Source organism: Klebsiella sp. CN_Kp073, from assembly GCF_040065495.2.
Taxonomy (GTDB): Bacteria; Pseudomonadota; Gammaproteobacteria; order Enterobacterales; family Enterobacteriaceae; genus Klebsiella; species Klebsiella aerogenes.
The window spans coordinates 2,296,124-2,353,794 of the sequence record NZ_CM198051.1 but is presented as its reverse complement, the minus strand read 5'-3'; the positions used below and the strand labels follow the sequence as shown (position 1 = coordinate 2,353,794).

At 56.0% G+C, this 57,671-nt stretch carries 52 protein-coding genes (2 of these 52 running past the window's edge); 17 read left to right on the top strand and 35 right to left on the bottom strand.

The window, feature by feature from the left end; all coding sequences use genetic code 11:
* The 3 genes from hpaX to ABLV66_RS11285 all read right to left on the bottom strand — a co-directional run.
* Positions 1 to 773 carry the 5' portion of a 4-hydroxyphenylacetate permease gene (gene hpaX, locus ABLV66_RS11295; RefSeq protein ID WP_348876707.1) on the bottom strand. Its footprint begins 610 nt before the window's first position, so 773 of the gene's 1,383 nt are visible here — the first part of the coding sequence; the start codon lies at positions 771 to 773; its stop codon lies beyond the left edge, outside the window.
* 284 nt (positions 774 to 1,057) lie between these two features.
* The gene (gene cybB, locus ABLV66_RS11290; RefSeq protein WP_047048825.1) at positions 1,058 to 1,585 is read right to left on the bottom strand and encodes a cytochrome b561; all 528 of its coding nucleotides are present in this window, start codon (positions 1,583 to 1,585) and stop codon (positions 1,058 to 1,060) included.
* Positions 1,586 to 1,726: 141 nt separating this feature from the next.
* Positions 1,727 to 2,629, bottom strand: coding sequence for an endonuclease/exonuclease/phosphatase family protein (locus ABLV66_RS11285; protein ID WP_052766971.1), 903 nt, complete (start codon positions 2,627 to 2,629; stop codon positions 1,727 to 1,729).
* Positions 2,630 to 3,128: 499 nt separating this feature from the next.
* Between ABLV66_RS11285 and gap the strand changes: the two genes are divergently transcribed.
* On the top strand, positions 3,129 to 4,127 hold the full coding sequence (gene gap / locus ABLV66_RS11280) for a type I glyceraldehyde-3-phosphate dehydrogenase (RefSeq protein WP_047048829.1): 999 nt from the start codon (positions 3,129 to 3,131) through the stop codon (positions 4,125 to 4,127).
* Between the two features lie 41 nt (positions 4,128 to 4,168).
* Here the strand turns inward: gap and ABLV66_RS11275 are convergent, their stop codons facing one another.
* The 7 genes from ABLV66_RS11275 to ABLV66_RS11245 all read right to left on the bottom strand — a co-directional run bounded on the left by ABLV66_RS11275 (position 4,169) and on the right by ABLV66_RS11245 (position 12,590).
* Positions 4,169 to 4,960 carry a YdcF family protein gene (locus ABLV66_RS11275; RefSeq protein ID WP_348876708.1) on the bottom strand — a complete coding sequence of 264 codons (792 nt, stop codon included), beginning with the start codon at positions 4,958 to 4,960 and terminating at the stop codon, positions 4,169 to 4,171.
* A gap of 110 nt (positions 4,961 to 5,070) precedes the next feature.
* Positions 5,071 to 6,507, bottom strand: a complete 1,437-nt coding sequence (locus ABLV66_RS11270) for an amino acid permease (protein WP_348876709.1) — start codon at positions 6,505 to 6,507, stop codon at positions 5,071 to 5,073.
* 10 nt (positions 6,508 to 6,517) lie between these two features.
* The gene (gene astE / locus ABLV66_RS11265; RefSeq protein WP_348876710.1) at positions 6,518 to 7,513 is read right to left on the bottom strand and encodes a succinylglutamate desuccinylase; all 996 of its coding nucleotides are present in this window, start codon (positions 7,511 to 7,513) and stop codon (positions 6,518 to 6,520) included.
* Positions 7,514 to 7,523: 10 nt separating this feature from the next.
* On the bottom strand, positions 7,524 to 8,864 hold the full coding sequence (gene astB, locus ABLV66_RS11260; RefSeq protein ID WP_047048840.1) for an N-succinylarginine dihydrolase: 1,341 nt from the start codon (positions 8,862 to 8,864) through the stop codon (positions 7,524 to 7,526).
* Positions 8,865 to 8,886: 22 nt separating this feature from the next.
* The gene (gene astD, locus ABLV66_RS11255; protein WP_348876711.1) at positions 8,887 to 10,353 is read right to left on the bottom strand and encodes a succinylglutamate-semialdehyde dehydrogenase; all 1,467 of its coding nucleotides are present in this window, start codon (positions 10,351 to 10,353) and stop codon (positions 8,887 to 8,889) included.
* A complete protein-coding gene (gene astA, locus ABLV66_RS11250; protein ID WP_161801935.1) occupies positions 10,344 to 11,366 on the bottom strand; it encodes an arginine N-succinyltransferase in 1,023 nt (340 codons plus the stop codon). Before astA ends, astD begins: the two co-directional genes overlap by 10 nt.
* Positions 11,367 to 11,384: 18 nt before the next feature.
* Positions 11,385 to 12,590 carry a bifunctional succinylornithine transaminase/acetylornithine transaminase gene (locus ABLV66_RS11245; RefSeq protein WP_063416071.1) on the bottom strand — a complete coding sequence of 402 codons (1,206 nt, stop codon included), beginning with the start codon at positions 12,588 to 12,590 and terminating at the stop codon, positions 11,385 to 11,387.
* A 531-nt stretch (positions 12,591 to 13,121) separates the two neighbouring features.
* Here ABLV66_RS11245 and ABLV66_RS11240 point away from each other — a divergent pair.
* From ABLV66_RS11240 to ABLV66_RS11215, 6 genes are all read left to right on the top strand, one after another.
* A complete protein-coding gene (locus ABLV66_RS11240; RefSeq protein ID WP_015366353.1) occupies positions 13,122 to 14,396 on the top strand; it encodes a Glu/Leu/Phe/Val family dehydrogenase in 1,275 nt (424 codons plus the stop codon).
* A gap of 183 nt (positions 14,397 to 14,579) precedes the next feature.
* Positions 14,580 to 15,011, top strand: coding sequence for a MarR family winged helix-turn-helix transcriptional regulator (locus tag ABLV66_RS11235; protein ID WP_045382685.1), 432 nt, complete (start codon positions 14,580 to 14,582; stop codon positions 15,009 to 15,011).
* Positions 15,011 to 16,663, top strand: a complete 1,653-nt coding sequence (locus ABLV66_RS11230) for an MFS transporter (RefSeq protein WP_045393910.1) — start codon at positions 15,011 to 15,013, stop codon at positions 16,661 to 16,663. Before ABLV66_RS11235 ends, ABLV66_RS11230 begins: the two co-directional genes overlap by 1 nt.
* 27 nt (positions 16,664 to 16,690) lie before the next feature.
* Positions 16,691 to 17,776, top strand: a complete 1,086-nt coding sequence (locus ABLV66_RS11225) for an HlyD family secretion protein (protein WP_348876712.1) — start codon at positions 16,691 to 16,693, stop codon at positions 17,774 to 17,776.
* Positions 17,773 to 19,152: an efflux transporter outer membrane subunit gene (locus tag ABLV66_RS11220; RefSeq protein ID WP_348876713.1), complete on the top strand. Its 1,380-nt coding sequence runs from the start codon at positions 17,773 to 17,775 to the stop codon at positions 19,150 to 19,152. Before ABLV66_RS11225 ends, ABLV66_RS11220 begins: the two co-directional genes overlap by 4 nt.
* On the top strand, positions 19,153 to 19,827 hold the full coding sequence (locus ABLV66_RS11215) for an O-methyltransferase (RefSeq protein ID WP_074165417.1): 675 nt from the start codon (positions 19,153 to 19,155) through the stop codon (positions 19,825 to 19,827). It abuts the gene before it with no gap.
* Between the two features lie 60 nt (positions 19,828 to 19,887).
* On the opposite strand, the gene hrpA is transcribed toward ABLV66_RS11215, so the two are convergent.
* Positions 19,888 to 23,733 carry an ATP-dependent RNA helicase HrpA gene (hrpA, locus tag ABLV66_RS11210; RefSeq protein WP_266098915.1) on the bottom strand — a complete coding sequence of 1,282 codons (3,846 nt, stop codon included), beginning with the start codon at positions 23,731 to 23,733 and terminating at the stop codon, positions 19,888 to 19,890.
* A gap of 259 nt (positions 23,734 to 23,992) precedes the next feature.
* Here hrpA and azoR point away from each other — a divergent pair, with 259 nt between their 5' ends.
* Positions 23,993 to 24,598 (top strand): FMN-dependent NADH-azoreductase, encoded by a 606-nt coding sequence (gene azoR, locus ABLV66_RS11205; protein ID WP_045393899.1) that lies wholly within the window; start codon positions 23,993 to 23,995, stop codon positions 24,596 to 24,598.
* Between the two features lie 47 nt (positions 24,599 to 24,645).
* On the opposite strand, the gene ABLV66_RS11200 is transcribed toward azoR, so the two are convergent.
* From ABLV66_RS11200 to ABLV66_RS11175, 6 genes are read right to left on the bottom strand one after another with little or no spacing between them, the layout of a single operon-like run.
* Positions 24,646 to 25,221, bottom strand: a complete 576-nt coding sequence (locus tag ABLV66_RS11200; RefSeq protein WP_047048861.1) for a TerD family protein — start codon at positions 25,219 to 25,221, stop codon at positions 24,646 to 24,648.
* Positions 25,222 to 25,280: 59 nt separating this feature from the next.
* Complete coding sequence (locus ABLV66_RS11195; protein ID WP_348876714.1) at positions 25,281 to 25,859, bottom strand: TerD family protein; 579 nt, start codon at positions 25,857 to 25,859, stop codon at positions 25,281 to 25,283.
* 46 nt (positions 25,860 to 25,905) lie between these two features.
* Positions 25,906 to 26,946 carry a TerC/Alx family metal homeostasis membrane protein gene (locus ABLV66_RS11190; protein WP_063416078.1) on the bottom strand — a complete coding sequence of 347 codons (1,041 nt, stop codon included), beginning with the start codon at positions 26,944 to 26,946 and terminating at the stop codon, positions 25,906 to 25,908.
* Positions 26,947 to 26,968: 22 nt separating this feature from the next.
* Positions 26,969 to 27,424, bottom strand: coding sequence for a tellurite resistance TerB family protein (locus tag ABLV66_RS11185; RefSeq protein WP_045393888.1), 456 nt, complete (start codon positions 27,422 to 27,424; stop codon positions 26,969 to 26,971).
* A 21-nt stretch (positions 27,425 to 27,445) separates the two neighbouring features.
* Positions 27,446 to 28,585 (bottom strand): TerD family protein, encoded by a 1,140-nt coding sequence (locus ABLV66_RS11180; protein WP_348876715.1) that lies wholly within the window; start codon positions 28,583 to 28,585, stop codon positions 27,446 to 27,448.
* Positions 28,585 to 29,175: a TerD family protein gene (locus tag ABLV66_RS11175; protein WP_045393882.1), complete on the bottom strand. Its 591-nt coding sequence runs from the start codon at positions 29,173 to 29,175 to the stop codon at positions 28,585 to 28,587. Before ABLV66_RS11175 ends, ABLV66_RS11180 begins: the two co-directional genes overlap by 1 nt.
* A 283-nt stretch (positions 29,176 to 29,458) precedes the next feature.
* Between ABLV66_RS11175 and ABLV66_RS11170 the strand changes: the two genes are divergently transcribed.
* From ABLV66_RS11170 to ABLV66_RS11145, 6 genes are read left to right on the top strand one after another with little or no spacing between them, the layout of a single operon-like run.
* Positions 29,459 to 30,544, top strand: a complete 1,086-nt coding sequence (locus ABLV66_RS11170; RefSeq protein WP_063416080.1) for an ATP-grasp domain-containing protein — start codon at positions 29,459 to 29,461, stop codon at positions 30,542 to 30,544.
* Positions 30,541 to 31,671, top strand: a complete 1,131-nt coding sequence (locus tag ABLV66_RS11165; protein WP_226473728.1) for a phosphoribosyltransferase domain-containing protein — start codon at positions 30,541 to 30,543, stop codon at positions 31,669 to 31,671. Before ABLV66_RS11170 ends, ABLV66_RS11165 begins: the two co-directional genes overlap by 4 nt.
* Positions 31,664 to 32,437, top strand: a complete 774-nt coding sequence (locus ABLV66_RS11160; RefSeq protein WP_045393878.1) for an HAD family hydrolase — start codon at positions 31,664 to 31,666, stop codon at positions 32,435 to 32,437. Before ABLV66_RS11165 ends, ABLV66_RS11160 begins: the two co-directional genes overlap by 8 nt.
* A 1-nt stretch (position 32,438) precedes the next feature.
* Positions 32,439 to 33,512, top strand: a complete 1,074-nt coding sequence (locus tag ABLV66_RS11155) for a cysteine protease StiP family protein (RefSeq protein WP_315710702.1) — start codon at positions 32,439 to 32,441, stop codon at positions 33,510 to 33,512.
* A complete protein-coding gene (locus ABLV66_RS11150) occupies positions 33,512 to 34,450 on the top strand; it encodes an HpcH/HpaI aldolase/citrate lyase family protein (protein ID WP_063416082.1) in 939 nt (312 codons plus the stop codon). Before ABLV66_RS11155 ends, ABLV66_RS11150 begins: the two co-directional genes overlap by 1 nt.
* Positions 34,451 to 34,496: 46 nt before the next feature.
* Positions 34,497 to 34,964, top strand: coding sequence for an HTH domain-containing protein (locus tag ABLV66_RS11145; RefSeq protein ID WP_047048882.1), 468 nt, complete (start codon positions 34,497 to 34,499; stop codon positions 34,962 to 34,964).
* 82 nt (positions 34,965 to 35,046) lie between these two features.
* On the opposite strand, the gene paaY is transcribed toward ABLV66_RS11145, so the two are convergent.
* The 13 genes from paaY to paaA all read right to left on the bottom strand — a co-directional run bounded on the left by paaY (position 35,047) and on the right by paaA (position 46,196).
* Positions 35,047 to 35,643, bottom strand: coding sequence for a phenylacetic acid degradation protein PaaY (paaY, locus tag ABLV66_RS11140; RefSeq protein WP_047048885.1), 597 nt, complete (start codon positions 35,641 to 35,643; stop codon positions 35,047 to 35,049).
* A gap of 9 nt (positions 35,644 to 35,652) precedes the next feature.
* Positions 35,653 to 36,579: a phenylacetic acid degradation operon negative regulatory protein PaaX gene (gene paaX, locus ABLV66_RS11135; RefSeq protein WP_026612287.1), complete on the bottom strand. Its 927-nt coding sequence runs from the start codon at positions 36,577 to 36,579 to the stop codon at positions 35,653 to 35,655.
* Positions 36,580 to 36,677: 98 nt separating this feature from the next.
* Positions 36,678 to 37,994, bottom strand: a complete 1,317-nt coding sequence (gene paaK / locus ABLV66_RS11130; RefSeq protein WP_348876716.1) for a phenylacetate--CoA ligase PaaK — start codon at positions 37,992 to 37,994, stop codon at positions 36,678 to 36,680.
* Between the two features lie 26 nt (positions 37,995 to 38,020).
* Positions 38,021 to 39,226: a 3-oxoadipyl-CoA thiolase gene (pcaF, locus tag ABLV66_RS11125; RefSeq protein WP_025713681.1), complete on the bottom strand. Its 1,206-nt coding sequence runs from the start codon at positions 39,224 to 39,226 to the stop codon at positions 38,021 to 38,023.
* Entirely contained in the window at positions 39,226 to 39,648 is a 423-nt protein-coding gene (gene paaI, locus ABLV66_RS11120) for a hydroxyphenylacetyl-CoA thioesterase PaaI (protein WP_023279988.1), read from the bottom strand. The genes pcaF and paaI overlap by 1 nt, the downstream gene beginning before the upstream one ends.
* Complete coding sequence (paaH, locus tag ABLV66_RS11115) at positions 39,638 to 41,059, bottom strand: 3-hydroxyacyl-CoA dehydrogenase PaaH (RefSeq protein WP_348876717.1); 1,422 nt, start codon at positions 41,057 to 41,059, stop codon at positions 39,638 to 39,640. Before paaH ends, paaI begins: the two co-directional genes overlap by 11 nt.
* Positions 41,060 to 41,062: 3 nt before the next feature.
* On the bottom strand, positions 41,063 to 41,851 hold the full coding sequence (paaG, locus tag ABLV66_RS11110) for a 2-(1,2-epoxy-1,2-dihydrophenyl)acetyl-CoA isomerase PaaG (RefSeq protein ID WP_047048894.1): 789 nt from the start codon (positions 41,849 to 41,851) through the stop codon (positions 41,063 to 41,065).
* Positions 41,852 to 41,853: 2 nt separating this feature from the next.
* Positions 41,854 to 42,621, bottom strand: coding sequence for a 2,3-dehydroadipyl-CoA hydratase PaaF (gene paaF / locus ABLV66_RS11105; RefSeq protein WP_038422444.1), 768 nt, complete (start codon positions 42,619 to 42,621; stop codon positions 41,854 to 41,856).
* A complete protein-coding gene (gene paaE, locus ABLV66_RS11100; protein WP_213292497.1) occupies positions 42,618 to 43,688 on the bottom strand; it encodes a 1,2-phenylacetyl-CoA epoxidase subunit PaaE in 1,071 nt (356 codons plus the stop codon). The genes paaF and paaE overlap by 4 nt, the downstream gene beginning before the upstream one ends.
* Before the next feature lie 7 nt (positions 43,689 to 43,695).
* Complete coding sequence (paaD, locus tag ABLV66_RS11095; protein WP_047079065.1) at positions 43,696 to 44,193, bottom strand: 1,2-phenylacetyl-CoA epoxidase subunit PaaD; 498 nt, start codon at positions 44,191 to 44,193, stop codon at positions 43,696 to 43,698.
* A gap of 11 nt (positions 44,194 to 44,204) precedes the next feature.
* Positions 44,205 to 44,960: a 1,2-phenylacetyl-CoA epoxidase subunit PaaC gene (gene paaC / locus ABLV66_RS11090; protein ID WP_348876718.1), complete on the bottom strand. Its 756-nt coding sequence runs from the start codon at positions 44,958 to 44,960 to the stop codon at positions 44,205 to 44,207.
* Between the two features lie 7 nt (positions 44,961 to 44,967).
* The gene (gene paaB / locus ABLV66_RS11085; protein WP_004224492.1) at positions 44,968 to 45,255 is read right to left on the bottom strand and encodes a 1,2-phenylacetyl-CoA epoxidase subunit PaaB; all 288 of its coding nucleotides are present in this window, start codon (positions 45,253 to 45,255) and stop codon (positions 44,968 to 44,970) included.
* A gap of 11 nt (positions 45,256 to 45,266) precedes the next feature.
* Positions 45,267 to 46,196: a 1,2-phenylacetyl-CoA epoxidase subunit PaaA gene (gene paaA, locus ABLV66_RS11080; RefSeq protein WP_025713674.1), complete on the bottom strand. Its 930-nt coding sequence runs from the start codon at positions 46,194 to 46,196 to the stop codon at positions 45,267 to 45,269.
* Between the two features lie 286 nt (positions 46,197 to 46,482).
* On the opposite strand from paaA, the gene paaZ reads away from it, so the two are divergent.
* Together paaZ and tynA are read left to right on the top strand one after the other, a co-directional pair.
* Positions 46,483 to 48,528: a phenylacetic acid degradation bifunctional protein PaaZ gene (paaZ, locus tag ABLV66_RS11075; RefSeq protein WP_348874632.1), complete on the top strand. Its 2,046-nt coding sequence runs from the start codon at positions 46,483 to 46,485 to the stop codon at positions 48,526 to 48,528.
* Positions 48,529 to 48,806: 278 nt separating this feature from the next.
* Complete coding sequence (gene tynA / locus ABLV66_RS11070) at positions 48,807 to 51,074, top strand: primary-amine oxidase (protein WP_047038140.1); 2,268 nt, start codon at positions 48,807 to 48,809, stop codon at positions 51,072 to 51,074.
* Positions 51,075 to 51,076: 2 nt separating this feature from the next.
* Here the strand turns inward: tynA and ABLV66_RS11065 are convergent, their stop codons facing one another.
* Positions 51,077 to 52,027, bottom strand: coding sequence for a zinc-dependent alcohol dehydrogenase family protein (locus ABLV66_RS11065; protein WP_348876719.1), 951 nt, complete (start codon positions 52,025 to 52,027; stop codon positions 51,077 to 51,079).
* Positions 52,028 to 52,267: 240 nt separating this feature from the next.
* A complete protein-coding gene (locus ABLV66_RS11060; RefSeq protein WP_348876720.1) occupies positions 52,268 to 53,767 on the bottom strand; it encodes an aldehyde dehydrogenase family protein in 1,500 nt (499 codons plus the stop codon).
* A 235-nt stretch (positions 53,768 to 54,002) separates the two neighbouring features.
* On the opposite strand from ABLV66_RS11060, the gene feaR reads away from it, so the two are divergent.
* Entirely contained in the window at positions 54,003 to 54,911 is a 909-nt protein-coding gene (gene feaR / locus ABLV66_RS11055) for a transcriptional regulator FeaR (protein WP_047067835.1), read from the top strand.
* Here feaR and ABLV66_RS11050 read toward each other — a convergent pair whose 3' ends face one another.
* The 3 genes in view from ABLV66_RS11050 to ABLV66_RS11040 are tightly spaced (at most 7 nt apart) and all read right to left on the bottom strand, a layout consistent with a single transcriptional unit that may run on beyond the window.
* Entirely contained in the window at positions 54,912 to 55,235 is a 324-nt protein-coding gene (locus ABLV66_RS11050; protein WP_047048925.1) for a YdbL family probable chaperone protein, read from the bottom strand.
* 7 nt (positions 55,236 to 55,242) lie between these two features.
* Positions 55,243 to 55,428 carry a YnbE family lipoprotein gene (locus ABLV66_RS11045; protein ID WP_015366326.1) on the bottom strand — a complete coding sequence of 62 codons (186 nt, stop codon included), beginning with the start codon at positions 55,426 to 55,428 and terminating at the stop codon, positions 55,243 to 55,245.
* On the bottom strand, positions 55,425 to 57,671 hold the 3' portion of the coding sequence (locus ABLV66_RS11040) for a YdbH family protein (RefSeq protein WP_348876721.1). 387 nt of this gene lie beyond the right edge of the window; the window shows 2,247 of its 2,634 coding nt (coding positions 388–2,634); its start codon lies off the right edge, out of view; its stop codon occupies positions 55,425 to 55,427. Before ABLV66_RS11040 ends, ABLV66_RS11045 begins: the two co-directional genes overlap by 4 nt.

Here is a 57,671-nt window from a genome sequence, read left to right as displayed (position 1 = left end):
TGCAGCGCGCTCAGACTGGCGCTACCGTTCGGTTGCACTAGTCGTAGTTTGTCCTTCTCCATCATCTCGTTAAGGCAACGTTTGTCTTCATCGCTCAGCCATTTGGCCTTTTTCGGGCTATCATCGAGATAGAACCAGACCACCGCCCCCAACAGCACCGATGGGAATCCTTCCAGCAGGAACAACCACTGCCAGCCTTTAAGCGCCAGCATACCATCCATACTGAGAATATAGCCGGAGACCAGCGAGCCCAGCGCCATCGTCACCGGCATAGCAATCATAAACAACGCATTGGCGCGCGCCCGGTAGTAGGCCGGAAACCAGTAGGTTAAGTAGAGCAGAAGCCCCGGAAGAAAACCGGCTTCGGCAATCCCCACCAGCATGCGCAGCAGATACAGGCTATTCGGCCCGGTCGCAAACATGGTCGCTGTCGATGCAATCCCCCAAACCACCATAATGCTGGCAATCCAGCGACGGGCGCCAACGATCCCCAGCATGATGTTACTGGGAATACCAAAGATGACATACATCGCGTAGAACAACGTCGTCGCGAGGCCGAACAAGGTGCTACTCAGCCCCAAATCCTGGCTCATCGTGAGCCCGGCAAAGCCAATATTGATACGGTCAAGAAATGAAAAGATAAAAAGCAGAAACAGAAAAGGGATCAAGCGCCGGAACAATTTATTGATCACCACCTGCTCGCGCGGGCTCAGGCGTTCAGCGCCACCGGCATCGGCGACAGGCGGAGAAGTGGCCGGTATATTATCGGTCATGTCAGGGTTTCCTTTTGCTCATCGGTATTGAAAATGCAGGCGTTTTAGCCAATGACGCTGCGGATACCGCTGAACGTGCCAGGGTATCGTTTCGACGACCTCCCGGCTGGATTCAATCCACCGCACTGAGATTCTTATAGAACCTTTCGTTTCGTTTAGACATTTTTATTTACATAATTGATACAAATTTGCAGTATAAGTAACATTTCACGAATCATTTATTGGCGAGTGACGGAAATAAAAAACCCGCCGGCCGGCGGGTTCAGTCGTGATAAGCGGGGAACTCAGCGCTTGCGCGGCATCATGCGCAGCAGCGTATTATCTTTCCATAAATAGTGATGCAGCAGAGCCGCCAGCGCGTGCAGGCCAATGACGAAATAGCCGATATTCGCCAGTACGCCGTGCAGTTCCTTCAGGGTGTTGACCAAAGCGAAGTTGCTTTGCGCCGCAAAGGGCATCGTCAGGCCGAAAGCAAACCACGGGTTACCGCGGTAATACATCATTACCATGCCAATCGCCGGTAGCGCGATAAACAGCAGGTATATCACCAGATGGCCAAGATGGGCGAAACCGGTCATCATCGGCGAGGGTTTAGGAACAATCGGCGGCGCTGGAGACTTCAGGCGCACCAGAAGCCGTACGACCATCAGGACAAAAATGGAAATGCCGCAGGAAACGTGGATCATGTTGATTACCGGGCGGTCGCTGCGTGGGAAGAAGCCGCGCAGTTCCATCGCCGCGTAGGCGACGGCAACCAGTAAAAAGACCAGCCAGTGTATTCCTATCTGCAGGCCAGAATATTTATCGCGCATGAATAAACCTTAATGGAAGTGTGATGTTGTTAACATAACCGCCTTCCCTTAAATTTTCATTAACCTTTACCGAGGATTAAACAACAGCGTTGGCGCGAATTGAAGATCATAGGGCTCTTTTGCAAAGAGCCCTGGGCAATGTTACTGCTCGGTGAGCTGCAGTTCTGCAATGACCGGCAGATGGTCGCTGGCCGCTGACCAGTTAAATTCCGGCGAATTATGCGGGATCTCCAGCTTCTTCACATCCCACTTTTGCCCTTTGAAGGTGAAAATGTGGTCGATATCAATGGCCGGGTTAACGGCAGGCCAGCTACGCGTATCCGTCCCCTGCTTCGACACTTCGTTAAAGAAATAACCGATCTCTTTCACCGGCTGTTCTTCACGGGTTGAATTAAAATCGCCGGCCAGGATCTTAATTGAGGAGGCGATATCTTTAAAATCAGACGCCGCATCGCCAATACTCAAATCGAGCAGATAGCGAGCCTGCTCGGTACGCATGGTGGGGTCTTTTTGCCAGTCAAGATGAGTCACCATGATAATCGGCGCGGAATCAAAGCCAGGTACGTCGACCTGCGCCAGCAGCGCCACACGCTGTTCCGCATTGCCTGATGGCAGCTTCACCACCTGCGAATGCAGGATTTTGTATTTTGACAGCAGCCCCAGACCGTACTCTCCGCCATCGAAATCTAACGCTTTACCAAAGGCATAATGCATGTTGTTGGCATCGGCAATCGTCTTAAGCTGATCGATTTTCTGGCTGCGCTGAGTTTTGTTATCGACTTCCGGGACGGCAATAATATCGGCGTTAATTTTTTTAATCGCTGAATTAAGTGCCGTAAAATCGGCCACATTATCAGAAGCTTCATTCTTGCCGATATTATAGGTTGCTATGCGCAATTTCGGCTGATTTTGGGTATAGACTTTATCTGGCACCCCGCCTTTTTGTACTGCAAGTATTTCATTACCCGCAAGTTTCTCAGCCGCCAGAACGTTAGCCGACAGACACGCCAGCGCCACCATCGTCAGTGCAATGCTCTTTTTCATTGGTATGTTATTCCCCTATTTAAGTATTCTTATATTAGGGTACCGAGTGAAGACATTGATTATCGTGATGTATGGCGCAAACTTATAACGCAGGGTGAATTAAGTATCCCGAAACATTTTAGGTTATCCACAAAACGGGTCAGTATCAGATCGCATAGTTTGTGGATAACTCGCCTCAGACCGCGTCAGCTCTACCCTCACGCCATATGTTCATTATTCAACCACATACGCGTGCATGCAGGATGGACGCCTGCCTAAATACCGTAACGACATGTAGGTAATGTTTACCATTTAACGCCGCATGATGAAGCAGGCAGGGTTATACTTCCTTCGCACCATCTCGCTCCACGTGACAGTGACCGAAGACGCTTAAGGTAGATAACTTAGCCATTGGAACACCGCGGTGAATAGCTAAGTCAATGAAAGGAAGAGATATATCCTTCCCCACTCTATCTGAAGATAGTTTTAATGTATCAACTTCACCACCAGGAGAGTACCCATGAGTAAACTTGGTATTAATGGATTTGGTCGTATTGGACGCTTAGTACTTCGTCGTCTGTTGGAAGTAAATAGCCCGCTAGAGGTCGTAGCCATCAACGATCTCACCTCGCCGAAAGTCTTAGCCTATCTGCTTAAACATGACTCTAACTACGGCCCTTTCCCATGGAGCGTTGATTTTACAGAAGATGCGCTAATCGTTGATGGTAGGAAAATTACCGTTTATGCGGAAAAAGAGGCCCAGCATATTCCGTGGAAAGCCGCGGGCGCAGAGGTGATTGTTGAATGTACCGGCTTCTATACGTCGGCTGAAAAATCGCAGGCGCACCTGACCGCCGGCGCGAAGAAAGTGCTGATTTCCGCCCCTGCCGGCGAGATGAAAACCATCGTTTATCACGTCAATGACGACACCATGAGCCCGGATGACACCATTATTTCGGTTGCATCCTGCACCACTAACTGTCTGGCGCCAATGGCTAAAGTGCTGAACGATGCTTTCGGCATTACCGTGGGCACCATGACCACTATTCACGCTTATACCGGTACGCAATCGCTGGTCGACGGACCCCGTGGCAAAGACCTGCGCGCCTCGCGAGCGGCGGCGGAGAACGTTATACCCCACACCACCGGCGCGGCAAAAGCCATCGGTCTGGTGATCCCGGAACTCAGTGGGAAACTGAAAGGTCACGCCCAGCGCGTGCCGACTAAAACCGGCTCAGTCACTGAGCTTGTGTCCGTGCTGGCGAAGAAAGTCACCGCGGAAGAGGTTAATCAGGCCATGAAAAATGCGGCGGCGAACAACGAGTCTTTTGGCTACACCGAAGAAGAAATTGTCTCCTCCGACATTATCGGCAGCCATTTCGGCTCAATCTATGATGCGACCCAGCTGGAGATCGTAGAGGCCGGCGGCGTACAGCTAGTGAAAACCGTGGCCTGGTACGATAACGAGTACGGTTTTGTCACCCAGCTTGTCCGCGTGCTGGATAAATTCGCGAAGTAATCCCAGAATCTGCGGATAGCTGCGGCTATCCGCCTTTCTCCCTACCCCAGCGTTCTGGCGTTCAGCGCCTGGCTCAATAGCGTATCTGCACGCAAGCATTGCCACGCCGCGCTAACATCGCGTGGGAAATCGACATGGGCAATAAAATCTTTACCGTTGGGGCCATAACCCTGCGGATTATCCAGCAAACGCGGCAGCTCGCCAAGCAGCAGTTCCAGATAACGCCCCACCGGCCACAGTCCACTATCATCTCCGCTGAATCTCAGGCCAGTAGCGCTATTTTCGAGCCGCGGCGAACAACCGGGGTAGCTCCACCAGTGCGGCGGCGCCGGAGCATCCTGCCAGACGCGGGCAAACGTCGCCATCGTCCGACGCTGCATTGTCGGATCCTGAATCACCACGCCAGACGCATGATCCAGCCCACGCTCTTCCAGTAACCGGCGGGTAAACCACGCGTTTTCGCCGCAGTTGGTTGAACGGTCTTCCACCACGATGCGATCGCGCGGTATTTGCCAGAAACGTTCGGCGATATCCGCCAGGATATGCGATTCCGGACGCCCCTCTACCTGCAGCGCCTGATAGTGCGGATGCTTTCGTACAGCGTTATATAAAAAGGTCGTCGAATGACCAATGCCGCCGCTTATCAGCAACGGGACCTGCGCCTGCGCCGCCAGGTGACAGGCGGCATCAATCGTCGGGATCACCGCATTGCCGGCCAGCACGACAATTTTCGGCTGTGGCTCCTGCGGTAAATCATCCTGCGCCAACCAGGCGCCAATCTGATTGGCCGCCGCTAACGTCTCGAGCGAAAGCGCCGGGAAATGCTCTGTCATACCCTTTCCTTCTTTTGTCCTGGTCCAACGATGGAGTGCCGGGCGACATCATAAACCGCGCTAAGGCGAAAAGGAAAATCCGGCAGCCACGCTTAAGCTGCCGGGTATCATCAGGCGCTGACATTATCCAAAGCCAGTTGCCCTTCGCGCTTCTGTTTCACTTTCCAGAAGCACCATAGCGCGATAAACCACACCGGCGAGGCCATCAGCGCCAGCAGCGTATCCGGGTCGAAAATCATAATGAAGATCGAGAAGGCGAAAAACAGCAGGCTCAGCCAGCACATCACCACTCCCGCCGGCATTTTGAATTTCGACTGCGCGTGCAGGTCCGGGCGTTTATGACGATACGCCAGATATGCCACGAGGATCATACCCCAACTGAAAACCACCATGATCGCCGCCAGCGTCGACACAATGGTAAATAACGTCATCACGTTTGGCACCAGGAACAGCAGTAACGTGCCGCTTAGCATGCAGAAGCAGGAGAACAGCAGGCTACGTACCGGAATGCGGGTATTACGCGACAGAATACGGAACTGCCAGTGCGCATGTTTTTCCACCGACAGGCCGTAGAGCATGCGGGTACTGGAGTAAACGCCGCTGTTCGCCGACGACATGGCCGACGTCAAGGCGACAAAGTTAATTACCGCGGCGGCGGCAGGCAGCCCGGCCTTGGCGAACAGGGTCACGAACGGACTGGCATCCGGCGAGACGCCCGGCCATGAAGCCACGGCAATAATCACCACCATCGACAGCAGATAGAAAATAATGATGCGCAGCGGCAGCGCGTTAATCGCCTTCGGCAAGATGCGCTCAGGATCGCGCGTTTCCGCCGTCATGGTGCCGAGCAGCTCAATACCGGTGAAGGAGAAAATCGCTATCTGGAAACCGGCGAAGAAACCGGTCACCCCGTGGGGCATAAAGGCCGTCGGGTCGGTAATATGGCCTAAAGAAGCCTTCACGCCATCCGGCGAAGTCCAGCCAATAGCAATCATCCACGCGCCGGTCAAAATCAGCGCGATGATGGTGATAACTTTAATCAGCGCAAACCAGAACTCGGCCTCGCCGAACATTTTTACCGACAACAGATTAAACAAGAACAGGATCCCAAGCGTACTCAGCGCGGGCATCCACGCCGACATCTCCGGGAACCAGTACTGCATATAGCTGCCGCAAACCACCACGTCGGCGATACAGGTCACCACCCAGCTAAGCCAGTAGGTCCAGCCCAGATAGAAGCTGGCCTGCGGGCCGAGATAATCGCCGACGAAATCCGCAAACGAACGATAATCCAGGCGGGTCAGCAACAGCTCCCCCATCGCCCGCATCACCATATAGGTAAAGAAACCTACCAGTAGATAAATAAGCAGAATGGACGTTCCGGCGACGGCGATGTTTCTGCCCGCCCCCATAAACAGTCCGGTGCCGATAGCGCCGCCCAGCGCAATCATCTGAATGTGCCGGGCGCCAAGGCCGCGTTTGAGCTGCGACGGGCACTCCCCGTCGGCGGCAGGATGAACCTGCCCCTCACGTTGATGTTCAGTCATGTTGATTCCTTCAAGCAGGCATGGAAAGGCTTGGCGCGGTAGCGGTCAGCAGCAGCCCGGCGCGTTGACCGGCGGCGACGCCCGCATTCGGAAACAGGATGTAGGGGGCGTCGGCATTGACCACCCAGGTTTTCTGCGCTTGACGGGCGATTTCATAGCCTGCCGGCAGCGCGGTAAAGTTTTCAATTTTCGGGTCGAGATTAAGGGTGAAACCGTTCTCGCTCTTGATGATGCTCTGCTGCACCACAAAGTATTCGACCGGCCCTTTGCTGCGCGGCGGCATGATGCCATCGGCGATCAGCGCGCCGATGGCCAGTTCGGTGGCGGCAAACAAGCGCAGATCATTTTCACCGAATGGCATCACCTTCCCCAGTTCCAGCGTGGCGCTTTGCGCGCCGAACTTCTCGCTGGTGAAGTGGGTAAAGGTGCCGCCCGGTTCGGTATGGCGCACGATGGCGTCCATACCGCTGGCCTGTAACAGCTGATAAAAATCCGCGCCGTAGTCGCCATCATGAGCGGGCAGCAGCGCAAACTGCCGATATTTCGACCCGCGAATGGCGGTATGCAGATCGAGATGCGTGCGCGGCACCTTGCCGTGGACATCGGCGCTACGGAAGAAGGCCTGTACGGCCATCTCCAGTTCAAAAGCGCGCCGCGATTCGTTACCGGGCATCGCCGCCAGATGGCGACCGCCAAACAGCCGGTTGAGATCGTTATGCAGATAGCGACGGCCGGCGCGAATGGCGGGCAGATTGCCGAACACCACCAGTAGCGCGTGGGTCAGCGGCTGTTCGCCATGGCTTAACCCCTGCAGGATCTGCAGCAACATTTCAATCGGCGCGGTTTCGTTACCGTGCACCCCGGCGGAAAGCACCGTCGCCTGTCGCCAGGGCGTTTTTGGCAGCAGTTGCAGAATGCCATCGCCTAACCAACTGGCTTCGATAGCCGGCGGAAAGGTCCATGTCTGCAGTTTACAATGCAGTAAATCGTTGACGTTTTGTTCCATTCCCGGCCCCTTATCGCTGGAAGTCATAAATCGCGCCCAGATGTAAAATCTGCGTCAGCTCGTCCAGCGCCTGATAAACCTCGCGCAGTAGCTGCGGGTCGGCGAGATCGCTGGCATGCAGGCGGTCGCGATAATGCTTTTCAACCCACGCGGTCAGCTGCCGGTAGCGTTCGTCATTCATCAGACTGTGAGCGTTGACCGCCGCGCGCTCGGCATCGTTAAGCACCACCCGCAGACGTAAACAGGCCGGGCCGCCGCCGTTGCGCATGCTTTCACGTAGATCGAATGCCGCCACTTCATCGATAGGCGATGCGCTATCGGCGGCGAGAGCGGAGAGATAACGCCAGACGTTTTCACGCTGACGACACTCTTCCGGCACCACGATCAGCATTTTGCCATCGGTTTTGCTCAGTAACTGGCTGTTGAACAGATAAGAGGCCACCGCGTCATCGAGGCTAACCTGCTCGTCCGGCACTTCAACGCTGGTAAATGGAATATTCAGACTGGCGTTTCTCTCCTTCAGCGTCGCCAGCACCTGCTGCTGTTGCAGGAAGGCGTGCTGATGATGGAACAGTACGTGACGGTTGCTCACGGCGATAACATCATTGTGGAATACGCCATGGTCGATAGCCTGTGGATTTTGCTGAGCGAATACGGTGTACTGCGGGTCGAGCTGATGCAGACGCGCCACCGCTTCGCTGGCCTCCAGCGTCTGGCGTGCGGGGTATTTTGCTGGCGTAACACCGCCGCTGGCGCGCTTACCGTAAACAAAAAACTGCACGCCCTGGCGGTCATAATCCCCGCAGAAACGGTTATGGTTAGCGGCCCCTTCATCACCTAAATCGCCATGCTGCGGCAGTGCCGCGTGATGCGCAAAGTAGCGCTCATCGGCGAAGGTCGCCCTGAGGATGGCCGAGGTGATCGGCGCTTCCTGCATGCGGTGCAGCTTATTGTTGAGGTTCGCCACCGTAAAATGCACTTTTCTATCAGCGCTATCGGCCGACGGCGACACGGTGGCGGCGTTGGCGGTCCACATCGAGGAAGCGGAGCTAAAAGCCGATAATAACTGCGGGGCCTCTTTGGCCGCACGCTGGATCACCTGCTCATCGCTGCCCTGAAAACCAATGCTGCGCAGCATCGTCATATTTGGCCGCGGCTGCGGCGGCAGAATGCCCTGTACAAAGCCACGATCGGCCAGGGTCTTCATCTTATAAAGTCCCTGCAGCGCCGCCTTCTTCGGGTTAGATAAACCGTCACGGTTGTTTTGTGACGCTTCGTTGCCTACCGACAACCCGGCGTAGTGGTGCGTTGGCCCCACCAGGCCGTCAAAATTCGCTTCAAATCCAGACATAGTGTCCTCACAAAAACGGTTATCAGAATGGCAGACCTGGCGACGTCGTCGCCGGAAGCGTCAGCGTTTCGCTGACCAGAGAAGCCATCGGCCAGGCGCAATAATCGGCGGCATACCACGCCGAGGCGCGATGGTTGCCGGAGGCGCCGACACCGCCGAATGGCGCTTTGCTGGAGGCCCCGGTGAGCGGTTTGTTCCAGTTAACGATCCCGGCGCGCGCTTCGTCGGCCAGCTTGTCGAACAGCGCCGGGTCGGCGGAAATAAGCCCGACCGCCAGACCGTAGCGGGTGTTATTGGCAATCGCGATCGCCTCATCGAACCGGTCGTATCGAATCACGGTAAGCAGCGGGCCGAAGTACTCTTCATCCGGTACCGTAATCCCGGTAACGTCGATAATCCCCGGCGTTAACACGGTAGAGTGAGGGTCCGGCTTGCTCATGCGCAGCAGCACTTTGCCGCCCAGCGCTTCCAGCTTCGCCTGCGCCGCCAGCATGCCCTGCGCCGCGCTTTGCGAAATCACCCCGCCCATAAACGGCTGCGGTTCGGCGTCCCATTTACCGGCGCGGATCTGCCGACTGGCATCAATCAGTTGTTCGACTAGCGCATCGCCCTGTTCGCCGCGCGGTACCAGTAAACGACGCGCGCAGGTGCAGCGCTGCCCGGCGGAGATAAAGGCCGATTGAATAATCACGTTCAGCGCCGCAACGCTATCGGTAACGTCGGCCACGATCAGCGAGTTATTGCCGCCCATTTCAAGCGCCAACATTTTCTCCGGCTGACCGCCGAGGTAACGGTGGAAGTGGAAGCCAGCGGCGGCGCTACCGGTAAACAGCACGCCGTCGATATCGCGATTTTCCAGCAGCGCCTGGCCGGTATCTTTCGCCCCCTGCACCAGGTTTAGCACCCCATCCGGGATCCCAGCCTGCTGCCATAGCTGAACGGTGAGTTCCGCGGTCGCCGGCGTCAATTCGCTCGGTTTAAATACCACGGTGTTACCGGCGATCAGCGCCGGGATAATATGGCCGTTCGGCAGATGCCCCGGGAAGTTGTAAGGGCCAAACACCGCCATCACGCCGTGCGGCTTATGGCGCAGCAGCGCTTTGCCATCCGGCATAGCGGACTCGCGATAACCGGTGCGTTCGGCGTAGGCATCAATGGAAATCCCGGCTTTGCCGATCATCGCCTGTACTTCAGTGCGGGTTTCCCACAGCGGCTTGCTGGTTTCACGGGAAATTAATGTCGCCAGTGCCTCTTTATTCTCTTCCAGCAGCGCCGCGAAACGCTGAACCACGGCAATGCGTTCGCTTAATGGACGATGCGACCAGCCATAAAACGCCTCGCGCGCGGCGGCGCAGGCGGCCTGCACGTCGGCCGCGCCCGCACTTTGCGCCTGCCATAAAACGGACTGGTCTTCCGGCGCCAGCTTAGTTAACGGCGCGCCTGCGCCCTGCTGCCACTTACCTGCTATAAACTGTGCGTTTACCGCCATGATCTGTTTTCCTCTGGATTGAGTGTCACCGCGTGAACCCGGTCGGTGGCATTGACCTGCAGGGCGTCCAGCGCCTGCTGATCGAGCGCTCCCGGCGTTTCTTGCGCGATGAGCACCGCGCGGAAATTATCAAACTGTCCGTTGGCGACGATGGTTGGCGTCGCCTGCGGCGTCATGAGTTGCAGCGCCGGCAGCGAATAGCTCTCTCTGATAGCGCGAATATTATCGGTTTCAGCTTCCAGTACCGGGCCGGCATCGAAGATGTCGACGGACCCGCGCCAGCTAAACCCTTCTTTTTCGAGAATAGCCCGCGCCGGCGCGGTGTTAGCATGAACCTGGCCTATCACCTCGCGGGCATCATCCGGCAGCAGCGAGATGTAAATCGGGTAAGCCGGCATCAGTTCGGCGATAAAGGTTTTCATCCCTGTACCGGTGAGGCGATCGGCATCGGCGAAAGGAATGTCGAAAAAGTGGTGCCCCAACGCATCCCAGAATGGCGAATTACCCTGCTCGTCGCTGCGCCCGCGCAGCTCGGCAAACAGATGAGGCGAAAACCACTCGCGGAACGCGGCAATAAAGACAAACCGCGCTTTGGAGAGCAGCAGGCCGTTGCGGTTCTTCTGGTACTCCGGGTCCAGAAACAGGGTACAGAGTTCGCTATGGCCGGTATGGTCGTAGCTTAAATTGAGCAATTCCTGATGCTTGTATACCCCAAGCTCTTTAGATGCCCGTACCGTCTTTTGAATACGAAAATTGTAGAACGGTTCGTCGAGCCCCACCGCGACCTCAATGGCGCTGACGCCGACAACCCGGCTCAGTTCGGTATCTTCCAGAACAAACAGAAACCCCTGTTCGCCGCGCGTCAGCTTGCCGGCAAAGGTTTCTACGCTACGTTTGATCCGTGCGGCGAGGCGCACGGCATCATTGGGCAGCGATGTCATTCCCACGCCCGCCCGGGAGGCCAGGCGGACAATATCATCAAGGTCGTTTTCCCGTACGGGACGAAATAACATCATAGGCCGTCTCCCGGATTAGCTGGTTAAGCGGGCGACGGCGCGCTCAAGGCGCACGAAGGCTTCATCAATATCCGCCAGGGGAATATTGAGCGCCGGGGCGAAACGCAGTACGTCCGGCCCGGCTATCAGCGCGATCAGCCCCTCTTCCGCCGCCAGATTGGTCAGCGCTTTGGCTTTGCCGCGCAGATGGCTTGCCAGTTCGGCGCCAATCAGCAGCCCCATCCCACGCACGGCGCTAAAGACATCATATTTGGCGTTCAGCGCATTGAGTTTATCGACGATAAGGGTATGGCGTTCGCCCACGCCCGCCAGCAGCGCGCTATCCATTTGCGCCAGCACGCTATTAGCGACGGTCGCCGCCAGCGGGTTGCCGCCGAAAGTCGTGCCGTGAGTACCGGGCTGGAACACCTGCGCCCAGGCCTCTTTCGCCAGCATCGCGCCAATTGGGAAGCCGCCGCCCAGCCCTTTCGCGCTGGTGAGAATATCCGGAACCACGTTGTAATGCTGGTAAGCATACAGTTGGCCCGTACGCCCGGCGCCGGTCTGCACTTCATCAAAAATCAGCGTTGCTTCATGCTCATCGCACAGGTCGCGCAGCGCCTGCAGGAATTGCGGATCCGCCGGCATGACGCCGCCTTCGCCGATAATCGGTTCGACGATGACCGCGCAGGTGCGGGAAGAGAACGCCGCTTTCACCGCGTCGATGTTGTTATACGGCAGATGGGTGATGTCCTGCGGTAATGGCGCATAGTCGCTGGAATACTTCGGCTGTCCTCCCACGGTGACGGTAAACAGAGTGCGCCCATGGAAAGAGTTCTTGAAGGCGATGATTTCGCTCTTGTCGGCGCCGAATTTGTCGTGCGCATACTTGCGCGCCAGCTTCAGCGCGGCTTCGTTGGCTTCAGCGCCGGAGTTACAGAAGAAAATTTTATCGGCGAAGGTCGACTCCACCAGGGTTTTCGCCAGCTGCAGCACCGGTTCGTTGGTATAGCCGTTGCCGATGTGCCACAGCTTATCCAGCTGCGCTTTCAGCGCGTTAGCCAGCGCCGGATTCGCATGACCCAGCGCGTTAACCGCAATGCCGCCAGCCACGTCAATGTACTCTTTACCCTGCTGGTCCCAGACGCGGGAGCCCGCCGCTTTCACCGGGATAAACGGCGCGGGAGCGAAACACGGAACCATATAAGCATCAAAATCTTCGCGAGTGATACTGCCTGACATAACAATTCTCCGGAACGAGGATCGGCGGCATAAATTGGCCAATCGTGAATAGTCGAATTTAACAATTTCCCTTTAGCCGTTTTCAGGGCGCACACGTCCCGCTGCGATGACAAATATTTTCACCACAACTGAATTAAGCCATTTTATTTGTATGGGTATATGTTAATTCACGGTTAATACCTTGTGTATTGCGTGAGCTAATGCTGGGCCCTGACGCGCAACAAAGTCAATACAACCACGAATCATTTTATTCACTTTTAGAGGATCATCAAGATAATGAAAAATATGAAAAAATTATTTCAGTATTCACTTATCTGCATAAAATATGCATATTAATGCATGACATGCAGGCGCCAGAGTGTGCTTATTTATTCAAATACAACCCCAAAAAACTAACAAAAATGTAAAATTCGGAATAGCCGTCAAATACTGGTTTATAAAATTGGTGATAACATTCATCACACAGATTTTACTGCTGTACCTATTCCACGGTTTTACACGACACAAATAACATTGAGATACAGGACTCTTATGGAAAAGTTATCTTACGCATCTGAAAGTAGTACATCTCCATGGACCACTTACCTGCGCCAGATCGACCGCGTCGCGCCGTATCTGGGCGACCTCGCCTACTGGGTGGAAACCCTGCGCCACCCGAAACGCGCGCTGATCGTTGATATTCCAGTGCAGATGGATGATGGCACCATCCGCCATTTCGAAGGCTATCGCGTACAGCACAATCTATCGCGTGGACCGGGTAAAGGTGGTGTTCGCTACCATCCGGATGTCGATCTTAACGAGGTAATGGCGCTTTCTGCCTGGATGACCATCAAGTGCGCCGCGGTCAATATTCCTTACGGCGGAGCCAAAGGCGGCATCCGCGTCGACCCGTTCTCACTGTCTGAAGGCGAGCTGGAACGTCTGACCCGTCGCTATACCAGCGAAATCGGCATTATCATTGGACCACAGAAAGATATTCCGGCGCCGGACGTAGGCACCAACGGTAAAGTGATGGCGTGGATGATGGACACCTACTCCATGAACCACGGCACCACTATCACCGGCGTGGTTACCGGTAAGCCGATTCATCTCGGCGGTTCGCTGGGGCGTGAAAAAGCTACCGGCCGCGGCGTCTTCGTCACCGGTCGTGAAGTGGCTCGTCGTAACGGTATCGAAATCGAAGGCGCGAAAGTCGCGCTGCAAGGTTTTGGTAACGTCGGCAGCGAAGCCGCTCGTCTGTTCGCCGACGTTGGCGCGCGTATTGTCGTGATCCAGGATCACACCGCGACCCTGTTCAACGAAGGCGGCATCGACATGCAGGCGCTGACCGCATGGCAGGCCGAGAACAAGAAGATCGCCGGCTTCCCGGGCGCGCGTGAAATCGCTAAAGAAGATTTCTGGACCACCGAGATGGATATCCTGATCCCGGCAGCGCTGGAAGGCCAAATCACCCGTGAGCGCGCGGAAAAAATCAGCTGTAAGCTGATCCTCGAAGGCGCCAACGGCCCGACCTATCCGGACGCCGACGACGTGCTCGCCGACCGCGGAGTAATCGTGGTTCCGGACGTTATCTGTAACGCCGGCGGCGTGACCGTCAGCTACTTCGAATGGGTTCAGGATATGGCGAGCTTCTTCTGGAGTGAAGAAGAGATCAACGCCAAGATGGACCGCATCATGACCGATGCTATCGTTCATGTCTGCGATAAAGCCGCCGAGAAAGCCTGTTCTCTGCGTACCGCGGCCTATATCGTCGCCTGTGAGCGCATCCTGCTGGCGCGTAAAGATCGCGGCATCTACCCGGGCTAATTCCGAGTAATCCAGATGTTCAACCCGGGCTCGCCCGGGTTTTTTATTTTTTTCTCCACGTGTCAGCCGGCCTTTTCCACAAAAAACGCACATTGCGTTAACCTATTTTTATCTTCGTGACTTGAAATCGGTAAATCGCCGCGCCTAAAATCATTAGAGCTCTAATGAATTTGCAGGCGGAACATGGATAACCGACAGCTTAACTTTTCCCATCTCTTATACTTAACCGCGCATCACTGGCGGCTGGCAGTTAACCGGCGGTTGAAAAATCTTGGCATGAGCCAGGCGTCATGGGTGGCGGTGTCAGCCATTGCCCGCAACGAGCAGCCCCTCTCGCAAAGCGAACTGGCGCAGGAGCTCGGTGTTGAAAGCGCCACCATCGTCCCGCTCATTAACCGCCTGGTCGAACTTGAACTGGTGGAGCGCGTTAAGCCTGACAGCGATAAACGTAAGCGTCTGCTGGTCGCCACTGCAAAAGGGATGGCGCTTTTCCATCAGGTGAAAGCGGTCGCCGACGACCTGCGCGAGGAGATCCTCACCGCCATCACTGCGGAAGAGCGTGAGCAAACCCACCGGGTACTGGAAAAGCTGCTGCACGAGGTGGAAAAGAAATAATGCCTCGTCGCGATGCTAATCCCTATGTGCCCCACGACTGGGCGCCGCATGAAAAACCGGCGATGCTCGGCTCGCCCTCGACGCCGATTCACAGTACGCCGAAACGCGTCGCTTACGGCATCGTCGGGCTGCTGGTGTGTCTGACCGGTGCGCTGGGTAATGCCGTCGTTACCGCCAACCTGCAGCTGCTGCAGGGCACTTTTGCCGCCTGGTCGACGGAAATTGCGTGGCTGCCGGCGGTCTACGTTATGACTAACGTTTCCATCAACCTGCTGCTGGTGAAATTTCGCCAGCAGTTTGGCCTGCGCGCCTTTACTGAAGGCTTCCTGGTACTGTATGTACTGGTCACTTTCTTCCACCTGTTCGTCAACGACCTCAGCTCGGCAATGATGGTGCGCGCGGCGCACGGCATGGTGGCCGCGGCGCTGAGTTCTCTGGGGATTTACTATCAGGTGCAGGCCTGGCCGGCGCGCCACCGTCTAAAGGCGTTGACCATTGGGATCACCGGATCGTCGCTGGCAATCCCGCTGGCGCGTCTGTTCTCGACCGAACTGCTGCAGATTGACGAATGGCGCGGGCTCTACTTCTTTGAGCTCGGGCTGGCGCTGGTGTCGCTGGCCTGCGTCATCGCGCTGAAACTGCCGCCAAGCGACCGCAAAAAGGTGTTTGAGAAGAAGGATTTTATTACCTTCTTCCTGCTGGCTCCCGGCATGGCTTTAGTCTGCGCGGTGCTGTCGCTGGGCCGTCTGGACTGGTGGTTTGAGGCGCCGTGGCTTGGCTGGTCGCTGGCGGGGGCGGTGGTGCTGATCGTTTCGGCTATCGCCTTTGAACATAATCGAACGAATCCGCTGCTTAACACCAAATGGCTTTCCAGCGGAAGTATCATTCGTCTGGGGCTGATTATGCTGCTGATTCGTATCGTACTGGCGGAACAGAATACCGGGGTCATCGGCTGGCTGCAGTACGTCGGCTTGCAAAACGAGCAGATGACTAACCTGGCGTGGTCGATTTTCGCCGGTATCGTCTGCGGTATCGTCGCCAGTTGTCTGACGCTTAACCCGCAGCGCCTTTACTGGCCCACCGCGACCGCGCTGGCGTTGATCATGATTGCCTCATTGCTTGATAGTCAGTCCACTGCCCTGACCCGTCCGGAACAGTTAATGTTCAGCCAGTTTTTACTTGGTTTCGGCAGCGCCTTCTTCCTCGCGCCGGCCATGCTGGCGGGAATTGGCGGGGTGATTGCCGACCAGCGCAATCTGGTCAGCTTCTCGGTACTGTTTGGCATGAGCCAAAATATCGGCGGCCTGCTCGGCTCAGCTATCCTCGGTACCTTTCAGACCTGGCGCGAAAAATTTCATTCCAGCCAGTTGGCCGATCAGATAACCACGCTGAACCCGTTGATCGCCGAGCGACTGCAGCAGTACAGCCAGATGTATCAAAGCCAAATTGGCGACAGCACGCTATTGAACGTGCAGGCTACCACGTTGCTGCAAAACGCCTCGACGCTACAGGCCAATATTCTCGCCTACAATGACACTTATCTCCTGACGGCGGCGATCTCTGCCGCAACGCTGGTGTGGATTTTCTGGCGCTTAATCAGATTGCGAATCACCGCCCGTATCGCGTTAAAACGCGCAACCGGCAACAAATAATAAGATAATTTTTACTCTGGAGTGGTTATGAGTCAGCAGGACGCGGCCAGGCAACAGGCCAATACCCGAAACAACATCCGCGTGGTGTCTATTTTTACCGCCGCGGCGATCGGCATCGTCGGCGTATTGGTTATTCTTTACGCCTGGCAGTTGCCCCCTTTCACCCGGCATAGTCAGTTTACCGATAACGCTTATGTGCGCGGTCAGACGACGTTTATCAGCCCACAGGTTAACGGGTATATCACCGCGGTGAACGTCAAAGATTTTGATACCGTTCAGCCGGGACAGGTACTGTTCCAGATTGACGATCGTATCTATAAGCAGCGGGTACACCAGGCGCAGGCGACGTTGGCGATGAAACAGGCGGCGCTGAAAAACAACCAGCAGCAGCGGAAAAGCGCCGAAGCGACGATCGCCAAAAACGAGGCCGCCTTGCAAAACGCCCGCGCGCAGAATCAGAAAACCCAGGCCGATTTAAAACGCGTCCAGGAGCTTACCGCGGACGGGTCGTTATCCATTCGCGAACGCGATTCCGCGCGGGCCAGCGCGGCTCAAGGCGCTGCCGATATCGAACAGGCGAAAGCCACGCTGGAGATGTCGCGCCAGGATCTGCAGTCCACTATCGTCAATCGCGATTCTCTGGAGGCCGATGTAGCCAGCGCCAAAGCAGCGCTCGAGCTTACCGAAATCGACCTGCAAAATACGCGGATTATCGCCCCGACGACCGGGCAACTGGGGCAAATCTCCGTACGCCTTGGCGCTTATGTCAGCGCGGGGACGCATTTGACCTCGTTGGTACCGCCTCAGCACTGGGTTATCGCCAACCTGAAAGAGACGCAGCTCGCCGAGGTGCGCGTCGGCCAGCCGGTTACCTTCTCGGTCGATGCGCTGAATAGCGAAACCTTCCACGGCAAGGTACAAAGTATTTCGCCTGCGACCGGCGTCGAATTCAGCGCGATCTCGCCGGATAACGCGACCGGCAACTTTGTCAAAATCGCCCAGCGGATCCCTGTCCGTATCGCGGTCGATGAGGGACAGAAAAACAGCCACCGCCTGCGTCCGGGTATGTCGGTGCAGGTGACGATTGATACCCGCGCGGAGAATAAACAATGATCCGCCCGTTAACCCTTGCCGTGGCGCTGGCGCTGGTCGGTTGTCAGTCTGCCGATGTACCACGCGCGGAGCCCAAGCTGGCGATCCCTGCCGCCTGGCGGGCCGATGTGGGTCCATCCAGCCCGGTAGAAGGCGTGTGGTGGCGTAATTTCCACGACAGCGCCCTTAATCAGCATGTCGATCGGGCGTTGCGCTGCAACAGCGACGTCCTGATCGCCCGTGAGCAGGTTAACGAGTATCAGGCGCGTGCCTACGCTGCTAATAGCAGCATATTCCCCTCGCTTGATGCCAGCCTGACCGGTACCCGCGCTCGCGCACAGTCCGCCGCGACCGGCCTGCCCATTCACAGCACGCTGTACAAAGGGGGCCTGACCGCCAGCTATGACGTCGATATATGGGGAGCCAACCGCAGCGCCGCCAGCGCCGCCGAGGCCAGCCTTGAAGCGCAGAAAGCCGCTGCCGCCGCGGCTAATCTGACCGTGGCGACATCGGTCGCCGTCGGCTACGTCACCTTGTTGTCATTAGACGAGCAGTTGCGGGTCACCCGCCAAACGCTGAAATCGCGAGAAGATGCGTGGAATCTGGCTAAACGGCAGTATGAAACCGGCTATACCTCGCGCCTGGAGCTCATGCAGGCGGATTCAGAGCTACGCTCCACGCGGGCGCAGATCCCGCCGTTGCAACATCAAATTGCCCAGCAGGAGAACGCCCTGAGCGTGCTGTTGGGCGACAATCCCGGTGCGGTGAAACGCAATGAATTCGCGCAACTTACCCCACTACGGCTGCCCTCGCAGCTGCCATCATCGCTAATGAGCCGCCGTCCTGACATTGTACAGGCTCAACGACAGCTGGTGGCCGCCGATGCCACCCTTGCCTCGTCGCAAGCGCAGTTGCTGCCATCGATTAACCTGACCGCCACCGGCAGCCTGCAGGACCGGACGCTGCCGGAACTGCTCGATAATCCGCTGCGGCTCTGGAGCATCGGCGGCAGCATTCTGGCGCCGTTACTCAACCGCCAGGCGCTAAATGCGCAGGTTGATGTCTCGATGGCCCAGCGCAATCAGGCGCTGTACGGGTATGAGAAAACGGTACGCGGCGCGTTCAAAGAGGTGAACGATAGCCTGGATGCCATCAGCCGCTACGGGGAACAGTTAACCGAGCTCCAGGAGCAGGAATCGGTCGCCGCAGAGACGTTGCGTATCGCGCAGAACCGCTATCGTAACGGCTACTCTTCTTATCTGGACGTGTTGGATGCGCAAAGAACGTTGTTCTCCACTCAATTAAGCGTGGTGCAGGTGAAAAATAATCTTCTGCTGGCGCAGATTGATTTGTACCGGGCGCTGGGAGGCGGCTGGTCTGACTCATCAGGGAGCTGAATGGGGAAGCGTCATATGCAACAACAGTGGTCGGCAGTAGACAATTATTTGATTGAGGCCTTAATTCCCGGCGATGCTGTGCTCGATCGGGTACTCGAAAACAACCATCGTTCCGGGTTGCCGGCACACGATGTCGCCGCCAATCAGGGTCAGTTTCTCGCCCTGCTGGTACGGCTTACCCAAGCTAAGCGAATACTGGAGATCGGCACTCTCGGCGGCTATAGCACCATCTGGATGGCGCGCGAGCTTCCTGCCGACGGCCAACTACTCACGCTGGAGGCCGACGCGCATCATGCCCAGGTAGCGCGGGAGAATCTGCAGTTGGCGGGGGTTGACCATCTGGTCACGCTGCGGGAGGGACCGGCGCTACAGTCCCTGGAGGCGCTTGGCGAATGTCCCGCTTTCGACCTGATCTTCATCGATGCCGATAAGCCGAATAATCCCCATTATCTGCGCTGGGCGCTACGTTATTCCCGCCCAGGAACCTTAATTATTGGCGATAACGTGGTACGCGACGGCGAAGTGGTCAACTCACAGAGCGCCGACGAGCGCGTTCAGGGCGTGCGTCAGTTCATTGAGATGATGGGCGCCGAGCCACGGTTGACGGCAACGGCGCTGCAGACCGTGGGTAATAAAGGCTGGGACGGCTTTACTCTGGCGTGGGTAAACGCTTAAACGTGGGCACCTGACCAGTAGCCCCGGTAAGCGCAACGCCACCGGGGACAACCGGCCAAACTACGGCGTAATTTGCTCCATCGCCTGCAATACGCGTTTGTCCGAGATCGGATACGGAGTACCCAACTGCTGAGCAAAGAAGCTGACGCGCAGCTCTTCGATCATCCAGCGGATCTCCTGTACGTCGTCATCATCACGGCGATTCGGCGGCAGCTTATTCAACCACTGCTGCCACGCCTGTTGCACGCTCTCGACTTTCAGCATCTGGGCGCGGTCACGGTGTGGATCGATTGCCAGCTTCTCAAGACGCTTTTCAATTGCCTGCAGATAACGCAACGTATCGCCGAGACGGCGGAAACCGTTGCCGGTCACAAAGCCGCGATAAACCAGACCTGTCATCTGCGCTTTAATATCCGACAGCCCCAGGGCCATCGTCATATCTACCCGCCCTTTCAGACGCTTATTGATGTTAAATACCGCCGTCAGGATCTGCTCGACCTGCTTCGCGATATCGACCACCGTGTCGTTCAGTTCGGCGCGCACTTTATCGTGCAATTTACTAAAGCCCTCTTCAGTCCATACCGGGCCGCCGGCTTCATCGATAAGCTTGTCAACGCCGCAGGAGATGCAGTCGTCAATCAAATCCAGCACCTTGCCATAAGGGTTGAAATAGAGTCCCAGCTTGGCTTTGTTTGGCAGTTTCTCGTGCAGATACTTAATCGGCGACGGAATATTGAGCAACAGTAAACGGCGTAAACCACGCCACATCGCCTGCTGCTGTTCCTGTGGATTATCAAACAGTTTGATGGCTACGCTGTCACGCTCGTCCACCAGCGCCGGCCAGGCTTTCACCTTATAATTACCGCGCTTCTGTTCGTAACTCTCCGCCAGCGTGCCGAAACTCCAGATATGCAGCCCACTTTGTTCAATACCGTCGTCGGCCACCGCTGATAGCGTCTCCTGAACTTTGCCTTTCAGCGCGTCCTTCAACGCCTGCAAAGAGCGCCCTTCCTGCAGTTTCTTATTTTTGTCATCCACCACCCGGAAAGTGATTTTCAGGTGATCGGGCACCTGATCCCACTGCCAGGACTCGCGGTCGATAGTCACGCCGGTCATTTTACGCAGCTCACGCTCCAGCGAATCCAGTAACGGCAACGCCAGCGGCGTCGCGCGGCCTAAAAAAGCCTCCGCATAGTTTGGCGCCGGGACAAAATTCCGTCGTACCGGTTTCGGTAGAGATTTGATTAACGCAATGACCAGCTCGCGACGCAGGCCGGGGATCTGCCATTCAAACCCGGCTTCCTCCACCTGATTGAGCAGCGGCAGAGGGATATGCACCGTTACGCCATCGGCATCGGCACCGGGCTCAAACTGATAGCTGAGACGCAGTTTAAGATTGCCCTGATGCCAGAAGTTCGGGTAGTCCAGTTTACTGACCTGCTCCGCCCCCTCTTTAATCAGCATGCTCTTTTCAAAATTGAGCAAGTCTGGCGTTTCGCGGCTGGCCTGCTTCCACCACTTATCAAAGTGGCGAGCGGAGATGACATCGTGGCTAATGCGCTGGTCGTAAAACTCGAACATCGTCTCGTCATCCACCAGGATGTCGCGACGACGCGACTTATGCTCCAGCTCTTCGATTTCAGCGCGCAGCTTCAGGTTATCGCGGAAGAAAGCATGCCGCGTCTGCCAGTCGCCCTCTACCAGCGCGTGGCGGATAAACAGCTCACGGCACAGCGCCGGGTCAATCTGGCTATAGTTCACCTTACGCGCGGCGACGATCGGCAGGCCATAAACGGTCACCTTTTCTGTCGCCATCACCGCACCCTGCGACCGCTCCCAGTGCGGTTCGCTATAGGAGCGTTTGATCAGATGCTGCGCCACCGGCTCAACCCACTCAGGCTCAATGCGGGCGGCAATACGCCCCCACAGGCGGCTGGTCTCGACCAGTTCCGCAACCATCGTCCATTTCGGCGGTTTCTTGAATAGACCGGAACCTGGGAAGATAGAGAACCGCGCATTACGGGCGCCGGTGTACTCCTGTTTATCGGAGTCTTTCATCCCGATATGCGACAATAAACCGGTCAGCAGCGCGGTATGAATCTCCCGGTACTCCGCCGGCTCACTGTTGATAGGCAGGCCGAGTTCTTTCACGACCTGGCGCAGCTGGGTGTAAATATCCTGCCATTCACGCACGCGTAAATAGTTGAGGAAATCCACCCGGCACTGGCGGCGGAACTGATTCGACGAGAGCGCCTTTTGCTGTTCGCCGAGATAGTTCCACAAATTAACAAACGCAAGGAAATCAGACTCTTTATCGTGGAAACGGCGATGTTTCTCATCAGACGCCTGCTGCTTGTCCATGGGACGCTCGCGCGGATCCTGAATCGACAGCGCGGAAGTGATGATCATCGCTTCACGCACGCAGCCATGTTTCTGTGCCTCCAGCACCATCCGCGCCAGACGCGGATCCACCGGTAGCTGGCTGAGCTGACGGCCCAGTGGGGTTAGCCTATAAGCCGTTGCCTGCTCATCGGTAGTGATGGCGCCGAGCTCTTCCAACAGGCGCACGCCATCCTGGATGTTGCGCTTATCCGGCGCTTCGACAAACGGAAACGCGGCGATATCGCCCAGCCCCAGGGCGGTCATTTGCAGAATGACCGAGGCCAGGTTGGTACGCAGAATTTCCGGGTCGGTAAATTCCGGCCGCGACAGGAAATCGTCTTCCGAATAAAGACGAATACAGATACCTTCCGATACGCGCCCGCAGCGACCTTTACGCTGATTAGCGGAGGCCTGTGATACCGGCTCGATAGGCAGGCGCTGCACTTTGGTGCGATAGCTATAGCGACTGATGCGCGCGGTACCCGGATCGATAACGTATTTAATTCCAGGTACAGTCAGCGACGTTTCGGCAACGTTGGTCGCCAGGACAATGCGTCGCCCGCTATGCGACTGGAAAACCCGGTTTTGCTCGCTGTTAGATAAACGCGCATATAGCGGCAGCACTTCGGTATGACGCAAATTGAGCTTATTCAATGCATCAGCGGTATCGCGGATTTCCCGCTCGCCGCTCATAAAGATGAGGATATCGCCGGGGCCTTCGCGCCCCAGTTCATCGACGGCATCAAAAATCGCCTGCAGCTGATCGCGTTCGGTATCGTCTGCCTCTTCAACAATGGGACGATAACGCACTTCAACCGGATAAGTCCGCCCGGAGACTTCGATAATCGGCGCATGATTAAAATGGCGCGAAAATCGTTCCGGATCGATGGTGGCGGAAGTGATGATAATTTTCAGGTCCGGGCGCCGTGGCAACAGCTCTTTGAGATAGCCCAGCAGAAAATCAATGTTCAGGCTGCGCTCATGCGCTTCATCGATAATGATAGTGTCATACTGCATCAGCAGGCGATCCTGCTGGATTTCCGCCAGCAGGATACCGTCGGTCATCAGCTTAACCATGGTGTTTTCGCTGACGTGGTCGCTGAAGCGGACTTTATATCCGATACAACCGCCCGGCTCGCTCTGCAGCTCTTCAGCAATGCGGTTAGCGACGGTTCGCGCCGCCAGTCTACGCGGCTGGGTGTGGCCAATCAGGCCTTTCAGGCCGCGCCCCAGCTCCATGCAGATTTTAGGTAACTGAGTGGTTTTACCTGAACCGGTCTCACCGGCGACGATCACCACCTGGTGATCGCGCACCGCTTCGAGAATCTCTTGTTTTTTCTGGCTAACCGGCAGGTTTTCCGGATAGGTAATCGTCGGACGCGCGGCTTCTCGCAGCAGGACTTTCCCTGCTGCTTGTTCTATCTCCTGCGTCATCTCCTGCAGAATGGCCTGCTGAGCATCAGGATTTTTAACCTTCTTTACGCCATGCAGGCGACGGCTGTAGCGCGATTTATCCCGCAGCATCAGGTCATCAAGCCGTGCATAAAGCTGCGAGAAAGTAATTTTTTGTTGTTCTGTCATAGCGTTATCGGGCAGTGCTCTGCCGGAAAAATCTCTTATGAAATATTGCTGTAGATTACCACATCTGTTGAACTCATGCCTTGTTCAAAAAAACTGAACATAGGATTCGATATATTGCGCTATCTCTACGGCATGATTGTGAATACAGTGTCACCAGGCACCAGGGCATTGTCCCGTCAATCACATTAAAAAGGAAACACCCATGAGCAAAGTATTAGTTCTGAAGTCCAGTATTCTTGCAGGGTACTCACAATCTGGCCAGCTGTCCGACTATTTTGTTGAACAATGGCGCGAAAAACACCCGGGCGACGTGGTCACCGTGCGCGATCTGGCGGCAAATCCGATTCCGGTACTGGATGGTGAACTGGTTGGCGCGCTGCGTCCGAGCGATGCTCAGCTGACTGCGCGTCAACAGGAAGCGCTGGCGCTCTCCGATGAGCTGATTGCTGAACTGAAAGCTAACGATGTGATTGTTATCGCTGCGCCGATGTACAACTTCAACATCCCGACTCAGCTGAAAAACTATTTTGACCTGGTTGCCCGTGCAGGCGTCACCTTCCGTTACACCGAGAAAGGCCCTGAAGGTCTGGTTACCGGCAAACGTGCAGTGGTTCTGACCAGCCGCGGCGGTATCCATAAAGATACGCCAACCGATCTGGTCACGCCGTATCTCTCTACCTTCCTTGGCTTCATCGGTATCACCGACGTGAACTTCGTGTTTGCAGAAGGCATTGCCTATGGTCCAGAAGTTGCGGCCAAAGCACAGTCCGATGCCAAAGCGGCAATCGACAGCGTGGTTGCAGCCTGATAAAACCAACCTCCCGCACCAGCGGGAGGTTTTATTCTTGCCAGGAATTAAACGCTAACGCCATGTGCTGAAGCCAGCGCAGCAAGACCGCCAGCAAATCCCTGACCAACCGCTTTAAATTTCCATTCCGCACCGTGACGATAAAGCTCGCCAAAAATCATCGCCGTTTCCGTTGATGCATCTTCGGATAGATCAAAGCGCGCAATTTCCTGGCCATTATCGTGGTTATACACCCGCATATAGCTGTTCTGCACCATGCCAAAGTTTTGTTTCCGCGTTTCTGCGTCGTAGATGGTGACGGAGAAAACCAGCTTCTTGACCTCAGCGGCCACCTGGGAAAGCGTGATTTTGACCTGCTCATCATCGCCATCACCTTCACCGGTGCGGTTGTCGCCCTGATGTTCTACGCCGCCGCAAGGACTCTTCTTATTATTGAAGAAGATAAAATTCGCATCCGATAGCACCTTGCCATCTTCGCCAACCATAAAGACCGATGCATCGAGATCGAAATCTTGCCCATCCGTTACTCGCGCATCCCAACCCAATCCCACCATCGCAATATTCATCGACGGCGCTTCTTTAGTGAGTGATACGTTACCGCCTTTAACGAGGGAAACAGCCATTTTAAACCTCCTGTTATAAACTACTGTATGGCCCGACGGACGGTCGGGCTGCTCGGTTTTTAAGATGCATTAATGCCATACTGGGCGCAGACGCTGGATAATCCGCCAGCGTATCCCTGCCCAACGGCGCGGAATTTCCACTCGCCGTTATAGCGATAAAGTTCACCAAATAGCATTGCCGTCTCGCTGGAAGCGTCTTCCGTCAAATCGTAACGGGCCACTTCAAGTTGTGAATCGTTGTTGACCAGGCGAATAAAAGCGCCTGACACCTGACCAAAACTCTGACGACGCATTTGTGCATCGTGAATGGTAACCACGAAGACGATTTTGGCGACGTTGGCCGGGATCATATCCAGTTTGATGATTAGCGATTCATCATCGCCATCGCCTTCCCCGGTGCGGTTGTCGCCGGTGTGGGTGACCGAACCGTCTGCCGATTTTAAGTTGTTGTAGAAGATGAAATCGCTATCGCTGCGCACCTTTCCCGTCTCTGATAACAGGAAGGCAGATGCATCGAGGTCAAAATCCTGGCCGTCGGTAGTGCGGACATCCCACCCTAATCCAACCAGCACGTTTTTCATTGACGGATCGCTTTTGCTAAGAGAAACGTTACCGCCTTTTGACAGTGATACGCTCATATTAAATCCTTTTTAAAGTGAACATGAATAAGGACAGCGCGAGGAATTAATGCTCCCCTGGCTGTTCCTCGTTTTTATCCTGAAAGACAAAACTGGCGACAATACCAACAATAAGCACCAGTAGAACGACATACAGACTGGCGGTCGCCGAAATACTATAGCCATGGTGCCAAAGATGATCGGTGGCGTTCAGACCAAGCTTAAAGGCAATAAAGAAAAGCAATACGATGACCGCTTTATCAAGATGCACTAAATAATGTTTGAGTGCCTCCAATACAAAATAAAGCGTACGTAGGCCAAGGATGGCAAACATCATCGCGCTATAGACAATCAGCGGCTCCTGGCTTATTGCAATAATGGCCGGCACGGAATCAAAAGCAAACATCACATCAGAGAGTTCTACTACTGCCACGCATAGCATCAGCGGCGTTGCATATAACGCGACGCGCTTTCCGGTGCTGATAATGAGATCTTTATTTTCCGGCTTCGCCCGTTCACGCTCGACCTCTTTCGCGGTAAGTAAAAAAGCATGCCCCACTAATTTTGGCCAGATAGGGAATACACGTTTTACAAGACGGTAAGCGAGATGCTGCGAGTAATCTTCAATTTCATCGCTCTCCTCCCCGCTTTTTAACATCATGACGGCCGTCCAAAGCACAATTAAGGCAAAGACTATTTCAACATACGGGCCCAGCGCTAATAGTCCTGTGCCAATGGCGACAAAAATAGCGCGGAAAATAATCGCGCCGATCACTCCCCAGTAAAGGACACGGTGGCGATAGCGTTCCGGAATGCCAAACCAGGAGAAGATCGCCATCATCACGAAAAGATTATCGACCGAAAGCACTTTTTCTAAGGCGTAACCAGTAACAAATAAACTAGCCACTTCCGCGCCGTGGTGCACCAGTAGAAACCCGGCAAAAACCATCGCCACCGCAACCCAAAATAGTGACCATAACGCCGCGCTTTTCAGCGATATGACGCTATCGTTACGATGCATTACGAGGTCAATAACGATCGCCCCAATGGCGAGAATAATAAAAACGCTCACCGTTTCAACGGGAAAACCTAAATGAGTGGAGACCATGAAATACCTTTAAGTGCTGTGGTTAAAGACCAAACTCTTCAGCGTTAAAACCGAGCGCAGCGATTATTTCTCGGGTTGCCGCCTGTTCATCCGGGTCGAAATTACCATCGCTTTTACCCACCGCAATTCCTACCCGTACAGCCAATTGCGCAGCTTCTGGCTGATCCTTTAAGGCCAGAATATATTTCATGGTTTCACCTTTGCCGATTTCCATATCGAAATCGAAGCTGGATACCAATTTATTAAAAAAGTCGATTACTTCGTTGGTATCAAAAACTTTCATTTCTTCCGACGAGCGCAGAAAACCCATCATTTTCTGTTTTTCTTCGGCGCTAACACCATCACTGGAAACGGCAATACGAGCACATACCGCAACAGTTCCTTGCATGAATTTCTTATTTTTAAATCGCCCAACCTGTTTGACCAGTTCTACGCGGCTGGCGCTCAATGTCGATTTTACTTTATTGAATAATCCCATCGTTCCCTCACTTGGTTTTCTTTATTTTGAACCGGCTCGCCAGCGGAATCCCCAGCCGAATGCGCGATCCATCTCTTTATGGCCGGTGAAATATTGATTTATACGCTCTACTTTTATGGCGCCGTTATCATTGACTAAGCGAGCAATAGCGCACATTGTTCGACGATTATTGCCTTCGGTCAGTCGGGTTTCGATTGGCGGCTGCCCGGGAACATGTAGCGTGACGACACCATCTGTTTTATCCCAGCTGGCGACCCCCTCATAAATGAAGGCATAGATTAATATCTGGTTAATTTTTTGCCATTCACTACCATTGATCCAGATCCATTCTCCATCGTTAACCGCCCCCGTGCGATCGTCACCCTGAAGCTGAATAAAAGGCGGTTGTTGATATCGCCCAAATGCATTACCCAGTGCTTGTACTACGCTTAAATCGCCATTTTTTAATTCGACAAAAGCGCCCAGATCCAGATCAACGCTGCTGGCACCTGCTCCTAATAATGAACCAAATAAACCTGCAGCCGAGCTTTGGCGATGCCAATTCAGATTTACGCGTATCTCACCATAATCGTCACGTTTAGCGAGGCTGATTGCCGGTTTCTCTTTAGTCAAAGTGACCTTACTGAGGTTCACTTTCACGGGTTCATCTGCAGGAGGCAAGGCTTCATCGGCAATATCAACGCCATAGTATTCAGCGAGCGGTTTTAGGCCGCCAGTAAATCCCTGTGCGACAAAGCGAAACTTCCACTCGCCATTACGCCGATAAAGTTCGCCCAGTATCAGCGCTGCTTCATTTCGACCGTGAACATCGACCTGACACTCAATCAGCGTAGTACCGTTATGCTCCACCGCGATCGTCAAATGGCCTAATTCACCGATAGTCCTGTTATTATCGCAGGTTGCGGTAAAGACCACTTTCTGGACATCCGCCTGCAGCAGCCCTAATGCTACCTGAAATACAGTAGCGGTATTATTAGTACTCAGCTCAATGGTATTATCATCATTTCGCGGCTGGCCGTAAAAACACATATCCGCATCGCCTCTTACCTTATTATTGGCATAGAGACGAAATGACGACACATCAATACTACTGCCCGCGCTTATTTTGATACTAAGGTTAGCAACAGGAACCGCGCTATTTCCTCCGGGTAATAGTTTCATTAGCGCACCACAATGCGTAATACGTCACTTTTCATATCGTCGATGGTGCGCCCCTGAGCTGCTTGACCATGGGCGGTAAAATCCCAACTGCCGTTCTGGCGGCTTAATGAAGCAATAATAATGCCGGTATGAGAACCTTGCTCGGTTAGCTGATAGCGGGCCAATTCCTGATTATTTTGATCGAGCACGCGGCAATGGGCATTCTCAACTTCGTTAAACGTTTGGCCGCGAAAACTATTGACGGTAAAGGCCAGATATTCCACGTTAGCGGAAAGTTTCTCCAGATTAACGCGAATGACTTCATCATCACCGTCACCTTCTCCCGTTAAGTTATCGCCGCTATGCACGACAGCGCCACAGCGAGATTTCAGCTGGCCAAACCAAATGGTATCCAGCACGTTGCCATTCTTATTCAATAGAATGCAGCTTGCATCAAGGTCGATAGAACCTGCGCCACCGGAGAACAACCCGCCGAATAGCCCTTTTTTCTTTGCCCGCAGAGGATCCCAGCCCAGACCAAAAGTCAGCTGCGATAATGCCGGAGATACTTTGCTTAATGATATTGTCTGATTTTTAGTAAGTGAGACCATTTATTCTTCCCTATTAAATACATTTAGCAAATCAATATGCGTTAAAGACTCAAAAAAATCATATCATGATAAAGAACTGACACAAGGCAATTTAGAAAATTAAGAAAAAGAAAAACTCGCCGATGATAAATTATTTTAAAAATCATTACGGAGATATGAACACATTCATTTCATAAATAATCATTCCGAAAACAAAAAAGCGCCTCATATTATGATTGACATGCCAACATAGCGCTTTTAGACTCCAGTTAAATTTAACGCTGGACGCGTGGAAATAATATCAATGGAAAGAAAAATATGGATTATGGAGGGACTATCCTCCCAACGCGATATCATTTTCGGCATTAATGGTTTCACAATCAATAATAACGAACATCCTATAACCACCTACGCCTCACACAGTCAACCCCGACATGAAATATTATCAACGGCACATTTTTCATTAAGTGAACCCACCGACATCAATTCACGGATGCCATTTATTTCATCAATAGTAAAAGAGTATGGCATTGCCGCAATTCAGGTTGGCAAAGCGTGCCGCTGGTACGAACAGCACCGACGGCAGATTGAAGCGCTGGGCGTGACTCTCACCACGGGCGCCCGCCAGGTGTCCACATTTGATATTGCCGATGACAAAGTCAACTTTGCAAAAGCCATGCAAGCATGTGGGCTTCCCGTGGTGCCATCCATACGAGTCAATGATGCCAACACGCTGGAATATCTACTCAAAGCTTCGCCTTTCCCCGGCAGCCGCCTATGTGTGAAACCCGTTACCGGCATTTATGGCGCGGGGTTTTGGCTATTTGATGAGCACGCGCTTTCTACAGGTATTATTAATCATCCGGAACAGCGACGTATCCGCCCGGAACAATATATTGAAGCCGTTAAGACCAGTGAGACGTTTACTCCACTGGTACTCATGCCCTGGCTTCCAGGTCCAGAATACTCTGTCGACATGCTGCTTAGTCATGGCAAAGTACTGACAGCCATTGGCAGGCGAAAAGAAGGTGCATTGCAGTATCTGGAAAATAAAGGAGCGGCGATCGAACTTGCCTGCACCTGCGCCGAATCACTGCATGCTGATGGCCTGGTAAACGTACAGACTCGTCACAATACAGAGGGCAAACCGCTTTTACTGGAGATTAATCTACGCCCCTCCGGTGGTATTGGGTATACCCGCCACAGCGGCGTGAATTTGCCCGGGTTGTTCGCCGCGCAGCGGCTGGGTTTACTGACGGCGGATGACATTGTGCGGCGCGTAGCGCATCAATTCACACCTGCAACCATCAGAGTCATGACAGAGAGCTGTCTATATCCTCAGCAACTCAATAATGCGCTTGCGCCTTCGCATAATGCGGAGGTGAAATGATGAAAAACGAAAACTGCTACCTCCGTCAGCTCTCAAGTGGCGAATTACGCGTGTTTCACCACGGCGAGGAAAACGAACTTCATGCGCTGTTCGACATCGCTGAACGGCGCAACCCTAAAAGGGCGTTTCTCTTTGTCAGCCATGTTTTAGGTCGGCATATTCCTGTTTCGCCCGCAACCATGCGCGCAGTTTACCAGCGGCTTGCCGTAAGTTTCCCCGCCGACCTCGCCGGTCCGGTGTTGTTCGTCGGGATGGCTGAGACTGCCGTTGGTCTCGGCGCTGGCGTGTTTGACGAACTCCGCAAACGCGTTGACCGGGCAATCTATCTCACCTCTACGCGTCATCCGCAAGAGGCGGAACTACTGTGCGAATTTAAAGAAGCGCACAGCCATGCCACGGACCATTTGATTTATCTCCCCCACGATCGAGAGATGCGCCGACGGGTGCTGGAAGCTAAAACTCTGGTGCTCATCGACGATGAAGCCACGACCGGCAATACCTTCATCAATCTCGTGTCCGCGTTACACCCGCACCTGACACATTTGCAAAGTGCTGTCTCCGTGACGCTTACCGACTGGAGCGGCGATGCCTTCGCCAGGCGTTGTAACCTGCCGGTGAGCCAGATCGCGTTAGTTAAAGGACGTTGGGAATGGCATCCGCTGTCCAACGCTACACCTCCCGACATGCCTGCCGTCAATATCACCTCGCGTGGGGAGTATGCTCTTTCCCGGCGCCAGACGTGGGGGCGTCTGGGAATGATACGTCCCGCGGCAGACCTTGGCATCGAGATCAACGCAACCACAGGAGAGACTATCCTGGTACTGGGCAGCGGTGAGTTTGTCTGGGAACCATTTTTGCTGGCCGAACGCCTTGAGCAACAAGGCGCCACTGTTAAGTTCAGCGCGACCAGTCGCTCGCCGATTGCGCCTGGCATGGCGATCCAATCGCTGTTGTCATTTAACGATAATTACGGGCTGGGCATCCCAAACTTTGTCTACAACGTCGCCCACCAGCGTTTCGATCGCATTATTTTATGTATAGAGACCCCTACGAAAAGCGTTGATCCCCACCTGGTCCACGCGCTGGAGTCGCTTTGTTCGCGACTGGAGATTTTATCTTATGAATAAGCCAGTAGTATTTTCCGATCTCGACGATACGCTATTTCAGACCAGACGAAAAATGGTCAATGAACTTTCTGCGGCCCCCTTTCGTTGCGCCGCGCTGGACAGGGAAATGCGTCCGCGCAGCTATATGAACGAAGCTCAGGCCATGTTCGTCGATTGGTTGCTTGAACACGCCGAACTGATCCCCGTCACCGCCAGAGGGAGCGAAGAGTTGACGCGGGTGCAAATCCCATTTCGTTCATGGGCTATAACCACCCACGGCGCAGTCATCATGACGCCTGAAGGGCTACCGGATACCGAGTGGCAACATCATATGGTAGCTATCCTGGCGCCCTATGCTGACAGACTTAAAGCCATGCAACACGACATAACTACCCAGATGGCTATTCAAGGTATCGACGGCTGGGCGCGCATCAACGAAGAGTATGACGACGTGCCCGTTTACCTGGTGATGAAACATCGCGACAGCACCAGAATCGCCGAGCTCTACGCTTTTGCCGACTGGCTGACGCAGCGTTTCACGCTGCAGGGGTTTTATCTTCACCGCAACGGCAATAACGTTGCCTGGATACCGGAGCCTGTCGATAAAGGGCTGGCCGTCGGTTGGCTAATAAATAAATTGCAGGCCCAGCGCGGTACGTTCCCGGTGCTCGGGTTTGGCGACAGTCTTAGCGACCATCGCTTTTTGCAACTTTGCCATTGGTTTGCCGTCCCCCAGCAGAGCCAGTTTGCCACAGCTATCAATCACCACATTTTCGCAGGTTCTTAATATGCACAAGCTCCATCACTTTTCCGGCGCTTTTGCGCAAAATGACGTCCGCTTTTTGCTCAATCCTGTGAATATCGCCATGACGTCGGTTGATGAAAAAGAGGCTTTGATTCAATCGGGTAAAGCGCATTATTCCGACTTGCTAAGCCAGGAGCCCGCGCCAAGTCAGTGGCATCTTAATCTTTTTGCCAAAGCCCTACAGCGCGAAACGCCACGTATGGCTAACGAAGTGCAGCAGCTCAGTCACACGCTCATCGCGCAGTTCAACAATACGCCTATCATCCTGGTGAGTTTGGTGCGTGCGGGTGTCCCGCTGGGGGTGATGCTACAGCGGGCGCTGCGCGACGCGGGTAAAACGTCCTTCCACTACGGTATCAGCATTATTCGCGATCGCGGTATTGATAGCGCCGCACTTGAATGGATTGAAAATCGTCACGGTACGCAAGGTATCGTATTTGTCGACGGATGGACCGGTAAAGGCGCCATTCGCTCGCAGCTGCAGCGTTCGCTTCACGGCCGAAAAGGCTACCCTGCCGAACCAAAGCTGGTGGTGTTAGCCGACCCCTGCGGCTGCGCATGGTTGTCCGCGTCTGACGATGACTGGTTAATCCCCTTCGGTATCATGGGGGCGCCGGTATCGGGTCTGATTTCTCGCTCACTATGGTCACTGGTCGGCTTTCACGGTTGTGTGCAATGCAATCATTTAGCTGATTTTGAATGCGGCCAACTACTAGTTGATACCGTTGATAATTATCGACAGACGCTAGTTTCTGCCGCGCAGATTAAACCCGATTTAGCGCAGAAAGCCAGACTTCGACGCAAAAGCGAAGCGGTAGTGCTTCATCTCGCTGAACGATATGCCGTCGACAATCTTAACCGCATCAAACCAGGCATCGCAGAAGCAACGCGCGCGGTGCTTCGCAGGGTACCCGATCATGTTCTGGTGCGCGCCATTAACGATCCGGATGTTGCGCTACTGATGGCGTTAGCCCGCGATAAAGGTATTCATATAAGCGAAGTTGGCGATGAAATTGGCCAATACCGCGCCGTCACTATTATTAAGAAGGTATTTTAATGAAAACACGTCTCTCGGCATGGAATCTGGGAGCGACCCTATACATGCCCGCCACTCGCCACGATATTGCCTCCACTATTATTGACGGCAAAATTAAAGGGCTACGCTCATTAGTGATCTGTCTTGAAGATTCGGTCAACGAAAGCGATATCAAACATGCTCTGGTAAACCTCAAAAACCTCTGTATACAGCTAGCCCGTGCCAAAGCAACGCAAGAGCATCATTACTGGCCGCTGGTATTTATTCGCCCACGACATCTATCCATGGCGAAACTGCTAATTGAGAACTTTGATTTAACGGCCATTGACGGTCTGGTCATTCCCAAATTTACGCATCATTCATTGGCTGGCTGGTGGCGCGCGATCGGCAGCACGCCTTTGAGCATAATGCCAACGCTGGAAACCGAAGAGGTGTTTGATTGCGAGAAAATGCGCCAGCTTGCCGGAGAGCTCAGCGCCCATCCATGTCGGGCCAGGATAATTGCCTTGCGTATCGGTGGTAACGATCTCATGAATGTTATTTCGCTTCGTCGTTCGCGTAATCTGACGCTGTATGACGGGCCAATGGGATACGTTATCAAAATGCTGGTATCCGTTTTCTCTCCCTATCATTTTGCCCTGACAGCACCGGTCTGCGAACATATCGACAGCCAGGAGATCATGGAGCGGGAATTGCAACTGGATATGGCCCACGGGCTGGTCGGAAAAACAGCCATCCATCCCAATCAGTTACTGACTATTGAGCGTGCGCTAATGGTCACCCCCGGCGAACACGCTGATGCGCTACGGATCCTTAACTCCAGCCAGGCAGTGTTTAAATCTCAGGGAACAATGTGCGAACCGGCCACCCATCGCAACTGGGCTGCGGCAATTCTGGCCAGAGCAGCCTACTACGGCATTGTTAGTGACTTCGCCCCTGACGCTTTAGCCCAGGGTTAGATAAATTAATCAACACACCCACTATGGATAATGCGATGGTCTCAGGATGAGATTAAATAGTAAACAAGAGCGCATTTTTAAACTGGCGCTTATTCTCGGCAACGGGCAACCGGTATCCTCAGCGGAACTGCTGGAAAAGCTGGATTGTTCGGATCCAACGTTATCAAGAACGTTGAAAACGTTGCGGGACACCTATGAGGCGGAAATAAAATATAGTAAAGCCGCCCATACCTATCAACTTGTCGCCAGTGGCTCCTTGACTAAGGATATGATGGAGCGAATGGCAGAAGCGATCCGTGTCAATAGCGGCCTGAAAATGCCGATGCCATCAGGTAAAGTGGTATTGAATAAGGATCAAAAAAAGGCTATTTCGCTGTCGGTTAAACGCTCAGTGCTACGTAAACTGGACCGCCTGGCCTGCCTGGCGATGCTTACCCGTAGCGGCGCTGTAGAGATGCTGGCGCAGAAGTTTATTGATGAATTAATTGATTCCTTTTACAAGCAGAAGCGCTGATTATGACGTTCGCCGCCCCGTGTCCGGGCAGCAACAAACCTGTACCGGAGCGGTCACGCTATAATAAAAACAATAGTCACATTCAGCTCGCCGATTTTGGCCGCAGGTTTTCATCAAATTCCAGACGCTTACGCCCGGCCTCTATCTCTTTTAATGGCTCCACCTGATGCAGCGACTGCTTACAGCGTTCCACCAGCACCTGGTATTCACGGGTACCGTGTTTTTTCCACTCCAGTTCCTGCTCGCTCAGCGTACGAATCGCTTTCGCCGGACTGCCGATAATTAAATGATTGGCGGGCATTTCCGCTTTCGCTTTTACGAAGGCCGATGCGCCGACAATACTGTTTTCGCCAATTACCGCCCCGTCGATAATTACCGCGCTCATCCCCACCAGCGCGTTGCGACCAATCACGCAGCCGTGCAGAATTGCGCCGTGGCCGATGTGACCGTCCTCTTCCACCACCGTATCCTGGCCGGGGAAGCCGTGCATGACGCAGTTATCCTGAATATTGGCTCCGTCTTTTACTACAATACGGCCAAAATCGCCGCGCAGGCTGGCATTTGGCCCAACATAGACCCCTTTTCCCAGGATCACATCGCCAATCAGCACCGCCGTCGGATGAACATAGCTCTCGTCCGGCACCACTGGCGTCAGCCCATCAATCTGATAAATCGGCATGCAACCTCCTTAGACGCCCGGCAAACCGCCAAAGCGTTGAAAATAAAGCGGCCCCGGCGCGGGAAGCTCGCCAACCGAGCTTTCGCCTTTTTCGCCGACAAAGGCCAGCGCGCCGGGCGTCACGCGCTGATAAATATTGATACACAGCTGCCGCGCGGTTTGCCCGGCCCAGTGCGCAGGCAGGAGCTCTTCCGGCAGCAGCGGGTCTTTTAATACCACCCGGCGATAGAAATGGATAAGCAGCAGTTGGATCTGGAAACAGCGCTCCGGCGTCAGCTCTGACGGTTCGCTGTCGCGCAGCAGCGGCAGTAACGGTCGGAACAATGCGATAAACGCCTCGTACATCTCATTTTGTTCGGTGAGATGCCAGCACTCTTCTACGCGGTCGCGCAGCGCCGCCCTTGAGAGCGCCAGCGGCGAATGGGCTTCAAAACAGATGACGTTTTCAGCGACGCCCGCTTCATGTAGCAGCGATTGGACATCGGCCAGCTTTTGCGACGGCGAGGCCAGCAGGCTCGGCGCCAGCGCGCCAAATCCCTGCCATAGCAGTTGCTTTTTGACTTCCGCCAGAACCGTTTTTTCTAATCCTTCCGACAGTAGCAGCAGCCAGGTTCCGTCCCATTCCGGGGCGTTCGCCCGGTAGATTTTATGTTCCGCGCGCCGGGTCAGACGTAGTCCTTTATCGCTCAGGCGATAAAAGCTGCGCCGGCCGATACGGACGACGTCGAGCCACTCTTCTTTATTGAGACGAAATAGCGCGGTGCGTACAAAGCGCTCGCCGAAACCTAATCCTTCAAGCAGCGCCGCGACGCTACCCAGCCATACTTCCCCACCGCGTTGTAATAAGGCGTCGCCATACAGCGAGGCAATTAATGACGTGCCGCTAATCGGCATCGCCGTTACAGCTTGTTGAATAAAGGCGTCGAGTTTACTCATCTGATTCATTCTGTTGTTATATTTTTCCTTTATGAATCATAGCACAGGAAATTCCCGGCTTACGGCGTAAAGGCCTCAGCCGGGTTACCGGGAGAGATTTAACCGCTAACCACCGCTTTACGCAGGTCGAATACCCGGCAAGCTTTTCCTTCAGAGCGAGGAATGCTGCCGCAGTTGACGATAGTAATATCGGTAGAAATCCCGACCATTGACTTAATACGGTGACGCAACTGATGGCAAATCTGGCAGCGTTGTTCATGACTCAACGCCAGCCCACTCTCTTTCAGCTCAACGCGTACCGCCAGCGAATCAAGATGACCGCGGCGATTCACCTCTAACTGATAGTGCGGCGCCAGGTGTTCAAACTTGAGGATCTCCTCTTCCAGCTGCGAGGGGAAGACGTTAACTCCGCGGATAATCAACATATCATCGCTGCGTCCACTGATGCGATCCATGCGGCGCATGGTCCGCGCGGTTCCCGGCAGCAGGCGCGTCAGGTCGCGGGTACGATAGCGGATCACCGGCAGCGCTTCTTTGGTCAAGGTGGTAAACAGCAGTTCGCCATGCTCGCCATCTTCCAGCGGCGTACCGTCGTCCGGGTTGACGATTTCCGGGAAGAAGTGGTCTTCCCAGATGGTCGGGCCGTCAACGGTTTCCAGACACTCCATCGCTACGCCCGGACCCATGACTTCCGACAAACCGTAAATATCCAGCGCGGTGATCCCCAGGCGGCGCTCGATTTCCGCGCGCATCGCCATCGTCCACGGCTCGGCGCCAAACACGCCGACCCGCAATGAACAACCGCGGGCATCGCCGCCCATCTGGCGTTCCAGCTCTTCAATCAGATTCAGGCAGTAGGACGGCGTCACCATGATCATATCCGGCTGAAAGTCGCGGATTAACTGCGCCTGTTTCTCGGTCTGACCGCCGGACATCGGGATCACCGTCGCGCCTAAACGTTCCGCGCCGTAGTGCGCGCCAAGGCCGCCGGTAAACAGGCCGTAGCCGTAGGCGACGTGAATTTTATCTTTCGCTGAACCACCGGCCGCACGCAGCGAACGGGCGACAATATTGGCCCAGTTATCAATATCGTTTTGCGTATAACCCACCACCGTCGGTTTGCCGGTGGTGCCGGATGAGGCGTGAATGCGCACCACCTGCTCCATCGGCACCGCGAAGGTATCGAACGGATAGTTGTCGCGCAGATCTTGTTTGGTAGTACAGGGGAATTTTTTCAGATCGTTTAATTCCCGGAAGTCGTCAGGGTGCACGCCTGCTGCGTCGAATTTGCGGCGATACATCGGCACATTTTCATACGCATGCTTCAGCGTCCATTTCAGGCGCTGGGTTTGCAGGGCCTGCAGTTCGTCACGCGATGCGGTTTCAATCGGATCTAATTTTGTAGTAGTTATCATTGTAGGGTACTCGCAGGTAAATTAGCTCACACTCGCTCAAGGATCATGGCAATGCCCTGACCCACGCCAATACACATCGTACACAGCGCATAGCGCCCGCCCCGGCGTTGCAGCTCAAGGCTGGCGCTCAGCGCCAGCCGCGCGCCGCTCATGCCCAGCGGATGACCTAACGCGATAGCGCCGCCGTTGGGATTCACGTGCGCCGCATCATCCGGCACGCCGAGTTGTCTGAGCACCCCCAGCGCCTGCGCGGCGAAGGCCTCATTCAGCTCTATCAGATCCATATCGTTAATATTGAGTCCGGCGCGCTCCAGCACTTTACGCACCGCAGGTACCGGCCCCAAACCCATCAGGCGCGGCTCAACACCCGCCGTCGCCATCGCCACGATACGCGCGCGCGGCGTGAGCCCCTGTACGCTGGCCTGCTGTTCACTGGCGATAATCAGCGCCGCTGCGCCATCGTTAACGCCGGAAGCATTCCCGGCCGTAATGACTCCGCCTTTACGGAACGGCGCTTTTAATAGCGCGAGTTGCTCAAGCGTAGTTTCCGGGCGGGGATGCTCATCATCGCGTACCGCGCTGACCGCGCCTTTCTTGCCGATGATCTGCACCGGCACGATTTCCTGCGCCAGAATGCCATCGCGCTGGGCCTGCGCCGTGCGCTGCTGGCTGCGCCAGGCGAAAGCGTCCTGGTCGGCCCGGCTGATATTTAACAATTCAGCTACATTCTCTGCCGTTTCCGGCATGCTGTCAGTTCCGAATTGTTGCGCCATGAGCGGGTTCACAAAACGCCAGCCAATCGTGGTATCGAAGAGTTCCGCCTGACGCTGATAAGGCGCGCTGGCTTTTCCCATCACGAACGGCGCGCGCGACATCGATTCCACGCCGCCGGCAATCAACAGATCGGCATCGCCGGCTTTGATCGCCCTGGCGGCAAAACCGATTGCATCCAGACCCGATCCGCACAAGCGGTTAATCGTGGTGCCCGGCACGGTATGCGGATAACCGGCCAACAACGTCGCCATATGCGCTACGTTGCGGTTATCTTCACCGGCCTGGTTAGCACAGCCGAAAATCACATCATCAATCGCTGCCGGGTCGAGCCCGGGATTGCGGCTCAGCAGCTCACGCAGCGGGATCGCCGCAAGATCGTCGGCGCGGACGCCGGCCAGCGCTCCGCCGTAGCGGCCAATCGGCGTGCGGATCCCGTCACAAATAAAGGCGTCGCGCATTACACTTCTCCCGTGATTGTGCCGCCGATGCGGTGCGATTTGCCGCGAAACAGGGCCACAATCTTTTGCTGTTGATTAACAATTTCGATGTCGTAGACGCCGGTCAGCTTGCCCTGTTGTTTAACTCTGGCGGTGGCGACCAGCCTGTCGCCGGCAAACGCCGGACGAAGAAAATCAATGCTCGCCGCCGAGGCCACCGCCGCCAGCCCCTGGCTGTTACAGGCGTAAGCGAAAGCGGTATCGGCAAGCGTAAATAGCTGACCGCCGTGGCAGGTTTGATGGCCGTTAAGCATGTCCGCCGAGACGGTCATGCTCATCTGCGCAAAGCCGTCGTCCATTTCGATAAGTTCGATCCCCATCTTTCTGGCGCAGGTATCTTTTTCGTACATCACGCGCGCGTTGCGCCACGGATCATTGCTCATGGTGCTTCTCCATCAGCGCCTTCTGGCGCAACAGGGAACAGGGGCGATAGCGCTCCTCGCCATAATGGTGTTGCAGGTTCTCCAGCAGTTGCAGCACCCGCCGCCAGCCAAGGCGTTCTCCCCACGCCAGCGGGCCTTGCGGATAGTTGACGCCAAGGCGCATGGCGGTATCGATATCCTGCGCGCTGGCGACCCCTTTTTGCACCGCATCCAACGCTTCGTTGATTAGCATCGCCACCGTGCGCCACACCAGCAGTCCGGGATAATCGGCGATACGTAGCACTTTCTTGCCCTGCTGTTGGAAGTAATGCACGGCCTTATCAGTGGCCGCTGGCGCGTTGGTCGCCGCTGCGGCCAGCACCACCGTATTGCTGGCGCACAGGTCATATACCACCACCGGGCGGTGATGCTTAACGCTTAGCGCCAGCGCCGTCTCGCCTTCGGTCTCCAGCAACAAGAGCTCATCCAATTCAGTGACGTTGTCACTTACATCCGTAATGGATTGAGCGCCAGTAGATACCGACGGCAGCGCCGCGTCCGGCTGCGTCTCCGCGGGCCAGCGATAGACGCCGTGGCCGCTCTTTTTACCCAATCGCCCGGCCAGCGCCAGCTCTTGCTGGAGGAGCGACGGCAAGTAACGGCGGTCCTGCCAGAAGGCGTTAAACACCGAACAGGTCACGGCGAAGTTGACGTCCTGGCCAATCAGGTCAGTCAACGCCAGCGGTCCCATCGGAAAACCGCCGCCGTCACGCAAAGCGGCATCGATAACCTCAGGGGCGGCAACCTGCTCTTCCAGCGCGCGCCAGGCCTCGGCGTAGAACGGACGCGCTACGCGGTTAACGATAAAACCGGGCGTTGAGCGGCAGTGCACCGGCTGTTTCCCCCAGCCGCTTACGCACTGGCACAGCTGCTCTACCACCTCCGCAGAAGTCTCCAGGCCACTCACCACCTCGACCAGCTTCATCACCGGCGCCGGATTAAAAAAGTGCAGCCCGGCCACCCGCTCCGGGTTTTTGACCCCGGCGGCGATGGCGGTAATCGAAATAGACGAGGTATTACTGGTCAACAGCGTTGACGGCGCGCAGATCTCCGCCAACTGCGCGAACAGCGCCTTTTTTACTTCCAGACGTTCAGAGGCCGCTTCGATCACTAAATCTGCATCGGCAAGCGCGGCTAAATCGTGGGCCGGATGCAGGCGCGCCAGCAGCGCGTCGGCCTGCTCAGGGGCCAGTTTGCCCCGCGCAACGCGCGACGCCAGACGCCCGGCGATACCCTCTATCGCCTGGCCTACGGCCTTAGGGTTAATATCAAAAATACGCACCGGATGTCCGGCTGCGGCGGCCACTTCAGCAATACCAGCTCCCATGGTGCCGCTGCCGATCACTGCCACCGTGGATAAGGATGTTGTCATGGCCTATTTCCCGCTGAACTGTGGTGGTCGTTTGGCCAGAAACGCGCTGACCCCTTCGCGGTAATCATCGCTGCGCCCGGCCAGACGCTGATAATCGCGCTCCAGGTCCAGCTGCGCGTCGAGACTGTTGGTTTCAGAAGCCAGCAGCGCCTTTTTAATCAGCCCAAGACCAAACGTCGGTTGCGCCGCCAGATGGCGCGCCAGCTGCAGACTGGTATCCGCCAGTTCTGAATCGTCCACTAGCTGCCAGATCATTCCCCACTGCGCGGCTTGTTCCGCGCTTAGGCTATCGCCCAGCAGCGCCAGCCCCATTGCGCGAGCGCGGCCGGCCACCCGCGGCAGGAACCAGCTGCCGCCGCAGTCCGGCACCAGGCCGAGCTTACTGAACGCCATCACAAATTTGGCCGAACGCGCAGCCAGCACGATATCGCAGCCCAGCGCCAGGGTTGCGCCTGCGCCAGCGGCCACGCCGTTGACCGCGCAGATGACCGGCTTCGGCAGCGCCGCCAGACGGCGCACTAACGGGTTGTAAAAGCGTTCTACCGACATGCCGAGATCCGGCGGCGGGCCGCTGGGGTCGACATTGCGGTCGTTCAAATCCTGGCCGGCGCAAAAGCCGCGACCGGCGCCGGTGATCAGCAAGCAACGTATGCCGTCATCGCGCTCGGCCTGCTTCAGACATTCCGCCAGCTGTTGATGCATCAGATCGTTAAAACTGTTGAGGCGGTCCGGGCGATTGAGGGTAATGGTCATGACGCCCTGTTCCACTGCGCTGAGAATGAAAGCTTCCACGATTAGCGTCCTTTAAATTCCGGTGTACGTTTTTGTAAGAAGGCGTCGATGCCTTCGCGGCGGTCCTCGGTGGCGCTCAGCAGGCTAAACAGCTGGCGCTCCTGTTGCAGACCGGCCTGCAGGCTGACTTCCTGCGACAGGCGCAGCGACTGTTTTGCCGCCCGTAGCGCCAGCGGCGAATGGCGGGCGATGGTGGCAGCCAGTTTCAGGGCGTACTCATCGGTTAACGCCGCCGGATGGATATCGCTGACCAACCCGGCCTGCTGGGCCTGGCGGGCGTCAATACTTTCGCCGCTCAGCACCATCCGGCTGGCCAGCGCCTTACCTACGCTGCGGATCAGCCGCTGGGTGCCGCCAGCGCCCGGCATAATGCCGAGGGTAATTTCCGGCAGGCCAAAACGGGCGTTGTCACCGGCGACAATCAGGTCGCACAGCAGGGCCAGCTCGCAGCCGGCGCCCAGCGCGTAGCCGTTGACCGAAGCGATGAGCGGTTTAGTAAAGGCATCGATTCGCCCCCACAACCGTGGGCGAATATCATCAAGGGTGGCAGGCAGATCTTTTTCAGCCATTTCGTTGAGGTCAGCCCCGGCGGCGAAAAAACGCGCGTTACCGCTGATAACGCAGACGCCGACGCTGTCATCAATTGACGCTGCCTCCAGCACCTCGGCAATCTGGGTTAAGAGGGCATTGTTCAGCGCGTTGCGGGCCTGCGGGCGGTTCAGCGTCAGCTGTAACACCCGGCCATGACGGTGGATCAGCAGGTCACTCATGCCATCCCCCGCGCGTCAAAGTCGACTACCACATCGCCGCTGGTCGGTAACGACTGGCAGCTCAGTACGTAACCCGCCGCCAGCTCATCCGCTTCCAGACTGTAATTGGCGGCCATCGCCACTTCGCCACGCAGCACTTTGCATTTACAGGTGGCGCATACCCCGCCCTTACAGGCAAATGGTAGATCCGCGCCCTGACGCAATGCGGCATCCAGGATGCTGTCGTCTTCGGCGCTGAGGGCGATCAGCCGATCGCGCCCGTCCTGGCGGATGGTTACCGTGCGCCCTTCCGCCTGTACGCCGGCGGCGCGCTTCACATTGCCGCCAGGTGTATTAAAGCGTTCGAGATGAATCGATTTCTCCGCTACGCCAAGTTCACGTAACGTTGCTTCCGCGTCGTCCATCATCGCCGCCGGTCCACAGATAAAGGCGTCATCGAAACGGCTGAAATCCAGTAAACGCGCGGAGAGTTGGCGCAGTTTGTCGCCGTCAATGCGCCCCTGTAAAAGATCGCTGTCCATCGACTCCTGGCTAAACAGGTGTATCACCTGCAGGCGCTGCGGATAGCGGTCTTTTAAATCGGCCAGCGCCTGGCGGAACATCATGCTATGGCTGCTGCGGTTGCCGTAGATCAGCGTGAAGCGGCTTTGCGGCTCGGTCGCCAGCGTCGCGCTAATGATCGCCATCATCGGCGTGATCCCGGAACCGGCGGCAATCGCCAGATATTCACCCTGCCGTTCAGCCTGCGGTTGATAACCGAAATGCCCCTGCGGCACCATCACTTCCAGCTCCATACCCTGCTGGATATCGTGCTGGGCGTAGCGCGAAAAGCGCCCGCCGTCGATAGCTTTGACCGCGACGCTAATTTCGCCGGGCGTGCGGCTGCGACAAATGGAATAACAGCGGCGCAGTTCTTCGCCGCCCAGACGGGCTTTTAGCGTCAGATGCTGGCCCGGACGAAAGCAATACTCCGCCTGCAGGGCTTGCGGAATCGCAAAAGTGATGGTCACCGCATCGCGGGTTTCCGGCTCGACTCTCGCCACCTTAAGCGAATGGAACGTCGTCATGGCAACCTCAAATACATTTAAAGTAATCAAAAGGTTCGCGGCAGCTGTCGCAGCGATAGAGCGCTTTGCAGGCCGTGGAACCGAATTCGCTAATCAGCGAGGTATGGGTGCTGCCGCAGCGCGGACAGCTCACCTCGGCGGGCATGTCCGCATGGCAGGCGTGCCCCTGCGGTGGGCTGATGCCGTACTGGCGCAGTCGCTCGCGGGCATCCTGGCTCATCCAGTCGGTGGTCCACGGCGGATCCAGCTGCAGGACGATATGTACCGGCACAAAGCCATGCTCGCTCATGACCGCGCGGATCTCGCCCAGCAGATGCTCCGTCGCCGGACAGCCCGAATAGGTCGGGGTAAAGCCAATCACCCAACCGTCGCCGTGGCGCGCGACGCTGCGCACCATACCGAGATCGGTGATAGTGAGTACCGGCACTTCCGGATCCGGGATCGCGCTTAATAATCCCCAGATGGTACGAACCTCTGCTGGAGCGATGTCGGCAAGACGTTGCATAGTCACCTCACTTACCACTGCAGTCCGGGATGCGAACGCTGCAGATACTGCATCTCCGCCAACAATGGGCCGAGATGTTCACTGTGCAGCCCCTGTTTGCCGCCGCTGCGGAAAGCCGCTTCCTGCGGGATCTGTAAGCCGGAGTCGAGCAGCGCCGTGTGTACCGCGCTTTGCCATTCGGCCTGAAGCTCGCGCGGATCAACCGCAATGCCCTGCTCAACCAGGAGGAGATCTACTTCATCGGCAAGGAACAGTTCGCCGGTGAAGCGCCACAGATTGTCGACCGCCTGCTGCATTTTGCGATTTGATTCCTCGGTGCCGTTACCAAGACGCTCCAGCCAGCCGCGGCTAAAGCGCTGGTGGTAACGCACCTCTTTCAGCCCTTTAGCGGCAATGGCCGCCAGCTGCGTATCGCGGCTGTTCACCAGACGGCTGAACAGGGCGACGTGCCAGACGTCGATAAAGAACTGACGGGCGATAGTGTCGGCAAAATTGCCGTTGGGCTGCTCCACCAGCAGCAGGTTGCTGAACTGGCGCTCATCGCGGCCAAAGGCCAGCGTATCTTCGTCGCCGCAGCCGTTAAGCTCGGCGGCATAGCTTAAAAAATTGCGCGCCTGGCCGAGCAGGTCCAGGCCGATGTTGGCCAGCGCAAGATCGATCTCGAGCTCGGGAGCATGGCCGCACCAGGCGCCTAAACGCTGGGCCAGAACCAGACCATTGTCGCCAAGACGCAGGGCGTAGGTGGCTACGGGGTTAGGGGTATTCATCGCCGCCTCACATATGTTCCATGCCGTCCGGCACGGTATAGAAAGTCGGATGACGGTAGACTTTGCTTTCCGCCGGGTCGAAGAATTCGCCGCGCTCTTCCGGCTGCGAAGCAACGATTTCGCTGGCCTTCACCACCCAAATCGAGCAGCCTTCGCTGCGGCGGGTATAGGCATCGCGGGCGTTCTCCAGCGCCATTTGATCGTCGGCGGCGTGCAGACTGCCAACGTGGCGATGGGATAACCCCTGTTTGCTACGAACGAACACTTCATATAACGGCCAGTAAACTTTGCTCATGTTCTCTCTCCTCATGCCGCGCTGCGGGCCTGCTGTTTTTGCGCATGGGCCAACGCGGCTTCGCGCACCCACTCGCCCTCTTCCCAGGCCTTACGTTTGGCGGCCAGTCGTTCGTGATTGCAAATCCCACGGCCGCTAATTACCTCGTTAAATTCCTGCCAGTCGATTTCGCCGAAGCGGTAGTGGCCGCTGGCTTCATCAAAGCGCAAATCCGGGTCCGGTACGGTCATGCCGAGGATCTCTACCTGCGGCACGGTGTTATCGACGAAGCGCTGACGCAACTCGTCGTTGGAGTGCAGTTTGATTTTCCACGCCATGCTGCGGGCGCTGTTCGGCGAGTTGTCATCGTTGGGGCCAAACATCATCAGCGCCGGCCACCAGAAGCGGTTAATAGCGTCCTGCAGCATCTGCCGCTGCGCGTCATTGCCCTGCGCCAGCGCCATGCAGGCTTCAAATCCCTGACGCTGGTGAAAGCTCTCTTCTTTGCAGATTTTGACCATCGCCCTGGCATAGGGGCCGTAAGAGGTCCGGCACAGCGCCACCTGGTTGACGATGGCCGCGCCATCGACCAGCCAGCCGATCACGCCGATATCCGCCCAGCTGAGGGTCGGATAGTTAAAAATGGAGGAGTATTTCATCTGCCCGTCGAGCATTTTCTGATACAGGTCTTCCCGCGCGCAGCCCAGCGTTTCCGCGGCGCTATAGAGATAAAGCCCATGCCCGGCCTCATCCTGTACCTTAGCCAGCAGGATCGCTTTGCGGCGCAGCGTCGGCGCGCGGGTGATCCAGTTGCCTTCCGGCAGCATGCCGACAATTTCCGAGTGCGCGTGCTGGCCTATCTGCCGAATCAAGGTCTTACGATAGGCATCCGGCATCCAGTCCTGCGGTTCGATGGCCGTTTCCTGCGCGATGCGCTGGTCAAAGCGTTGTTCTTCTGTCACGTCATCACCTTTATGATTCCGATATTCACAACAAAAACATTTATGTGAATCACTTTGTTTATTGAAGGTTACATATTGGTTAAATAAAACCACAAATTTTGTTTGTTCTTTTTGTGATGATAACCGCAAAACCTTTTGTAAATGGCAAATAAAACAGCAAGATAAGCACAACAGCTAATTAACCACCGATCACAATGTTAATAAAATATTAAATACGGGCTTGATTTTTATGATTCATAAAAGAACTATTTATAGATATCACACGTAACATATTTGGAGATTTGCGATGCAGCAGTTAGCCAGTTACTTATCCGGCGCCTGGCAGACCGGCCGGGGCCGCGCCCGTACTATCCATCACGCCATTACTGGCGCGGCGCTTTGGGAGGTGACCAGTGAAGGACTGGATATGGCGCAGGCGCGCCGCTTCGCGATTGAACGCGGTGGCAAAGCCCTGCAGGCGATGACCTTTATTGAACGTAGCGCGATGCTGAAAGCAGTGGCGAAACACCTGCTGGAGCAGAAAGCCGAGTTCTACGCCATCTCGGCGCAAACCGGCGCAACCCGCGCCGACAGTTGGGTGGATATTGAAGGCGGTATCGGTACTTTGTTCACTTATGCCGGGCTAGGTAGTCGCGAACTGCCGGACGATATCCTGTGGCCGGAGGACGAGCTAATTCCGCTCTCCAAACAGGGCGGTTTTGCCGCACGTCACGTGCTGACCTCGAAGTCGGGCGTCGCCGTACATATCAACGCCTTCAACTTCCCCTGCTGGGGAATGCTGGAAAAACTGGCGCCCACGTGGCTTGCCGGTATGCCGGCTATCATTAAACCGGCAACCGCTACCGCCCAGCTCACCCAGGCGATGGTAAAAGCGATTGTCGACAGCGGCCTGGTGCCGGAAGGCGCCATCAGCCTGATTTGCGGCGGCGCGGGCGATCTTCTCGACCATCTCGATAGCCAGGACGTGGTGACCTTTACCGGCTCTGCCGCCACCGGCCAGCAGCTACGGTCGCATCCTAACCTGGTGGCCAAATCCATTCCCTTTACCATGGAAGCTGATTCGCTCAACTGCTGCGTATTAGGCGAAGATGTCACCCCGGAGCAACCGGAATTCGCGCTGTTTATTCGGGAAGTGGTCCGCGAGATGACGGCGAAAGCCGGGCAAAAATGTACCGCTATCCGCAGAATCATTGTGCCACTAGCTCAGATTAATGCGGTTAGCGATGCACTGATCTCCCGCCTGCATAAAGTAACCGTCGGTGACCCTGCGCAGGAGGGCGTTAAAATGGGGGCCCTGGTTAATAGCGAACAGCGTCAGGATGTGCAGGATAACGTCAATAAACTGATTGCCGCCGGCTGCGAAGCCCTGCTTGGCGGACAGGCAGATCTTAATGCTGACGGCGCATTCTTCCCGCCGACCCTGTTGTACTGCTCACAGCCGGATGAAACGCCGGCAGTCCACGCCATTGAGGCTTTTGGCCCGGTGGCGACACTGATGCCATATCGTGACCGCCAGCATGCGCTGACGCTGGCGCGCGCCGGCGGCGGTAGTCTGGCCGGGACGTTGGTCACCGCCAGCGGCGAACTGGCGCGCGAGTTTATCCTTGGCGCCGCGCGCGCGCATGGTCGTATTCAGATCCTTAACGAGGAGTCTTCGGCAGAGTCAACCGGCCACGGCTCGCCGCTGCCGCAGCTGGTACACGGCGGCCCCGGCCGCGCTGGCGGCGGAGAAGAGCTTGGCGGGCTGCGTTCGGTGAAACACTATATGCAGCGTACCGCGGTCCAGGGCAGCCCAACGATGCTGGCGACCATCGGCCAGCAGTGGGTGCGTGGCGCGCAGGTTAGCGAAGACCGCATTCATCCCTTCCGTAAATACTTCGAAGAAATCCAGCCTGGCGATAGCTTATTAACCCCGCGGAGAACCCTGACCGAAGCGGATATCGTTAACTTCGCCTGCCTGAGCGGCGACCATTTCTATGCGCATATGGACAAAATCGCCGCCGCCGAGTCGATTTTCGGCGAGCGGGTGGTTCACGGCTATTTCCTGATCTCCGCAGCGGCCGGGCTATTCGTCGATGCCGGCGTCGGGCCGGTTATCGCCAACTATGGCATGGAAAACCTGCGCTTTATTGAACCCGTCAAACCGGGAGACACCATTCAGGTTCGCCTGACCTGTAAGCGGAAAACGGTTAAACGTCAGCGCAGCGCCGATGAGAAAGCCACCGGCGTCGTTGAATGGGCTGTTGAGATTTTCAACCAGCACCAGCAGGCGGTGGCACTGTATTCCATTCTTACCCTGGTGGCGCGCCAGCAGGGAGATTTCCCGGCGTGATGCGCTGAAAATCGCCCGGCGGCGCTGCGCTTGCGCGGGCCTACAGACAGTCAAACCCGGTTGGGTAGGCCGGGTAAGGCGTCAGCCGCCACCCGGCAAAAAAAACGGCGCACGTTCTCAATGCCTCTACGGAGGCATTTTTTACGTCCGTCTGGCAAAACTGACAAACAAGCTGGCAAAAGCAAACAAACGTTCCTGAGCAGCAGACTGCTAGGGTAAGCGTAACAAAGCCGACATTCGCAGCGGCAATAACAACACAACAATAAGATGAGGTCACAATGGCAAACGGCTTAATGTTTTCCCCTCGTAAAACCGCGCTGGCGCTGGCTGTCGCGGTGATTTGCGCCTGGCAATCACCGGTCTTCGCTCACGGTAGCGAAGCGCACATGGTGCCGTTGGATAAAACGCTGCAGGAATTCGGCGCCGACGTGCAGTGGGATGACTACGCGCAAATGTTTACCCTGATAAAAGACGGCGCTTACGTCAAAGTCAAGCCCGGCGCCAAAACGGCGATCGTCAACGGTAAATCCCTTGATCTACAGGTGCCGGTGGTAATGAAGGAAGGTAAAGCCTGGGTCTCCGATACCTTTATCAACGATGTGTTCCAGTCCGGTCTCGATCAGACCTTCCAGGTAGAAAAGCGCCCTCACCCGTTAAACTCCCTCTCGGCGGCGGAAATCGGTGAAGCGGTGACCATTGTTAAAGCCGCGCCGGAGTTCCAGCCGAATACCCGCTTTACTGAGATTTCCTTACACGAACCGGACAAGGCGGCGGTATGGGCCTTTGCCCTGCAGGGAACGCCCGTTGATGCCCCGCGCACCGCCGATGTGGTGATGCTCGATGGCAAACATGTCATTGAAGCCGTCGTCGATCTGCAAAACAAAAAAATCCTCTCATGGACGCCAATTAAAGGCGCCCACGGGATGGTGCTGCTCGATGATTTTGTCAGCGTGCAGAACATTATCAATGCCAGCAGCGAATTCGCTGAGGTGCTGAAAAAGCACGGTATCACCGATCCCAGCAAAGTGGTCACCACGCCGCTCACCGTTGGCTACTTTGATGGCAAAGATGGCCTGCAGCAGGATGCGCGTCTGCTGAAGGTAGTCAGTTATCTGGATACCGGCGACGGCAACTACTGGGCGCACCCGATTGAAAACCTGGTGGCGGTGGTCGACCTTGAAGCGAAGAAAATTATCAAAATTGAAGAAGGCCCGGTGATCCCGGTCCCAATGGAACCACGACCTTATGATGGCCGAGACCGCAACGCCGCGGCGGTGAAACCGCTGGATATTACCGAACCGGAAGGCAAAAACTATACGATTACCGGCGATACCATCCACTGGCGGAACTGGGATTTCCACCTGCGCCTTAACTCGCGCGTCGGGCCCATTCTCTCGACGGTGACTTACAACGATAACGGCACAAAACGCCAGGTGATGTATGAAGGTTCCCTCGGCGGGATGATCGTTCCCTACGGCGACCCGGACGTCGGCTGGTATTTCAAAGCCTACCTCGACTCCGGCGATTACGGCATGGGCACTCTGACATCGCCGATTGTCCGCGGCAAAGATGCGCCATCGAATGCGGTACTGCTGGATGAAACTATCGCCGATTACACCGGCAAACCGACCACGATTCCCGGCGCGGTCGCCATATTTGAACGCTATGCCGGGCCGGAATATAAGCATCTGGAAATGGGCAAACCTAACGTCAGCACCGAGCGCCGGGAACTGGTGGTACGCTGGATCAGTACCGTCGGGAACTATGATTATATCTTTGACTGGGTGTTCCACGACAACGGCACCATCGGCATCGATGCCGGCGCCACCGGGATTGAAGCCGTTAAAGGCGTGATGGCGAAGACCATGCACGACCCCAGCGCCAAAGAGGATACCCGCTACGGGACGCTGATCGACCATAATATTGTCGGCACCACCCACCAGCATATTTATAATTTCCGCCTCGATCTCGACGTGGACGGCGAAAACAACACCCTGGTGGCGATGGATCCTGAAGTGAAGCCAAACACCGCCGGCGGCCCGCGCACCAGCACCATGCAGGTGAATCAGTACACAATCGATAGCGAGCAGAAAGCGGCGCAGAAATTCGACCCTGGCACCATCCGCCTGCTGAGCAACACCAGCAAAGAGAACCGCATGGGTAACCCGGTCTCTTACCAGATTATCCCTTATGCCGGCGGCACGCACCCGGCGGCGACCGGCGCCAGGTTCGCCCCGGACGAGTGGATATATCATCGTCTGAGCTTTATGGATAAACAGCTGTGGGTGACGCGCTACCATCCAGGCGAACGTTATCCGGAAGGAAAATATCCCAACCGCTCCGCCCAGGATACCGGCTTAGGCCAGTACGCAAAGGATGATGAGTCGCTGACTAACCACGATGACGTCGTATGGATTACCACCGGCACCACGCACGTCGCGCGCGCCGAAGAGTGGCCGATCATGCCGACCGAGTGGGCGCACGCGCTGCTCAAGCCGTGGAACTTCTTTGACGAAACCCCAACGCTTGGCGAGAAGAAAAAATAATCTTAACCCGCGGTAAAATCGAGCAGGATTTTACCGCTTCTTCCCGGCTGGCCTGCGGCGGCAATCGCTTCACGCCAGTCGCGCAGCTTTATCACCTGCGCTGCAGGCTGCGCCGTGGTCGACAGCTGTCGCCAGATCGCCGTAAAAGCAGCCTGCCACGCATCGACGCTGAGTGTTGGTAAGGCCTCCCGCAGATGAAATTTGCGTACCGATGCGCTGCCTCGCGTCTGGGTGAGCGGTTTACCGGATAGCAAGCCGTAAGAGACAAGCGTTGACGACTGCGGCAGTACCGATAGCAGAAAGTCAGCCAGCTCACCGCCCACCGCATCAAACACCAGATCGCTGTACTGACTCACTTGTTCAATCAGCGCCCTGTCACCTTCGAGTAGCGGATAGACGCCATACTGCTGTAAGCGCGGGATGTGCTGCGGCGAGCGAATAATACCGCTTACCGAACGCGCGCCCATGGCGAGCGCCCACTGTCCCAGCAAGCTGGCGCAGGACGATGAAGCCGCGGTCAAAAGCAGATGTTTCCCCGCCACCGGCCAGCGCGTCAGCATCAGCATTGCGGTCAGCGGATTGATATAGCCGCGCGCGGCCAGGATGTCATCTATCTCTTCAGCGACCGGCACCAGCCAGCGCGGGTCAATATCAAGATAACGCTGCCAGGTTCCGGCGCCGCGCAGCGGCAGAACCCGCAGCCCCAGTCGTGGACGCCCACTCGTCGCGTCTTCAATCACCACACCAACACCTTCATAGCCCGCTACCGATGGCAGCGTCGTACGATGGCGGTAAGCGCCGGTAATGGGAATCAGATCGGAAGGGTTGACCGGCGCATAGCGCATTTGTACCCGAACAAGTCCGGGCGCCAGCGGCGGCAACGGCAGGTGATGCAGCGCGAGCACCGTTTCCGGCGCGCCGTACTGCTGATAGCAAAGCGCATCATTCCACATAGCGGGGCAACATCAGAAAAAAAGAGCGCCGATCATAGCAAATCAGCGCTCAGGGGGAAGAGGTATGTGCGCCTTCTCCGGGCTACCAAATCGCACAGCACTGTAGCCCCGGTAAGCGGCAGCGCCACCGGGGGGTTTTGAGATCACCAGCACCAGTAGTGTCAGCCAGCGTGGTGAATAAATTAAAGGCAGGCCGCACGAACCGTAGGTCGGATAAGCGTAGCGCCATCCGACAAAAAATCAGTAGCGCACGCACACCGATTTGGTTTCGCACCAGTCGTCCAGCCAATCCGGACCAAAATCGCGCCCGGTACCGGACTGCTTCATCCCGCCGAACGGCAGGTTGGCATCAATCAGCGTATGGCTGTTGACCCATACTGTACCGGCCTGCAGACGATCGGTATAGTTCAGCGCCTGAGTCAGGTCGCGGGTCCAGACGCTGGCGGTGAGGCCAAAATCACTGTCGTTGGCTAAGCGTAGCGCCTCTTCGCCATCGGCGACGCGCACCAGGTTCACCACCGGGCCAAACACCTCTTCGCGATTCAGGCGCAGCCCGGCATCCGGATTAATCACCAGCGTCGGCGCAATATAAAAACCGTTACCATTCGGTCCAACGTTACCGCTGATCAGCTCGGCGTTTTGCTTACGCGCTTCGTCCAGATAAGCGGCCACTTTGGCGCAGTGCGCCTGCGACACCACCGGGTTAATTTGCGTCGTTTCAACCATTCCCGGCCCCACCTGCAGCGACTTGACCGCCTGCTCAAAGCCAGCGACCAGGTTATCAAACAGCGGCGCTTCGATATAGATCCGCGAACTGGCGGCGCATACCTGCCCCTGATTGAGGAAACTTCCGGTCATTAACCCTTCAATCACCCACTGCGGATCGGCATCTTTCAGCACGATGGCCGGGTTTTTGCCGCCGAGTTCAAGGGTTACGCGGGTCAGGCGATCGGCCGCCGCGCGGGCAATCTGTTTGCCGGTGGCGGTCGAACCGGTGAAGCTCACTTTCGCCACCTGCGGATGGGTGGTTAAGGCCGCCCCGCACTCGGCGCCGCTACCGGTGACGACGTTAAAGACGCCGTCCGGGATCCCGGCCTCCGTGGCCAGCTCCGCGACTCGCAGCAGGGTTAACGGCGTGGTCTCAGAGGGTTTAATCACAATGGAACAACCGGAGGCCAGCGCCGGCATCACCTTCCACATGCCGATCATCAGCGGGAAGTTCCAGGGAACAATCCCCGCCACCACCCCAACCGGCTCTTTACGGGTCCACGCCTGATAGCGCGCGCCTTCCGGGAACGGAATGGAAACGTCCAGCGTACGGCCGCTGATTTTAGTGGTCAATCCGGCGGTGTAGCGCATCCAGTTGAGGGTGCAACCGACTTCAAACGCGCGCGAGATATTGATCGACTTACCCTGTTCAAGGGTTTCGAGCTGCGCCAGCTCTTCACCATGCTGTTCCACCAGATCGGCGAAGCGCAACAGGATCCGTTCGCGCTCGGCCGGCGTGCGCCCGGCCCAGCTACGGCCGACAAAAGCGCGCCAGGCGGACATCACCGCGCGGTCAACGTCGGCGGCATTAGCATCTGCCGTCGTGGCAATCGCCTGGCCGGTGGCCGGGTCCCAGACGGTTAAGCGTTTTTCGCTCTGCGCCGCCTGCTGGTTGCCATCAATATATAAGCCATGCTGTCTGTCGAGAAATTGCTGTACGCTGGCGAGCAGCGCGACCTGTGATGTGGACATGCGACTTCCTTATTGTTCGCGGATAGTGCACACAGTCTAGGACGGGTCAGCCATTTGCGCTTTTTTCTCTGTGACAATCATTTTTGCCGCTGTGACAGGCCCCGCAATTAAGCCCCCTGGCAGGCGGCGAAATGTGCCGCAGGTAATAGTTCTTTCATATACTCCACGCTGCGCTCTTGCCACTCACGGCGTAAATGCAACAATACAGAAACATTATTTTTACAGGATGCAGACGATGGCGACGGTAGAAAACGGGCAGGACTATCAGCGTTGGTTAGCGAAGATTAATCAGGTATGCGGCCATTTTGCCGCCCGTCCGCTGGAAGGCGCGTTCCATGGCGAGATTGATGCAAGCTATACCGGCAGCCTCAAAGTCAGTACCGTCACCGCCCGCGGCGTCAATCTTTACCGCACCCGTAATGAAATTAAACGCGACAACGACGCCTGGTTCTATACCGTTTTTCAGCTCGAGGGCCAGGCGGCTATCGAGCAGGACGAGCGCCAGGTAGTGCTTGAGGCCGGCGATATCACGCTCATTGATGCCTCACGTCCCTGCTCTATCTTCTGGCAACAAACGTCAAAACAGGCTTCGCTGCTGCTGCCCCGCCAGCTTGTGGAAAGCCAGCTGCACGGCAGCGACATCAGCATCGCCACCCGGCTGAATAAAACGCTGCCGATGGTCCAGCTTAGCCAACGGCTGCTGCAAGAAAGTATGCGCAGCCCGGCGCTCTCAGAAAGCGAAGGCGAAGCGGCGCTGGAGGCTATCGTCTGCCTGTTACGCCCAATGCTGCAGCAGCATGACGCGCCGCCGACGCGCCGGGACAAGCAATTTCAAAAAATCATGGCGTTGATAGATGAGTCGATACAGTCAGAGCAGCTGCGTCCGGAGTGGCTGGCCGGGGAAACCGGCATGTCGGTACGCAGCCTGTACCGCCTGTTTGCCGATAAGGGGCTGGTGGTCGCGCAGTATATTAAAAACCGGCGTCTCGACCTGTGCGCACGGGCGCTACAAAACGCCCACGATGAAGAGAAGCTGGCGGGAATTGGCTACAGTTGGGGCTTTACCGACCATAGCCATTTTTCGACTGCGTTTAAGCAGCGCTTCGGCGTATCGCCCGGCGAATACCGTAAACGCTATCGTTAACTATTTGCGCAGCCATTTGCCGTTAATACCCTGCACATATTCCCCCGGCTGCGCCCGGGCGACCAGCTTCTGCCCGGCCATTTTCGCCACTTCATCCACCGGCAGATTATTGTCATCCGCCAGTTGCTGATAGCTTTCGCTGCGCGCGGCATTAATCTGTTTAACTAACGCCAACGTCTGCGCATCCTGTTTCAGCGGCGCCAGGTAGCCGTTCAGCGTTTCCCCCACCCGCCCCTGCGCCCGCGCCTCATTCAAGGTCAGCGCCAGCGCCGGGCTACTCAATAGCATTAACGCCAGGGTGGCTGTCAGCAGTCGTTTTTTCATTATCGCCTCAGAACAGATCGCTACGCGACTTCAGCAGATTTTCGACGTCCTTATCCACCTTAATATGAATCTCATGCTCAATTTTGACATTCATATTGATGGTGATCGGCTCCTTGGACGCGGCGATTTCAATACGCGGCGTACAGCCTGCCAGCAGCAGGGTCGCCAGCGCCGCGGCGAACAGTTTTATCATTTTGGTTCCTTACATGTATCCGTACAGCGCGGGGCGGGCAGTTTCGCATTCTGCTCAAGCCATGCCTGCAAATTATCGCCGAAGCGCAAGCTGCGCCACAGATCGAAAATATTCTCTTCATGGGTATAGTTTAAATGCACAGTGCTGCTTTTTCCGTCCACCCGGCTGGTGCCGCTAATCGCCGCGCTCATCGTCAGCTTGCCGAGATTATCAAGGTTGATACGCGTCCAGGATTTCGAGACTTCCATATAGCGCAGCCAGTTGATCGCCGCGCCGGCGGAAACGTTGTCGGCCACCAGCGCATCGGCGGTATCTTTATCCAGACGCATGGTCATCGGGCCGGGGTTGCTAAACCAGCCGTCTTTAATAATCCACCGATCGTTGTTCAGCCATAACGGTAACGCGCCGTTAAACGCGCCAGACACCGCAAACTGTTTTACTTTGATGGCGCTGATTAATTCACTACTGGAGATATTCTGCAGACGCAGTAGCGCCGGCTGATGCTGCGGCATCCTTAGCTGCTGCATGGTCAGCTTGCCGCCAAGGATATCAACATTGACGTTGCTCAATTCCAGCGGATCCTGCTCGCTCCAGGGCCATGTTCCCTGGAGATCGGCGCTGAGATTTTTGGCGGTAAACTGGTTGACGATTTCGCCAATGCGCAGCGAAACCGGACGGCGGGTACCGAGCTGCCAGCTTCCGCCGCTGAAGCGGAATGGCAGAACAAAGTCGACGCCGTTGATTTGGTTGTCCGGCATCCAGGCGCTACCGCCTTTTAAGACGCCGTGGCCCCCGGCCTCAAAGCCCTGCCCGGCTGCCGCGGAAAATGCTACCTGCGCATACATATCACCTTCACGCAGGGTCATTTTCCAGTCCGGCGGGATCAGCGGCTGGAATACGCTAAGCGACTGTTTCGGCCACCAGGCCTGGCCACGCAGGCGTTCGCCGTCCCAACGGCCGGTCAGACGAATCGGGCCGATTTTCTCCGCGTGTAATGAGCCGTTAAACAGGAACCAGGTCGGATCGCGGCCATCAATATTGAATTTTAGCGTTGACGGCGGCAGAACGCTGCCGCCGCTGAAAGTGGTTTTACCGGCATCAAGCGACAACGCGCCGCTGAATTTTGGATGCTGTTCACTGCGCAGCCAGTGAATGGGTTTATCGAGGGTCAGGCGCGGTGTGCTGACCAGCATGGTGCCGTACTGTAGCTTATCGAACCCGGTCGACAGGCTGTTAAGAATAATGGCGCTGTCCCGCCACTCGCCGGCGCCCTTCACATCCCAGCGCGCCTGCATCGGCGTAAAGTGACCATCTCCCCAGTATCGCCACGACCAGCGACCGCGGTCGGGCATAAAGTTGTCGGCCTGCCCATCCAGATGCAGGATGAAATCGCCCATTTCCTGTTCGTGGGCGCGCAGTATCGCCTGCAGGCGGCCATCCACCCCCTGCTGAGTCACTTTCACTCCCGCCAACGGCAGGCGGATCTCATCGATATTCAGCGAGTCAATCACCCGCCCGCGCGAGCGCAGCAGCGCGCCGGGATGAAAAACCAGCTCCGGCGTCGTTAGCGGCCCGCTGAGTTTCGCGGGCAGCACGGCGTAAAAAATCATATCGTCGAGCTTGGCTTCGCCGGTCAGGCTGAGCGGCATGTCGCTGTGATCCATGCTTAGCTTACCTGGGCCAATGTTCAGCACGGCGTTCCCCTTACCGGCTTCACCGTGCGTTAACACATTGAGCCGGCCGCTGATTTCCATCTCTTCGGTGCCTTTTTGCCAGTCGCCAACCGATAGCGCCACCCGCCCGCTAAGCGGATAGCCGGCATAAACCGCGTTCCAGCGCCCGTCGCTGATGGTGATACGTTCAGGGGTTATTTCCCACGGCAGGTCGAGCATCGGCTCGACCTCGCCGCGCGGCGTGACCAGCAGCTGGCCGCGATTTTTCTGCCATTCCAGTTCCGCATCCACCAGACCCGGCGTTTGCGGGAATTCGAAAGTGCTGACCAGATGACCGTCGACCGGTAGGCCATCCGGCACCAGCGGCATTTCGAATTCACCGACCAGCTTAACTGGCGCCTGATCTTCCACCAGCCGCGCGCTGAAATTGCTGACCGTTAAGGTCTGGCCGCGCAGTTTCGCCTGTAGCGTGACCTCTTTGCCTGAATAACCGATATCCTGCTGCCCAGGCGTCAACGACATCACCAGTTTTCCCTGCCATTTTTCCCACGGCGACAGGCGCAGATTGTC

Coding starts and splice junctions, on each gene's coding strand:
- ABLV66_RS11185 (WP_045393888.1), bottom strand. CDS start 27,424: ATGGGATTATTCAATAAAGTAAAATCGACATTGAGCGCCAGCCGCGTA.
- ABLV66_RS11235 (WP_045382685.1), top strand. CDS start 14,580: ATGGATAACCGACAGCTTAACTTTTCCCATCTCTTATACTTAACCGCG.
- ABLV66_RS11225 (WP_348876712.1), top strand. CDS start 16,691: ATGAGTCAGCAGGACGCGGCCAGGCAACAGGCCAATACCCGAAACAAC.
- ABLV66_RS11195 (WP_348876714.1), bottom strand. CDS start 25,859: ATGAGCGTATCACTGTCAAAAGGCGGTAACGTTTCTCTTAGCAAAAGC.
- ABLV66_RS11150 (WP_063416082.1), top strand. CDS start 33,512: ATGAAAACACGTCTCTCGGCATGGAATCTGGGAGCGACCCTATACATG.
- ABLV66_RS11170 (WP_063416080.1), top strand. CDS start 29,459: ATGGAAAGAAAAATATGGATTATGGAGGGACTATCCTCCCAACGCGAT.
- ABLV66_RS11230 (WP_045393910.1), top strand. CDS start 15,011: ATGCCTCGTCGCGATGCTAATCCCTATGTGCCCCACGACTGGGCGCCG.
- ABLV66_RS11220 (WP_348876713.1), top strand. CDS start 17,773: ATGATCCGCCCGTTAACCCTTGCCGTGGCGCTGGCGCTGGTCGGTTGT.
- ABLV66_RS11190 (WP_063416078.1), bottom strand. CDS start 26,946: ATGGTCTCCACTCATTTAGGTTTTCCCGTTGAAACGGTGAGCGTTTTT.
- ABLV66_RS11045 (WP_015366326.1), bottom strand. CDS start 55,428: ATGATAAAACTGTTCGCCGCGGCGCTGGCGACCCTGCTGCTGGCAGGC.
- ABLV66_RS11285 (WP_052766971.1), bottom strand. CDS start 2,629: ATGAAAAAGAGCATTGCACTGACGATGGTGGCGCTGGCGTGTCTGTCG.
- paaZ (WP_348874632.1), top strand. CDS start 46,483: ATGCAGCAGTTAGCCAGTTACTTATCCGGCGCCTGGCAGACCGGCCGG.
- ABLV66_RS11155 (WP_315710702.1), top strand. CDS start 32,439: ATGCACAAGCTCCATCACTTTTCCGGCGCTTTTGCGCAAAATGACGTC.
- paaC (WP_348876718.1), bottom strand. CDS start 44,960: ATGAATACCCCTAACCCCGTAGCCACCTACGCCCTGCGTCTTGGCGAC.
- pcaF (WP_025713681.1), bottom strand. CDS start 39,226: ATGCGCGACGCCTTTATTTGTGACGGGATCCGCACGCCGATTGGCCGC.
- ABLV66_RS11060 (WP_348876720.1), bottom strand. CDS start 53,767: ATGTCCACATCACAGGTCGCGCTGCTCGCCAGCGTACAGCAATTTCTC.
- ABLV66_RS11160 (WP_045393878.1), top strand. CDS start 31,664: ATGAATAAGCCAGTAGTATTTTCCGATCTCGACGATACGCTATTTCAG.
- paaD (WP_047079065.1), bottom strand. CDS start 44,193: ATGCAACGTCTTGCCGACATCGCTCCAGCAGAGGTTCGTACCATCTGG.
- ABLV66_RS11180 (WP_348876715.1), bottom strand. CDS start 28,585: ATGAAACTATTACCCGGAGGAAATAGCGCGGTTCCTGTTGCTAACCTT.
- ABLV66_RS11275 (WP_348876708.1), bottom strand. CDS start 4,960: ATGACAGAGCATTTCCCGGCGCTTTCGCTCGAGACGTTAGCGGCGGCC.
- astD (WP_348876711.1), bottom strand. CDS start 10,353: ATGGCGGTAAACGCACAGTTTATAGCAGGTAAGTGGCAGCAGGGCGCA.
- ABLV66_RS11065 (WP_348876719.1), bottom strand. CDS start 52,027: ATGTGGAATGATGCGCTTTGCTATCAGCAGTACGGCGCGCCGGAAACG.
- paaY (WP_047048885.1), bottom strand. CDS start 35,643: ATGCCGATTTATCAGATTGATGGGCTGACGCCAGTGGTGCCGGACGAG.
- feaR (WP_047067835.1), top strand. CDS start 54,003: ATGGCGACGGTAGAAAACGGGCAGGACTATCAGCGTTGGTTAGCGAAG.
- hrpA (WP_266098915.1), bottom strand. CDS start 23,733: ATGCTGCGGGATAAATCGCGCTACAGCCGTCGCCTGCATGGCGTAAAG.
- astE (WP_348876710.1), bottom strand. CDS start 7,513: ATGGAACAAAACGTCAACGATTTACTGCATTGTAAACTGCAGACATGG.
- cybB (WP_047048825.1), bottom strand. CDS start 1,585: ATGCGCGATAAATATTCTGGCCTGCAGATAGGAATACACTGGCTGGTC.
- ABLV66_RS11050 (WP_047048925.1), bottom strand. CDS start 55,235: ATGAAAAAACGACTGCTGACAGCCACCCTGGCGTTAATGCTATTGAGT.
- ABLV66_RS11215 (WP_074165417.1), top strand. CDS start 19,153: ATGGGGAAGCGTCATATGCAACAACAGTGGTCGGCAGTAGACAATTAT.
- tynA (WP_047038140.1), top strand. CDS start 48,807: ATGGCAAACGGCTTAATGTTTTCCCCTCGTAAAACCGCGCTGGCGCTG.
- paaF (WP_038422444.1), bottom strand. CDS start 42,621: ATGAGTGACCTGCTGATCCACCGTCATGGCCGGGTGTTACAGCTGACG.
- ABLV66_RS11245 (WP_063416071.1), bottom strand. CDS start 12,590: ATGTCAGGCAGTATCACTCGCGAAGATTTTGATGCTTATATGGTTCCG.
- ABLV66_RS11175 (WP_045393882.1), bottom strand. CDS start 29,175: ATGGTCTCACTTACTAAAAATCAGACAATATCATTAAGCAAAGTATCT.
- paaB (WP_004224492.1), bottom strand. CDS start 45,255: ATGAGCAAAGTTTACTGGCCGTTATATGAAGTGTTCGTTCGTAGCAAA.
- paaI (WP_023279988.1), bottom strand. CDS start 39,648: ATGAGCAATGATCCGTGGCGCAACGCGCGCGTGATGTACGAAAAAGAT.
- ABLV66_RS11145 (WP_047048882.1), top strand. CDS start 34,497: ATGAGATTAAATAGTAAACAAGAGCGCATTTTTAAACTGGCGCTTATT.
- ABLV66_RS11240 (WP_015366353.1), top strand. CDS start 13,122: ATGGAAAAGTTATCTTACGCATCTGAAAGTAGTACATCTCCATGGACC.
- astA (WP_161801935.1), bottom strand. CDS start 11,366: ATGTTATTTCGTCCCGTACGGGAAAACGACCTTGATGATATTGTCCGC.
- astB (WP_047048840.1), bottom strand. CDS start 8,864: ATGTCTGGATTTGAAGCGAATTTTGACGGCCTGGTGGGGCCAACGCAC.
- azoR (WP_045393899.1), top strand. CDS start 23,993: ATGAGCAAAGTATTAGTTCTGAAGTCCAGTATTCTTGCAGGGTACTCA.
- ABLV66_RS11165 (WP_226473728.1), top strand. CDS start 30,541: ATGATGAAAAACGAAAACTGCTACCTCCGTCAGCTCTCAAGTGGCGAA.
- paaK (WP_348876716.1), bottom strand. CDS start 37,994: ATGATAACTACTACAAAATTAGATCCGATTGAAACCGCATCGCGTGAC.
- ABLV66_RS11270 (WP_348876709.1), bottom strand. CDS start 6,507: ATGACTGAACATCAACGTGAGGGGCAGGTTCATCCTGCCGCCGACGGG.
- paaE (WP_213292497.1), bottom strand. CDS start 43,688: ATGACGACGTTCCATTCGCTTAAGGTGGCGAGAGTCGAGCCGGAAACC.
- paaH (WP_348876717.1), bottom strand. CDS start 41,059: ATGACAACATCCTTATCCACGGTGGCAGTGATCGGCAGCGGCACCATG.
- ABLV66_RS11200 (WP_047048861.1), bottom strand. CDS start 25,221: ATGGCTGTTTCCCTCGTTAAAGGCGGTAACGTATCACTCACTAAAGAA.
- gap (WP_047048829.1), top strand. CDS start 3,129: ATGAGTAAACTTGGTATTAATGGATTTGGTCGTATTGGACGCTTAGTA.
- paaX (WP_026612287.1), bottom strand. CDS start 36,579: ATGAGTAAACTCGACGCCTTTATTCAACAAGCTGTAACGGCGATGCCG.